General features: G+C 65.1%; 53 protein-coding genes (2 of these 53 running past the window's edge). 26 read left to right on the top strand and 27 right to left on the bottom strand.

Annotation, left to right across the window (positions count from 1 at the left end; all coding sequences use genetic code 11):
* A protein-coding gene (locus FY036_RS22795; protein ID WP_148917163.1) for a DNA recombination protein RmuC crosses the window boundary here: on the bottom strand, window positions 1–354 show its start. Its footprint begins 894 nt before the window's first position; the window shows 354 of its 1,248 coding nt (coding positions 1–354); its start codon is at window positions 352–354; the stop codon falls past the left edge of the window.
* 101 nt (window positions 355–455) lie between these two features.
* Here FY036_RS22795 and def point away from each other — a divergent pair, with 101 nt between their 5' ends.
* The 4 genes from def to truA are packed head-to-tail and all read left to right on the top strand — an operon-like array spanning window position 456 to window position 3,192.
* A complete protein-coding gene (gene def, locus FY036_RS22790; protein ID WP_148916984.1) occupies window positions 456–983 on the top strand; it encodes a peptide deformylase in 528 nt (175 codons plus the stop codon).
* A gap of 27 nt (window positions 984–1,010) precedes the next feature.
* Window positions 1,011–1,946 (top strand): methionyl-tRNA formyltransferase, encoded by a 936-nt coding sequence (gene fmt, locus FY036_RS22785; RefSeq protein ID WP_148916983.1) that lies wholly within the window; start codon window positions 1,011–1,013, stop codon window positions 1,944–1,946.
* The gene (locus tag FY036_RS22780) at window positions 1,943–2,446 is read left to right on the top strand and encodes a GNAT family N-acetyltransferase (RefSeq protein WP_148916982.1); all 504 of its coding nucleotides are present in this window, start codon (window positions 1,943–1,945) and stop codon (window positions 2,444–2,446) included. The genes fmt and FY036_RS22780 overlap by 4 nt, the downstream gene beginning before the upstream one ends.
* 2 nt (window positions 2,447–2,448) lie before the next feature.
* A complete protein-coding gene (gene truA, locus FY036_RS22775; RefSeq protein WP_148916981.1) occupies window positions 2,449–3,192 on the top strand; it encodes a tRNA pseudouridine(38-40) synthase TruA in 744 nt (247 codons plus the stop codon).
* Here truA and FY036_RS22770 read toward each other — a convergent pair.
* The 5 genes from FY036_RS22770 to dapD form a co-directional block, all read right to left on the bottom strand.
* Entirely contained in the window at window positions 3,186–3,788 is a 603-nt protein-coding gene (locus tag FY036_RS22770; RefSeq protein ID WP_148916980.1) for a transporter, read from the bottom strand. The genes truA and FY036_RS22770 overlap by 7 nt on opposite strands.
* A 2-nt stretch (window positions 3,789–3,790) precedes the next feature.
* Window positions 3,791–4,984 (bottom strand): succinyl-diaminopimelate desuccinylase, encoded by a 1,194-nt coding sequence (dapE, locus tag FY036_RS22765; RefSeq protein WP_148916979.1) that lies wholly within the window; start codon window positions 4,982–4,984, stop codon window positions 3,791–3,793.
* 100 nt (window positions 4,985–5,084) lie between these two features.
* Entirely contained in the window at window positions 5,085–5,465 is a 381-nt protein-coding gene (locus FY036_RS22760; RefSeq protein WP_148916978.1) for a nuclear transport factor 2 family protein, read from the bottom strand.
* A 13-nt stretch (window positions 5,466–5,478) separates the two neighbouring features.
* A complete protein-coding gene (locus tag FY036_RS22755) occupies window positions 5,479–5,847 on the bottom strand; it encodes a DUF805 domain-containing protein (RefSeq protein WP_148916977.1) in 369 nt (122 codons plus the stop codon).
* A 51-nt stretch (window positions 5,848–5,898) separates the two neighbouring features.
* The gene (gene dapD, locus FY036_RS22750; protein ID WP_148916976.1) at window positions 5,899–6,753 is read right to left on the bottom strand and encodes a 2,3,4,5-tetrahydropyridine-2,6-dicarboxylate N-succinyltransferase; all 855 of its coding nucleotides are present in this window, start codon (window positions 6,751–6,753) and stop codon (window positions 5,899–5,901) included.
* A gap of 154 nt (window positions 6,754–6,907) precedes the next feature.
* Between dapD and FY036_RS22745 the strand changes: the two genes are divergently transcribed.
* The gene (locus FY036_RS22745; protein WP_148917162.1) at window positions 6,908–7,750 is read left to right on the top strand and encodes an LOG family protein; all 843 of its coding nucleotides are present in this window, start codon (window positions 6,908–6,910) and stop codon (window positions 7,748–7,750) included.
* A gap of 21 nt (window positions 7,751–7,771) precedes the next feature.
* Here the strand turns inward: FY036_RS22745 and FY036_RS22740 are convergent, their stop codons facing one another.
* Window positions 7,772–8,476, bottom strand: coding sequence for a pyrimidine 5'-nucleotidase (locus FY036_RS22740; RefSeq protein ID WP_148916975.1), 705 nt, complete (start codon window positions 8,474–8,476; stop codon window positions 7,772–7,774).
* A 133-nt stretch (window positions 8,477–8,609) separates the two neighbouring features.
* Here FY036_RS22740 and FY036_RS22735 point away from each other — a divergent pair, with 133 nt between their 5' ends.
* Both FY036_RS22735 and FY036_RS22730 read left to right on the top strand, forming a co-directional pair.
* On the top strand, window positions 8,610–9,392 hold the full coding sequence (locus FY036_RS22735) for a GGDEF domain-containing protein (protein WP_148916974.1): 783 nt from the start codon (window positions 8,610–8,612) through the stop codon (window positions 9,390–9,392).
* A 66-nt stretch (window positions 9,393–9,458) separates the two neighbouring features.
* Window positions 9,459–10,361 (top strand): DMT family transporter, encoded by a 903-nt coding sequence (locus tag FY036_RS22730; RefSeq protein WP_148916973.1) that lies wholly within the window; start codon window positions 9,459–9,461, stop codon window positions 10,359–10,361.
* A gap of 104 nt (window positions 10,362–10,465) precedes the next feature.
* Here FY036_RS22730 and FY036_RS22725 read toward each other — a convergent pair whose 3' ends face one another.
* Window positions 10,466–10,804, bottom strand: a complete 339-nt coding sequence (locus FY036_RS22725; protein ID WP_148916972.1) for a hypothetical protein — start codon at window positions 10,802–10,804, stop codon at window positions 10,466–10,468.
* A gap of 199 nt (window positions 10,805–11,003) precedes the next feature.
* Here FY036_RS22725 and FY036_RS22720 point away from each other — a divergent pair, with 199 nt between their 5' ends.
* Together FY036_RS22720 and FY036_RS22715 are read left to right on the top strand one after the other, a co-directional pair.
* Window positions 11,004–11,780: a hypothetical protein gene (locus FY036_RS22720; protein WP_148916971.1), complete on the top strand. Its 777-nt coding sequence runs from the start codon at window positions 11,004–11,006 to the stop codon at window positions 11,778–11,780.
* Window positions 11,773–12,573, top strand: a complete 801-nt coding sequence (locus FY036_RS22715; RefSeq protein ID WP_235897771.1) for a hypothetical protein — start codon at window positions 11,773–11,775, stop codon at window positions 12,571–12,573. Before FY036_RS22720 ends, FY036_RS22715 begins: the two co-directional genes overlap by 8 nt.
* 6 nt (window positions 12,574–12,579) lie before the next feature.
* Here FY036_RS22715 and argB read toward each other — a convergent pair whose 3' ends face one another.
* Window positions 12,580–13,476, bottom strand: a complete 897-nt coding sequence (argB, locus tag FY036_RS22710; RefSeq protein WP_148916970.1) for an acetylglutamate kinase — start codon at window positions 13,474–13,476, stop codon at window positions 12,580–12,582.
* Between the two features lie 212 nt (window positions 13,477–13,688).
* Here argB and FY036_RS22705 point away from each other — a divergent pair, with 212 nt between their 5' ends.
* Window positions 13,689–15,011 carry an MATE family efflux transporter gene (locus tag FY036_RS22705; RefSeq protein WP_148917160.1) on the top strand — a complete coding sequence of 441 codons (1,323 nt, stop codon included), beginning with the start codon at window positions 13,689–13,691 and terminating at the stop codon, window positions 15,009–15,011.
* A 10-nt stretch (window positions 15,012–15,021) separates the two neighbouring features.
* Here the strand turns inward: FY036_RS22705 and FY036_RS22700 are convergent, their stop codons facing one another.
* The 6 genes from FY036_RS22700 to FY036_RS22675 form a co-directional block, all read right to left on the bottom strand.
* Window positions 15,022–15,945 carry a branched-chain amino acid ABC transporter permease gene (locus tag FY036_RS22700; RefSeq protein ID WP_235897789.1) on the bottom strand — a complete coding sequence of 308 codons (924 nt, stop codon included), beginning with the start codon at window positions 15,943–15,945 and terminating at the stop codon, window positions 15,022–15,024.
* Between the two features lie 59 nt (window positions 15,946–16,004).
* A complete protein-coding gene (locus tag FY036_RS22695; protein WP_148916968.1) occupies window positions 16,005–16,892 on the bottom strand; it encodes a branched-chain amino acid ABC transporter permease in 888 nt (295 codons plus the stop codon).
* A gap of 85 nt (window positions 16,893–16,977) precedes the next feature.
* Entirely contained in the window at window positions 16,978–18,177 is a 1,200-nt protein-coding gene (locus tag FY036_RS22690; RefSeq protein ID WP_148916967.1) for an ABC transporter substrate-binding protein, read from the bottom strand.
* Window positions 18,178–18,225: 48 nt separating this feature from the next.
* Complete coding sequence (locus FY036_RS22685; RefSeq protein WP_148916966.1) at window positions 18,226–18,966, bottom strand: ABC transporter ATP-binding protein; 741 nt, start codon at window positions 18,964–18,966, stop codon at window positions 18,226–18,228.
* On the bottom strand, window positions 18,959–19,714 hold the full coding sequence (locus FY036_RS22680; RefSeq protein WP_148916965.1) for an ABC transporter ATP-binding protein: 756 nt from the start codon (window positions 19,712–19,714) through the stop codon (window positions 18,959–18,961). Before FY036_RS22680 ends, FY036_RS22685 begins: the two co-directional genes overlap by 8 nt.
* 322 nt (window positions 19,715–20,036) lie before the next feature.
* The gene (locus FY036_RS22675; RefSeq protein WP_148916964.1) at window positions 20,037–21,953 is read right to left on the bottom strand and encodes a methyl-accepting chemotaxis protein; all 1,917 of its coding nucleotides are present in this window, start codon (window positions 21,951–21,953) and stop codon (window positions 20,037–20,039) included.
* Window positions 21,954–22,289: 336 nt separating this feature from the next.
* On the opposite strand from FY036_RS22675, the gene FY036_RS22670 reads away from it, so the two are divergent.
* Together FY036_RS22670 and FY036_RS22665 are read left to right on the top strand one after the other, a co-directional pair.
* Window positions 22,290–30,818, top strand: coding sequence for a GH36-type glycosyl hydrolase domain-containing protein (locus tag FY036_RS22670; RefSeq protein WP_148916963.1), 8,529 nt, complete (start codon window positions 22,290–22,292; stop codon window positions 30,816–30,818).
* Between the two features lie 243 nt (window positions 30,819–31,061).
* Window positions 31,062–32,849 (top strand): glucan ABC transporter ATP-binding protein/ permease, encoded by a 1,788-nt coding sequence (locus FY036_RS22665; protein ID WP_148916962.1) that lies wholly within the window; start codon window positions 31,062–31,064, stop codon window positions 32,847–32,849.
* Window positions 32,850–32,914: 65 nt separating this feature from the next.
* Here FY036_RS22665 and bfr read toward each other — a convergent pair whose 3' ends face one another.
* From bfr to FY036_RS22650, 3 genes are read right to left on the bottom strand one after another with little or no spacing between them, the layout of a single operon-like run.
* Entirely contained in the window at window positions 32,915–33,400 is a 486-nt protein-coding gene (bfr, locus tag FY036_RS22660; RefSeq protein ID WP_148916961.1) for a bacterioferritin, read from the bottom strand.
* Window positions 33,366–33,680 carry a (2Fe-2S)-binding protein gene (locus FY036_RS22655; RefSeq protein WP_148916960.1) on the bottom strand — a complete coding sequence of 105 codons (315 nt, stop codon included), beginning with the start codon at window positions 33,678–33,680 and terminating at the stop codon, window positions 33,366–33,368. Before FY036_RS22655 ends, bfr begins: the two co-directional genes overlap by 35 nt.
* A 45-nt stretch (window positions 33,681–33,725) precedes the next feature.
* Window positions 33,726–33,932, bottom strand: coding sequence for a hypothetical protein (locus FY036_RS22650; RefSeq protein ID WP_148916959.1), 207 nt, complete (start codon window positions 33,930–33,932; stop codon window positions 33,726–33,728).
* A 391-nt stretch (window positions 33,933–34,323) separates the two neighbouring features.
* Between FY036_RS22650 and FY036_RS22645 the strand changes: the two genes are divergently transcribed.
* The 4 genes from FY036_RS22645 (at window position 34,324) to FY036_RS22630 (ending at window position 40,061) form a co-directional block, all read left to right on the top strand.
* Entirely contained in the window at window positions 34,324–35,517 is a 1,194-nt protein-coding gene (locus tag FY036_RS22645) for an OpgC family protein (protein ID WP_148916958.1), read from the top strand.
* 42 nt (window positions 35,518–35,559) lie between these two features.
* Complete coding sequence (gene hrpB, locus FY036_RS22640; protein ID WP_148916957.1) at window positions 35,560–38,070, top strand: ATP-dependent helicase HrpB; 2,511 nt, start codon at window positions 35,560–35,562, stop codon at window positions 38,068–38,070.
* Window positions 38,071–38,110: 40 nt separating this feature from the next.
* Window positions 38,111–39,427 carry an ActS/PrrB/RegB family redox-sensitive histidine kinase gene (locus FY036_RS22635; RefSeq protein WP_148916956.1) on the top strand — a complete coding sequence of 439 codons (1,317 nt, stop codon included), beginning with the start codon at window positions 38,111–38,113 and terminating at the stop codon, window positions 39,425–39,427.
* A 67-nt stretch (window positions 39,428–39,494) separates the two neighbouring features.
* Entirely contained in the window at window positions 39,495–40,061 is a 567-nt protein-coding gene (locus FY036_RS22630) for an ActR/PrrA/RegA family redox response regulator transcription factor (protein ID WP_148916955.1), read from the top strand.
* Window positions 40,062–40,064: 3 nt separating this feature from the next.
* On the opposite strand, the gene FY036_RS22625 is transcribed toward FY036_RS22630, so the two are convergent.
* Complete coding sequence (locus FY036_RS22625; RefSeq protein ID WP_148916954.1) at window positions 40,065–41,009, bottom strand: nucleoside hydrolase; 945 nt, start codon at window positions 41,007–41,009, stop codon at window positions 40,065–40,067.
* Window positions 41,010–41,127: 118 nt separating this feature from the next.
* Between FY036_RS22625 and FY036_RS22620 the strand changes: the two genes are divergently transcribed.
* Together FY036_RS22620 and FY036_RS22615 are read left to right on the top strand one after the other, a co-directional pair.
* Window positions 41,128–41,553: an Hsp20 family protein gene (locus tag FY036_RS22620; RefSeq protein ID WP_148916953.1), complete on the top strand. Its 426-nt coding sequence runs from the start codon at window positions 41,128–41,130 to the stop codon at window positions 41,551–41,553.
* A gap of 78 nt (window positions 41,554–41,631) precedes the next feature.
* On the top strand, window positions 41,632–41,889 hold the full coding sequence (locus FY036_RS22615) for a BQ00720 family protein (protein WP_148916952.1): 258 nt from the start codon (window positions 41,632–41,634) through the stop codon (window positions 41,887–41,889).
* A 69-nt stretch (window positions 41,890–41,958) separates the two neighbouring features.
* Here FY036_RS22615 and ptsN read toward each other — a convergent pair whose 3' ends face one another.
* The 6 genes from ptsN to lptC all read right to left on the bottom strand — a co-directional run bounded on the left by ptsN (window position 41,959) and on the right by lptC (window position 47,116).
* Window positions 41,959–42,423 (bottom strand): PTS IIA-like nitrogen regulatory protein PtsN, encoded by a 465-nt coding sequence (gene ptsN, locus FY036_RS22610; protein ID WP_148916951.1) that lies wholly within the window; start codon window positions 42,421–42,423, stop codon window positions 41,959–41,961.
* 75 nt (window positions 42,424–42,498) lie between these two features.
* Window positions 42,499–43,083: a ribosome hibernation-promoting factor, HPF/YfiA family gene (gene hpf / locus FY036_RS22605; RefSeq protein WP_148916950.1), complete on the bottom strand. Its 585-nt coding sequence runs from the start codon at window positions 43,081–43,083 to the stop codon at window positions 42,499–42,501.
* A 238-nt stretch (window positions 43,084–43,321) separates the two neighbouring features.
* Entirely contained in the window at window positions 43,322–44,845 is a 1,524-nt protein-coding gene (gene rpoN / locus FY036_RS22600) for an RNA polymerase factor sigma-54 (protein WP_148916949.1), read from the bottom strand.
* A gap of 192 nt (window positions 44,846–45,037) precedes the next feature.
* A complete protein-coding gene (lptB, locus tag FY036_RS22595) occupies window positions 45,038–45,751 on the bottom strand; it encodes an LPS export ABC transporter ATP-binding protein (protein ID WP_148917159.1) in 714 nt (237 codons plus the stop codon).
* Between the two features lie 104 nt (window positions 45,752–45,855).
* Complete coding sequence (locus tag FY036_RS22590; protein WP_148916948.1) at window positions 45,856–46,404, bottom strand: LptA/OstA family protein; 549 nt, start codon at window positions 46,402–46,404, stop codon at window positions 45,856–45,858.
* A complete protein-coding gene (gene lptC / locus FY036_RS22585; protein WP_148916947.1) occupies window positions 46,394–47,116 on the bottom strand; it encodes an LPS export ABC transporter periplasmic protein LptC in 723 nt (240 codons plus the stop codon). Before lptC ends, FY036_RS22590 begins: the two co-directional genes overlap by 11 nt.
* Window positions 47,117–47,424: 308 nt before the next feature.
* On the opposite strand from lptC, the gene sppA reads away from it, so the two are divergent.
* From sppA to FY036_RS22545, 8 genes are all read left to right on the top strand, one after another.
* Window positions 47,425–48,399: a signal peptide peptidase SppA gene (sppA, locus tag FY036_RS22580; protein ID WP_148916946.1), complete on the top strand. Its 975-nt coding sequence runs from the start codon at window positions 47,425–47,427 to the stop codon at window positions 48,397–48,399.
* Window positions 48,400–48,461: 62 nt separating this feature from the next.
* Window positions 48,462–48,746 (top strand): integration host factor subunit beta, encoded by a 285-nt coding sequence (locus FY036_RS22575; protein ID WP_148916945.1) that lies wholly within the window; start codon window positions 48,462–48,464, stop codon window positions 48,744–48,746.
* 30 nt (window positions 48,747–48,776) lie between these two features.
* Window positions 48,777–49,103: a LapA family protein gene (locus FY036_RS22570; RefSeq protein ID WP_148916944.1), complete on the top strand. Its 327-nt coding sequence runs from the start codon at window positions 48,777–48,779 to the stop codon at window positions 49,101–49,103.
* Window positions 49,104–49,362: 259 nt separating this feature from the next.
* Complete coding sequence (locus FY036_RS22565; RefSeq protein ID WP_235897770.1) at window positions 49,363–50,280, top strand: class I SAM-dependent rRNA methyltransferase; 918 nt, start codon at window positions 49,363–49,365, stop codon at window positions 50,278–50,280.
* Window positions 50,277–51,134 carry a TrmH family RNA methyltransferase gene (locus tag FY036_RS22560; protein WP_148916942.1) on the top strand — a complete coding sequence of 286 codons (858 nt, stop codon included), beginning with the start codon at window positions 50,277–50,279 and terminating at the stop codon, window positions 51,132–51,134. Before FY036_RS22565 ends, FY036_RS22560 begins: the two co-directional genes overlap by 4 nt.
* Window positions 51,131–51,622 carry a signal peptidase II gene (lspA, locus tag FY036_RS22555; RefSeq protein ID WP_201744839.1) on the top strand — a complete coding sequence of 164 codons (492 nt, stop codon included), beginning with the start codon at window positions 51,131–51,133 and terminating at the stop codon, window positions 51,620–51,622. The genes FY036_RS22560 and lspA overlap by 4 nt, the downstream gene beginning before the upstream one ends.
* An 81-nt stretch (window positions 51,623–51,703) precedes the next feature.
* Window positions 51,704–53,995, top strand: a complete 2,292-nt coding sequence (locus FY036_RS22550; RefSeq protein ID WP_148916941.1) for an ATP-binding protein — start codon at window positions 51,704–51,706, stop codon at window positions 53,993–53,995.
* A 125-nt stretch (window positions 53,996–54,120) separates the two neighbouring features.
* On the top strand, window positions 54,121–54,999 hold the full coding sequence (locus FY036_RS22545) for a GNAT family N-acetyltransferase (protein WP_148916940.1): 879 nt from the start codon (window positions 54,121–54,123) through the stop codon (window positions 54,997–54,999).
* Here FY036_RS22545 and FY036_RS22540 read toward each other — a convergent pair whose 3' ends face one another.
* Both FY036_RS22540 and FY036_RS22535 read right to left on the bottom strand, forming a co-directional pair.
* Window positions 55,000–56,076 carry an endonuclease/exonuclease/phosphatase family protein gene (locus FY036_RS22540; protein ID WP_148916939.1) on the bottom strand — a complete coding sequence of 359 codons (1,077 nt, stop codon included), beginning with the start codon at window positions 56,074–56,076 and terminating at the stop codon, window positions 55,000–55,002.
* A 95-nt stretch (window positions 56,077–56,171) separates the two neighbouring features.
* On the bottom strand, window positions 56,172–56,323 hold the 3' portion of the coding sequence (locus FY036_RS22535) for an NADP-dependent malic enzyme (protein ID WP_148916938.1). Its footprint extends 2,134 nt past the window's final position; the window shows 152 of its 2,286 coding nt (coding positions 2,135–2,286); the start codon falls outside the window, past its right edge; its stop codon occupies window positions 56,172–56,174.

Raw genomic sequence — 56,323 nt, 5'->3', positions numbered from 1 at the left:
CTCGGTGATCGAGTGGCCGAGGCGCGAGGTCATGCCGTCGAGCCGCTCGCCGATGGCCTTGGTGAGTTCGGCCTGCCGGCTGCCGAAAACCTCGGCTATAGTGCCCATGCGGCCCTGCATCTCGGCCTGCGCCTTGACGATCTCCGCCATGCGGGCATCTGCCTCGCGCGCGCGTTCTGCGGCCTCGAACGCCGCCTGCTGGCGCGCTGCCGATGCGCGCCGCAGCGCCAGCACCAGCAGAAGCAGGATGAGCAGGACAAATCCGCCGACGGCAGCGAGCGCATGACCGAGCGTGAGGGTGGTCGCACCGAGCTGGGCGAGAGGGAGCGAAAGGAGCGTGCCGGTATCGTTCATCGCCGGACGATAAACGATTCGCTCCACCGACATAAGATCAAAACAGGAACGCTCCTGCCAAACCCGTTGACGCCTCTGGACTTAGCGATTACCTGACGGGCATGATTAGACCGCTTGTCATCCTTCCCGATCCGATCCTTCGTCAGCTTTCCAAACCCGTGGAACGCATCGACGACGACGTGCGGCGCTTTGCCGACGACATGCTGGAGACGATGTACGACGCGCCGGGCATCGGGCTGGCTGCGATCCAGATCGGCGAGCCGCGCCGCATGGTGGTCATCGACCTCGCCAAGGAGGACCAGCCGAAGGAGCCGCACGTCTTCATCAACCCGGAGATCGTGGCCAGCGGCGACGGCATCTCGGTCTATGAGGAAGGTTGCCTTTCGATCCCCGAATATTATGCCGAGGTAGAGCGGCCTGACACGGTGACGGTGAAGTATCTCGACCGCGACGGCACCGAGCAGCTTATGGTCGCCGACGGGCTGATGGCGACATGCCTGCAGCACGAGATCGACCACCTGAACGGCGTGCTCTTCATCGACCACATCTCGAAGCTGAAGCGCGATATGGTGGTTCGCAAATTCAAGAAACTTGCCAGGGATCGGGTGCCGAGCCAACTGGCTGGCTGACCTCGGCATAGCGGGGTCCAAGCACGCATGTCCCTACGCGTCGTCTTCATGGGAACGCCGGAGTTTTCCGCGGCGACCCTGCGCGCCGTGGCCGATGCGGGCCATGAGATCGTCGCCGTCTACAGCCAGCCGCCGCGCCCGGCCGGACGGCGGGGGCTGGAACTGACGAAATCGCCGGTTCATGTTCTGGCAGAAGAGCTCGGGGTCGAGGTGCGCACGCCGGCTTCGCTGAAGGGCGAGGACGAGCAGGCCGCTTTTCGCGCGCTGAACGCCGATGTCGCGGTCGTGGTCGCCTACGGGCTGCTGCTGCCGAAAGCGATACTGGACGGAACGCGGCTGGGTGCGTTCAACGGGCACGCGTCGCTGCTGCCGCGCTGGCGCGGGGCGGCACCGATCCAGCGCGCCATCATGGCCGGCGATGCGGAAACCGGCATGATGATCATGAAGATGGACGAAGGCCTCGACACCGGTCCGGTCGGGCTGACCGCGCGCGTGGAAATCGACCCGGACATGACCGCCGGTGAATTGCACGACGCGCTGATGAGCGTCGGCGCGACGCTGATGGTCGAGGCGCTGGCCGCTCTGGAGGCGGGAACGCTGGAGCTGAAGCCGCAGGCGGAAGAAGGCGCCACCTATGCCAGGAAGATCACCAAGGATGAAACCCGGATCAACTGGTCGTCCCCGGGGAGAGAGGTGCACGATCGTATCCGTGGTCTCTCGCCCTTTCGGGGAGCGTGGTGCGAGATCGCCATCGGCGGCAAGCCGGAGCGGGTGAAGCTGCTGGGCTCGTCGATGGCGGGTCGCAGCGGGCGACCGGGCGAGGTGCTTGGCGACGACCTGACGGTTGCGTGTGGCGAAGGTGCGGTGCGGCTGACGAAGCTGCAGCGCGCGGGCGGCAAGCCGCTTGACGCAGCCGCCTTCCTGCGGGGCGCGTCGCTGCGCAAGGGAGACCGCCTGTCATGAAGGGCGTGACCATTCGCGAAGCCGCCGAAGCCGACCGCGACGCCATACGGGCGGTCGAGGAGGCGGCATTCGGCCAGCCGGACGAGGCACGGCTGGTGGATGCCCTCGTCGCCGATGGCGATGACGTGCTGGAACTGGTGGCCGAGCGCGATGGCGAAATCCTGGGGCATGTGCTGTTCTCGCGGCTGATGGTGGAAACTGCCAACCGCAGCTTTGCGGCGGTGGCGCTTGCGCCGTTGGCCGTCGCGCCGCCCGCCCAAAAGCAGGGAATAGCGAAGGCTCTGGTGGAGGAAGGGCACAGGCAGTTGCGCCTTGCCGGCGAGGGCCTTTCGGTGGTGCTCGGCGATCCCGCCTATTACGGCCGTTTCGGCTATGCGCATTCGCGTGCCTCGCGCTTCGACAGCCAGTGGCAGGGAGAGGCGTTACAGGCGCTTGCATGGGGAGCCGACGCGCCGGTTGCGGGCCGGCTCGTCTATCCCCCGGCCTTTTCGGCACTATGACCATGCCGCGCTACCGCCTCGACATCGAATATGACGGCCGCGCCTATGCCGGCTGGCAGCGACAGGCCGACCTTGCGACGGTGCAGGGGGCGGTGGAGAAGGCGATCCTTTCGGCGACCGGTGAGACGGTGACGATACGGGCGGCGGGGCGAACCGACGCCGGGGTGCACGCGACCGGGCAGGTCGCCCATGCGACGCTGGAGCGCGAGTGGGACGCATTCAAGTTGCAGGGCGCGGTGAACGCGCATCTGAAGCTTGCTGCCGAGGCGGTCGCCGTTCTGGCCTGCGAGCAGGTGGCCGATACTTTCGACGCGCGGTTCTCGGCCACGTCGCGGCACTATCTCTATGTCATCCTCAACCGGCGCGCGCCGGCAGCGCTGATGCGCGGCAATGTCTGGCACGTGCCGAAGGTGCTGAACGAAGCGGCGATGCACGAAGCGGCGCAGCGGCTGCTCGGCAAGCACGACTTCACCACCTTCCGCTCGGTGCAATGCCAGTCCGACAGTCCGGTCAAGACGCTCGACCGGCTGGACGTGACGCGCGACGGCGACCTGATCGAGGTGCGCGCTTCGGCGCGCTCGTTCCTGCACAATCAGGTGCGCTCGATGGTGGGATCGCTGAAGAAGGTGGGCGAGGGGGCGTGGAGCGCCGATGACCTGGAAGCGGCGCTGAAGGCCGCCGACCGCGCGCGATGCGGGCAGGTCGCCCCGCCCGACGGGCTCTATCTCACCCGCGTCGACTACTGAACCGACGCGGGCGCGATGCCCAGAATGTCCTGCAGGGCGAACAGCGTCATGATGGAGGCGACCAGCATGCCGGCAAAGACGCCGGTGGCCACCGCCGCGCCCTTGTCTATCGCCGCGTTGGTGAGCCGCCACGAAAGCACGAGGCAGCCGAGAAAGATGCCCAGCGAGAGTGTCGTCGCCGCCTCGGCCGCGCCGGGCATCACGAGACGCAGCAGCGAGGCCGGCAGCATGAACCATGCGAACAGCACCGACGCCCAGTTGCTGGCCACGACGTAGTGGACGAAGCGGTCGCGGATGCCGGCGAAGCCTGCGACCACCGCCAGCGCGGCGATGGGCAGCACCCATGAGCCGACATCGACGATGGCGAGGCGGAAGAGCAGGAGCGCGCGGCCGGAGAAGCGTGCGTCGGGTGCTGCAAGTTCGTTCGCCAGGGGAACCCAGCCGACGAGAAGTGCAGGCAGCGCGACGACGATGGCGAAGAACGAGTTCCAGAAGCCGTCAATCGAGACGTCGAGAAGGCGCACGCCGTCGCGCCTGCCCGTCATCATGCGCCATGCGCCTAAGAGTTGCCGCTGGATATCCTCGGCGGGCGGCATGGTCAGGCAAACCAGTCTTCGAGGAAGCGCTGGTAGATGCGCGTCAGCGTTTCCAGATCAGACAGCGCGACGCGCTCGTCCACCATGTGCATCGTCTGGCCGACGAGGCCGAACTCGACGACCGGGCAGTAGTCCTTGATGAAGCGCGCATCGGACGTGCCTCCGGAGGTGGATAGCGCAGGCCTGCGGCCGGTGACGGCCTCAACGGAGGCCGAAAGCCCCTCGATCAGTCTGTCGTCATGGGTGAGGAAGACGGGGCTCGGGCGGTCGCGCCAGGTCAGCTCGAACTCGATCTTTTCCTTGCGGCCCGGCCGCAGCTTGCTGCGTGACGCGGCCTTGTCGAGCCGGTTGTGGATTTCGGCCTGAACGGTCTCGGCGTTCCACGTGTCGTTGAAGCGGATGTTGAAGGAGGCCCTGGCCTTCGCCGGGATCACATTGGTGGCGGTGTTGCCGACATCGATGGTGGTGACTTCCAGATTGGTCGGCTGGAAGTTCTTCGTGCCCTCGTCGAAGGCGGGCGAGAGCAGCGCATCCACCAGCGTGACGATGCCGCGAACCGGGTTGTCGGCCAGATGCGGATAGGCCGCGTGCCCCTGCCGCCCGTGAACCACGATGTCGCCGGAAAGCGCACCGCGCCGGCCGATCTTAATCATGTCGCCGAGCTGGTCGGGGTTGGTGGGTTCGCCGACGATGGCCGCGTCCCACGTCTCGCCGCGGCTGGCCGCCCAGTCGAGCAGCTTGACGGTTCCGTTGATCGAGGGGCCTTCCTCGTCGCCGGTTATCAGCAGCGAAACCGAACCCTTCGGTGCGCCATGTGTCTCGACATGACGGGCGACGGCCGCCACGAAGCAGGCGATGCCGCCCTTCATATCGACCGCGCCGCGCCCGAACATGAAGCCGCCCGCGATCTCCGCGCCGAAGGGCGGATGCGTCCATGCCGCCTCGTCGCCCACGGGCACGACGTCGGTGTGGCCGGCGAACATGAGATGCGGGCCGTTGCCCGACAGGCGTGCATAGAGGTTTTCGACATCCGGCGTGCCGTCGTCGGTGAACACTGGCCGGTCTGTGCCGAAGCCCAGCGGCTTCAACATCGCCTCGAGCGCCGAAAGCGCGCCGCCTTCCGCAGGCGTCACGGACGGGCAACGGATCAGAGTTGCAAGGTTTTCGGCGGGGTCGGTCGGCAGCTTGTCGGTCATGGCAGGCAGGGATAATCGAATCGCCGCCGCCTGTCACGCGGCTGTCAGCCGTGATGCAACGCTGACGGGAAATTGGCCTATGGCCGCGACCGACATGCGCCTAGCCGAGATGCTGAACCCACTGCCGCCGCCACTCCGCTGCGGGAAACGGATCGGGCCAGAACTCGCGGATACTGCGTATGCGGCCGCCCTCGACATCGAAGAAGGTGACGGCCGTTGCCGCAATTTTAGTGTCGCTGACAATCGTCTCGGTGACAGCCGTCCGCGCATCGCCGACGAGACGGATCACCTCGAACGTCCAGCGGCCGGCCGCGGGGTAGGCTGCGTTAAGAGCGACGAAGTCGGCGGCCGACACGATGCGCTCGCGTGACTGGGGCCAGTCCAGACTGAAGGGGACACCGAAAAGCTGCGCCGCGAACGACCAGTCATTAGTGTTCATGCGTCGCCAGAATTCGTGCGCCACGGCCTCGGCATCGTCCATGGTGGCTTCGTCCCTACGCAGGCGCGTTGGTAGTCTGTCCGTACTGGTTCGGTCCCGGTTGCCCGGGCATGAGGCACAGCGCGATGAAGGCGACGAAGTTGAGCGCGGGGACGAAGAGCAGCGCGGCGAAGATGCCCGGCCTGCCGAGGTCGTGCAGCCGCTTGGCCCCCAGCGCCGCCTGCGCCCACAGCGAGGCGATCATGATGATGCTCAGCAGCGTTTCCCAGAATGCGCCGCCGGTGCCCGCCTCCTGCGCCAGCGTCAGCCGGTAGACGATGAAGACGACGACGATCATCATCAGCAGGCCGGCCAGAAAATAGGCCGCCCGGCTGATGCGCCCGGAAAAACCGAAGAAAAGCCAGAACATCTGGTTTGCGGGCAAGGCTAGCTCCGTCGTTCGTTTGAGGCAGGATGGATCGCCGTCGCGATCCGATCAATCCCGCAGAAGTTCGTTGATCGAGGTCTTCGAGCGGGTCTTTTCATCGACGCGCTTGACGATGACGGCGCAATAGAGGCTGGGGCCGGGCTGACCGTTGCCCATCGGCTTGCCGGGCAGCGCGCCGGCGACGACGACCGAGTAGGGCGGCACCTCGCCATAGGTGATGTTGCCGGTCTCGCGATCCACGATCTTGGTCGACTTGCCGATGAACACACCCATGCCCAGGACCGAGCCCTCGCGCACGATGCAGCCCTCCACGACCTCCGAGCGCGCGCCGACGAAGCAGTTGTCCTCGATGATGGTGGGGCCGGCCTGCATCGGCTCCAGCACACCGCCGATGCCGACGCCGCCCGACAGGTGGACATTCTTGCCGATCTGGGCGCAGGAGCCGACGGTCGCCCAGGTATCGACCATCGTGCCCTCGCCGACATAGGCGCCGAGATTGACAAAGGACGGCATCAGGATCGCGCCGGGCGCGATATAGGCCGAGCGCCGCACGACGCAGTTGGGCACGGCGCGGAAACCGGCCTTCTCGAACTCGTTGGCCGACCAACCGTCGAACTTGGAAGCGACCTTGTCCCACCAGACGGATTCCCCCGGGCCGCCCTTGATGATCTCCATCGGGTTGAGGCGGAAGGAGAGAAGGACCGCCTTCTTGAGCCACTGGTTCACGGTCCAGTTTCCGTCGGCCTGACGCTCGGCGACGCGGGCCTGCCCCTTGTCGAGCAGTTCCAGCGCGGCCTCGACGGCCTCGCGCACCTCACCGCGCGTGCCGGTGTTGACGGCGTCTCGCTCGTCGAAGGCCTTCTCAACGGTCTTCTCGAGGGTTGCCAGGTCCGGCTTGGTCATCGAAATGCTCCATTACGCGCTGTTAAGGGGTAGGCAATAGGCTGGAAGAGACGAGGGTGGTCCCCGACCGGCGCGGAAACTATGTCATGCGCGATGGGGGGTCAATGACGGGGCGCGCCGCAGGAAGGCGCAGACGAGACGGGAAATGAGCTATATGAATCCGGAGGAAAAGTCCGGCTGGACGCCGCTGCCGCATTCCGACGAGGATCTGGAGCGCGCCAAGGCCGTGCCCGATACGCCGCAGACCCGCGCGCCGGCCTACCGCCTTGCCTGGGACGACGAGGAGTTCATGACGCGGCGCGAACTGCGCGCCGTGCGCCTGCAGCTCGAACTGCTCAAGCCGGAGATGATGCTGGCCGAGCGCGGGATACGCTCCACGGTGGTTCTGTTCGGCGGCGCGCGCATTCCCGAGCCTGGCGGTGAAGCATGGGCGGCAAAGAACGAAACGCAGCGAAAGAACCTGGAGGCCAACGCGCGCTACTATGAGGAAGCGCGCCAGTTCGCGCGCCTTTGCTCGGTCGAATCGGCAAAGACCTACTACCGCGAGTTCGTGGTGGTGACGGGCGGCGGCCCCGGCGTGATGGAGGCTGGCAACCGGGGCGCGGCCGATTGCGGCGCGCCATCCATCGGGCTCAACATCGTGCTGCCGCACGAGCAGGCGCCGAACCTCTATGTCACGCCCGAGCTGTGCTTCAACTTCCACTATTTCGCGATCCGCAAGATGCACTTCATCATGCGGGCCAAGGCGGTGGCGGTGTTCCCGGGCGGCTTCGGCACGATGGACGAGTTCTTCGAGACGCTGACGCTGATACAGACAGGGCGCATGGAGCGCGTGCCGGTGATCCTGTTCGGCAAGGAGTTCTGGTCGCGCGCCGTCGATCTCGACTATCTGGCCGAGCAGGGCACGATCTCGCCCGGCGACCAGCACATCATCAACGCCGTCGATACGGCCGACGAGGCTTGGACGATCATCAAGGACTTCTACGAGATCGCCTGACGGTGTTCACTCCCGGGCGGGCTACAGGCCCGCGCGAAGGGTGGCCAGGAACGTCGCGAGGTCGTCCGTGACGTAGTCGACGTCGTCCTCGTTGTCGGCGTCGCGCTCCCATATCTCCGAGAAGGTAGGCTCGAAATTATTGGGCACGATCAGCACGGTGGTCATGCCCAGCAGCTTCGGCACCGTGAGGTTGCGGGCGAGATCCTCGAACATGACGGCGTTCTTCGTATCGACGCGGTGAAGGCCGACGAACTTGTCATAGGTTTCGCGCGCGGGCTTCGGCGTCAGGTCGGCAGCAACGATGTCGAAGATGTCGTCGAAATGATCGAGGATGCCGAGCTGGCGGGCCGTGCGCTCGGCATGGCCGCGATCGCCGTTGGTGAAGATGAACTTGCGCCCAGGCAGGGCGCGGATGGCCTCGCCCAGCGCAGGGTTCGGATCGACCCACGAATAGTCGATGTCGTGCACCTTGTTGAGAAAGTCGTCGGGGTCGATGCCGTGCCGCGCCATAAGCCCGTTCAGCGTCGTGCCGAAGTCGCGATAAAGCTCCTTCTGGAGGGCGCGGGCTTCATCTCGGGGCAGTTGAAGCAGTTCCGACACATAGGCCGTCATCTTCACGTCGATCTGCGAAAACAGGTTCGAGTGGTGCGGATAGAGCGTGTTGTCGAGGTCGAACACCCAGTCTGTGACATGGGCGAAGCGGGCTGGATCGGGCGCGTTGGTCATACCCTCCACCTAGACCATTTGAAGGCCCGATAGAAGCGCCGCCGTGCAGGCCGATTTCTTCAATTTCGACCGTTGGCGGCAACGAGGGATTCACTTTCGTCTGTCAGCTATCGCGTAACGGAAGGGGTTCTTCATGATGCAGCTCATCGCAAAGGCGGCGGCCGTCGCCGTTGGCTCGGCGCTCGTCTCGCTGATGCTTGTGCTGGCTGTCGTGCCGGCCATCGGCGGCGTGGTCGAGGGCAATGCGATCGTGATGAGCATCGCCTGTCCGCTGGCCATCGCCTTTCCTGCGAGCCTGCATGCGTTCTGGCAGAAGAAGCGGCTGGCCGATGCGCTGGCCAAGTTGACGGCCGCCCACGACGAACTGGCGGATGCGCACATGCAGCTTGCCGAGGCGCACGCCCGCCTTTCCGAAAAGGCGCGCCACGACGACATGACCGGCCTGCTCAACCGCGAAGCCTTCTTCTCCGCGCTCAAGAGCACGCGGCGGCGCACCGATGCGGGCGCACTGCTCATCATCGATGCCGACAACTTCAAATACATCAACGATACGCACGGCCATGCGCAGGGCGACGCGGCCCTGCTGCTGATTGCCGAGGCGATCCGCGTCGGCGTGCGCGATAACGATCTCGTCGGGCGCATCGGCGGCGAGGAGTTCGCGGCCTTTCTCGGCGGCGTCGATGTCGAGGAGGCCACGCTGGTCGCCGAACGCATCCGGCTGGGTGTAGAGGCGATCCGCTTCTCGCCCGGAGACGGCAAATACCTGCCGCTTTCCGTCAGCATCGGCGCGGCGAGGCTTCGCCCTCACGTCTCCTGGTCCGAGATGATGCGCGAGGCTGACCGCCGCCTCTACGAGGCCAAGCGGCGCGGCCGCAACCGGGTCGTCTTCGAGCTCGGCGCACAGGCGGCCGCATGAGGCCAACAAGCGCGGGTTGAAAGGCGCGCGCCGGCGGGTTAATCCGCACCCGACTTCGGGGGCGACATGGAACTCTGGATACCCATCACCATCGCCGCCGCCTTCCTGCAGAACCTGCGGTCGGCGGCGCAGAAGCACCTGAAGGCCGTGATGGGAACGACCGGGGCGACCTTCGTGCGCTTCGGTTTCGGCCTGCCGTTCGCGCTGTTCTTCCTCGCCACGCTGCATCTGGTTGCGGGCTACCGCATCCCCGCGCCCAACGCCGCCTTCCTTTTCTGGGTGGGCGTCGGCGCGTTCGGCCAGATCGGCGCCACGTTCCTGCTGATCCACCTGTTTTCCCACCGCAACTTTGCCGTGGGCACGGCCTATTCGCGGACGGAACCGGCGCAGACCGCGCTTTTCGCGCTGATCTTCTTCGGCGAGCGCGTGACCGGCGGCACGCTTGCCGCCATCGCCATCAGCGTGTTCGGCGTGATGCTGATCTCGGTGGCGCACATGCATATGAGCTGGCGCAACCTCGTCGCGTCGATCTTCGCGCGCAACGCGCTGATCGGCCTCGCATCGGGCACGCTTTTCGGCATCGCCGCGGTTGCCTATCGCGCAGCCTCGCTGGCGCTTGGCGGGCCGAACTTCATGATGCAGGCGGCGGTGACGCTGGTCTGGACCATCTCGCTGCAGACGCTGGTGATGGCCGGCTGGATGGTGTGGAAGGACCGCGCCGAGATCGGCCGCATCGCCAAGGCGTGGAAGGTGGCGCTGTTCACCGGCTTCGTCGGTGCGACGGCGTCGTTCGGCTGGTTCATGGCGATGACGCTTCAGCAGGCTGCGGTGGTGAAGGCGCTGGCGCAGGTGGAGATGCTGTTCACCTTCGCCGCCTCGGTGTTCTTCTTCAAGGAGAAGATCAACCGGATCGAGACGGCCGGCTGTTTGCTGATCGTCGCGGGGATCCTGATCCTACTGGTCGCCTGACGCCTGCGCGACACCCGGTGCTATTTACCGGCTCGCAAGACCCGGAGGGGCCATCGTCCGAGGCTGCGAGCCGGCCGCCCGAAAAAGCGGGCAAAGCTGACGGACTACTTCACCACGATGGCGACGGTGCCCGACTGGAAGCGCTTGACCTCGGACCCTGCCTTCACGCCGGTGCCGTTGACGGCGCGGGTGGGCACGCGCGTCCCGCACTCGTTGCTGACGCGGCTGGAGAGGCCCCCATCGGAATATGTGACCAGCTCGGAGCGCGGCAACCGGGGCGCGAGCGCGGCAAAGCTGGGCGGTTCCGCGCCGCATCTGTCTGCCCGGTAGGCGGTGATGTGGCCGGTCTGGCCGACTGAAAGTTCTCTGGTGACGTCTGCGCTGCCGGCGCTGACACAGCCGGCCAGTGGAACGAGCAGCAGAAGTGCGAGGCGTTGGTACATGCTCAGTATTCCTTTAGTGGTTGCCTGCGACGCAAGCGCGAGGCTCCGCGTCGTCGGCGCAGCTTGTTGGTTTTTGCTGCCTCGTCCTCCGCAAAATGGGGCCATTGTCGGAAACTATGGAAAAAGCCGCATCGGCTGTGCTTGCCATTCCCGGAAACTGACGGAAAACTAACGCTCAGGTTGTCGTGGGGACTTGGGCATGAGCAGGGAATGCGGGAGCGAGCACGACGCCTGGCACAGCCTGTTCGACGCGCTCTGCAACGATCGCGGGTGGTATGACAACAACCACCCGGCAAGCGAGTTGTGCGCCAGGCTGGGCAAGAACACGCGCCAGGATTTCGAGGCGGCGAAGAAGAAGCTGAGGGCATGGCGTTCCGGCCGGCGGCTGCCGCTGCGTCGCAACCTCGCGATGCTCTCCGCGCTGCTGGAGATCGGGCACGATCCCGAACTGGAGCGGCGATGGATGGCGCTCTACCGGCGTGCGGCGATGCCGGAAGGGTCCGAAGATGCAGACATCGCCGCGCCGGCGATGGGGCGCGGCAGCCGCGCAATAGGGGGCTGGGTGATGGCGGGACTGGCGCTGCTGCTCGGTTCCGGGGTCGTCTACGCCGCCATCTCCGGTGGAAAGAACACGGCGCTGGCGGCTCTGCCGCAGGTCAGCTTCGAGGGGTATGTGCGGGTGCCCGTGGGCGCTAGCCATCTGGTTCACGGTGCTCTCGAGACCTGCGAGAGCGAACCGCCTGCATGGAACGAGGTTGTCGATACGCTGCCTGAGACGCCCTACGGAACGCTTTCCGATGGCGGGATCGCACGCAAGGTCGTGCGTCGATGCGGCGCCGAAAGGCTCGTCCGGGGCATCATGTTCACCGGCGTGGCGCCGGGCACGGCGGAGCTGAGACTGTTCGGCGACTATCTCAAGATCGACGTCATCACGACGCAGCCGGAACCCGCAGAAGGAAAGTTGAACGGTGTCTGACGAAACCTACGCCCACATCGGCAAGTGGAACCTGCTTCTGGACGAACTCTGCAACCGCGCAGGGTTCGTCGACACGGCCTCGCTGGCCGCGCGCTTCTGCGAACTGTCCAACAGCGGCGGGCAGCGGGATTTCGATACCGCCGTGCGCAACCTCAACAACTGGCGGTCCGGGCGGCACGTGCCGCGCCTGCGCAGCCTGCGCGTCCTCGAACAGCTTCTCGGCGTGGACGAAGACCCGGCGCTGGCCGCGCGATGGCACGCGCTCTACCGGCAGGCCCGCGAGGCCGAAGAGGACGACGAATCCGCCGCTGCGGGTGCCACCTCGGCGCGGCCATCCGGTGAGGCGCAGACAGCGGGCGCACGCTGGCGCGGATGGTTAGACCTGCGCACCGCGACGAGCGGCGCGCTGCTTTTCTGCCTGGGCATGGGGACGGGCGCTTTTCTCGCTTCCGATTGGCGACCATGGGGCGGTCTGCCGGCCGACGCGCCGCTGGTCAGCTACACGCCGGAGTTCAATATCGCCGTGGGCGAAAGTCGCATCATCCATGCCGAGCGGGGCGACTGCGGCAAGCTTCCGCGCGACTGGCCTGATGTCGCAGGCGCCCTGCCTGTGTCGCAGACGGGCACGTTCTCGGACGGCGGTCTCGCGCGCCGCAACAGCAAGTTCTGTAACGGCGAGACACCCGCGCGCGCGATCGTCTTCTCAGCCACGCAGGCAGGCGTCGAGGAGTTCCTGATACAGGGGGACTTCTTCAGGGTGACGGTCGCGGAGGCGGGCGCCGCGACGCAGTAACACTCCCTACGGCACGATCAGCGTGCCGGCGCCGTGCTCGGTGAAGAGTTCCAGCAGCACCGAATGCGGCGTCTTGCCGTTGAGGATGACGACACCCTCCACGCCGCGCTCGATCGCCTCGATGCAGGTCTCCACCTTGGGGATCATGCCGCCCGAGATCGTACCGTCGGCAATGAGTTCGCGCGCCTGCGAGACGGTCAACTCGTCGATGAGCTTCTTGTCCTTGTCCAGTACGCCGGGAACGTCGGTGAGGAACAGCAGGCGCGAGGCGTTGAGCGCGCCCGCGATGGCGCCGGCGAAGGTGTCGGCGTTGATGTTGTAGGTGTGGCCGTCGCGGCCCGGAGCCACCGGCGCGATGACGGGGATCATCTCCGAGCGGGCGAGAAGGTCCAGCAGGGTGCGGTCGACCTCCACCGGCTCGCCCACGAAGCCGAGGTCGAGCACGCGCTCGATGTTGGAATCTGGGTCCTTGATGGTCTTGTGCGCCTTTTCGGCGAAGACCATGTTGCCGTCCTTGCCGCACAGGCCGATGGCCCACTCGCCCTCGGCGTTGATGAGCGCGACGATCTCCTTGTTGATCGAGCCGGCCAGAACCATCTCGACGATCTCGACCGTCTTGCGGTCGGTGACGCGCAGCCCGCCCTCGAACTTGGATTCGATGCCCATCTTGGTCAGCATCGCGCCGATCTGCGGGCCGCCGCCGTGCACGACGATGGGGTTGACGCCCGACTGCTTGAGCAGCGCGATGTCGCGCGCGAACGCCTTGCCGAGCTCCGTGTCGCCCATGGCGTGGCCGCCATATTTCACCACCACAGTCTTGTGTTCGTAGCGCTGCATGTAGGGCAGGGCTGCCGAAAGAAGGCGCGCCTGCTGTTCGGCATTGGCAAGCTGTTCGGTGGTCATGGCGTTCCTGGGCTTTGCTGGGGCTTCCTCGTGGGCGGGGTCATAGCGTCAATCGGCAGAGCGGGCAATCGTTGCGAGGGCGTGCGCTGCGCCAAGAGAAGGGAGCCGGTGGTTCTGTTTTCCGTCGCGTTCGCAACTATTGAGCCACGATGACTCATGCCGTCCTCATAGACCGGACCCAGCCCAGACCATGGCGCGCCGAAATCCGCGCCATGCTGGCGCTCGCCTGGCCGATGATCCTGACCAATCTCGGCCAGACGGCGATGACGGCGACGGACGTGATGATGATGGGCCGGCTGGGGCCCGACGCACTGGCCGCCGGGACGCTCGGCGCCAACCTCTATTTCGCGCCGATGATCTTCGGCCTCGGGCTCATACTGGCGGTGTCGCCGATGATCGCCTTCGAGCTCGGCCGCAAGCGGCACTCGGTGCGCGACGTGCGCCGTACGGTACGGCAGGGGCTGTGGATCTCGGCGCTCGTGGCGCTGCCGATCTGGGCGCTGCTTTGGCAGGCCGAGACGATCCTTCTGGCCATGGGGCAGGACCCCGCGCTGTCGGCGCAGGCCGGCGTCTACATGCGTGCCATGCAGTGGGCGATCCTGCCTTTCTACGGCTTCGTCGTGCTGCGCTCCTTCATCTCGGCGCTGGAACGGCCCGGCTGGGCGCTGGCGATCGTCTTCCTCGCGGTCGGCTTCAACGTCCTGTGCAACTACGCGCTGATGTTCGGCAATCTCGGATTTCCGCGGCTGGAACTGATGGGGGCGGGCATCGCCACCACGGCCTCGGCGACGCTGATGTTTGCGGGCATGGTGGCCGCGGTGAGCCTCGACCGGCGTTTCCGCCGTTACCAGCTCTTCGGGCGCTTCTGGCGGGCGGACTGGGCTCGGTTCCGCGAACTGTTCCGGCTGGGCCTGCCGATCGCCGGGATCTACACGTTCGAGGTCACGATCTTCAACGCCGCGGCGCTGGTGATGGGGTTGATCGATTCGGTCTCGCTGGCCGCCCACGCCATCGCCATTCAGGTCGCCTCGCTGTCGTTCATGGTGCCGATGGGCGTGGGGCAGGCCGCAACCGTGCGTGTCGGCCGCGCCTACGGGGGCGGCGACCGCGACGGTGTGACAAGAGCCGGCTGGACCGCCTTCGTCATGGGCGTGGGCTTCATGGCGCTGATGGCGATGCTGATGCTGTTTGCGCCGCACCTGCTGATCATGGCCTTCATCGACCTGTCCGCGCCGGAGAACCTGCCGGTCGTCGAGATGGCCGTGACCTTCCTCGCGCTCGCGGCGCTGTTTCAGGTGGTCGACGGCGCGCAGGCGGTGGGCAGCGGCATGCTGCGCGGCCTGCAGGACACGACCGTGCCGATGATCTACGCCGCGCTTGGCTACTGGGGTGTCGGCCTGCCGCTCGGCGTGTGGCTCGCCTTCCCGATGGGGCTCAACGGCGTCGGCATCTGGATCGGCCTGTCGTCGGGACTGGCCGTTGTCGCCGTGCTTCTGATCGCGCGCTGGACCCGCCGCGAGCGGCTGATGAGGTAGGAAGCCGCGCTTAGAGCGGCTTCCTGATCCACTTTGCGATGACGCCGACGATGCCCTCGCGGAAGAGCATGACGCAGACCACGAAGATGCAGCCCTGGATGATGGTGACCCAGGCGCCGAAGGTCGCCAGATAATTCTGCATCGTGACGATGATGGCCGCGCCGACGATGGGGCCGAACACCGTTCCCATGCCGCCGATCAGCGTCATCAGAACCACTTCGCCCGACATCGACCAGTGCACGTCGGTGAGCGAGGCGAGCTGGAAGACGAGCGCCTTGGTGGACCCCGCGAGACCCGCCAGCGTGGCCGACAGCACGAACACGGCCAGCTTGTAGCGGTTGACGCGGTAGCCGAGCGAGACGGCGCGGGGCTCGTTCTCGCGGATGGCCTTGAGGACCTGGCCGAAGGGCGAATGGATGATCCGGTAGATCAGCAGCAGGCCGCCCAGCGTGATGGCGAGCACGACGAAGTACAGCGTGAAATCGGACCGCAGGCTGAGCAGGCCGAAAAGGTTGCCGCGCGGCACTGCCTGGATGCCGTCCTCGCCGCCGGTGAACGGGGCCTGGAGCGAGAAGAAGAACACCATCTGCGCGAAGGCCAGCGTGACCATGGCGAAGTAGATCCCCTGACGCCGGATCGCCAGCGATCCGATGGCGAGGCCCAGAACGGCTGCGGCGAGCGTGCCCGACAGGATGGCGAGCTCCGGCGACAGACCCCACACCTTGGCGGCGTGGGCGGCGATATAGCTCGCGCTGCCGAAATAGGCAGCGTGGCCGAAGGACAGCAGGCCGCCATAGCCCAGCAGAAGGTTGAAGGCACACGCGAACAGCGCGAAGCAAAGCACCTTCATCAGGAAGACGGGATAGAGGAGGAAGGGGGCGACGAGGCCGGCCGCCAGGAGCGCTACAAAGATCGCGACATGGTGGAGCGGCATGCCGGCGCGTGCCTGCTGGACAGCGATGCCGGTCGTTTCGGTTTCGGTCACGGCCGTCATTATGCGGTCCTCCCGAACAGGCCGGCCGGCTTGACCAGCAGCACGATGGCCATGATGACGAAGATGATGACGGACGAGGCCTCCGGATAGAACACCTTGGTCAGCCCCTCGACCAGACCGAGCCCGAAGCCAGTGACGATGGCGCCGAGGATCGAGCCCATGCCGCCGATGACGACCACGGCGAAGACGACGATGATGAGGTCGGCGCCCATGTTGGGGTTGACCGCGTAGATCGGCGCGGCGAGCACGCCGGCGAAGGCGGCCAGCGCGACGCCGAAGCCGTAGGTCAGCGTAATCATGCGCGGGACGTTGATGCCGAACGCGCCGACGAGGGTCGGATTTTCGGTCGCAGCGCGCAGATAGGCGCCGAGCCGCGTCTTCTCGATGACGAACCAGGTCGCGAGGCAGACCACCAGAGAGGCGACGACCACCCAGGCGCGATAGTTTGGCAGGAACATGAAGCCGAGGTTCTGCCCGCCCGAAAGCTGCGGAGGGATGGCATAGGGCAGGCCGGAGATGCCGTACTGGTTGCGTAGCAGGCCCTGGATGATGAGGGCGAGGCCGAAGGTGAGAAGCAGGCCGTAGAGATGGTCTAGATGGTAGAGCCGCGATATCAGCAACCGCTCTATGATGACGCCCTTTATGCCGACGAGAACCGGCGCAAGCAACAGCGCGCCCCAGTAGGGCACGCCGAAATAGGTGAGGAGCATCCACGCCACGAAGGCGCCGAGCATGTACTGCGCGCCGTGCGTGAAGTTGATGATGTTGAGGAGGCCGAAGATGATCGCCAGTCCCAGGGAAAGAATGGCGTAGAACGACCCGTTTATCAGGCCGAGCAGCAGTTGCCCGAAGAGGGCCTGCGGCGGAATACCTAGAAGCTCGAACATCCGGCGATCCTGCGGTTTGTCAGCTGGTCATGCGCGGACGCGCGCCATGCGAGGCAGCGCGCGTCCTGTCGTTACCGTGTGGCCGTTACTGAACCAGCGAGCAGCCGCCGTCTGCGAGCGGACGGAAGGCCTCGGCGGCAGGAATGGTCGAGACCGTCTCGTAGTAATCCCACGGGCCTTCCGACTGGTCCGGCGTCTTGACGCGGAAGAGGTACATGTCGTGTACCTTGCGGCCGTCTTCACGCACCTCGCCCTGGCCGAACAGCGGATCGTCGGTCTTGAGCTCCTTCATCTTCGCGACCACGGCAGCGCCGTCATCCTTGCTGCCGAGCGCCTCGACCGCCTTGAGGTAGTGAAGCGTGCCGGCATAGACGCCGGCCTGGATCATCGACGGCTTGTTGCCGGTCTTTTCCTCGAAACGAGTGGACCATTCGCGGGTTTGGTCGTTGAGATCCCAGTAGAAGCTCTCGGTGAGCACGAGGCCCTGCGCGACGTCGAGACCCAGCGAGTGGACGTCGTTGACGAACATTAGAAGGCCGGCGAGAGACTGACCGCCCTGCGTGATGCCGAATTCGGAAGCCTGCTTGATCGAGTTGATGGTGTCGCCGCCGGCATTGGCAAGGCCGATGACCTTTGCGCCCGAGGACTGCGCCTGAAGCAGGAAGGACGAGAAGTCCTGGCCGGGGAACGGCGTGCGAACGCCGCCGAGCACGGTGCCGCCGCTCTTCTCGACCATCGCCGTTGTGTCGCGCTCTAGAGCATGGCCGAACGCATAGTCGGCGGTGACAAAGAACCACGAGTCGCCGCCCGCGGCCACCATCGCGCCGCCGGTGCCGTTGGCGAGCGCCCAGGTGTCGTAGGTCCAGTGGACCGTGTTGGGCGAGCAGGCCGAGCCCGTGAGGTCGGACGAGGCGGCGCCGGAATTGACGTGGACCTTGTTCTTCTCACGCGTGATCTCGTGAATGGCGAGCGCGACCGACGAGGTCGGAACGTCGGCGATCATGTCGACATTCTCGGTGTCGTACCACTGGCGGGCGACGTTTGAGCCGACGTCCGGCTTGTTCTGGTGGTCGGCCGAGACGATCTCGACGGCGATGCCCTTGTCGGTGCCGAAATCCTCGACGGCGAGTTGGGCGGCGATGACCGAGCCTTCGCCCGTGATGTCGGAATAGATGCCGGACCGGTCGTTCAGCACGCCGATCTTGACCGAAATGTCTTGCGCCAGCGCGCTCGTCGCCATCAGCGATGCAGCGAGCGATGCCAGCAGGAATCCTGTGTTCTTCATTTCATTCTCCTCCGGTTGTCCGGCGCTGACTGCGCCTTTTTCTTCCAGCTACACGCCCAGATAGCCGTGCAGTTTCTCGATGTTGGCGTCGAGCTCCTCGTTAGGGATCATGTCGATGACGCGCCCCTGCTCGACGATGAAATGCCTGTCGGCGACCGACGAGGCGAAGTGGAAGTTCTGCTCGACCAGCACGATGGTGAAGCCTTCCTGCTTCAGCCGCGCGATGGTGCGGCCGATCTGCTGGATGATGACCGGCGCGAGCCCTTCGGTGGGTTCGTCCAGCAGCAGCATCTTCGCCCCGGTGCGCAAGATGCGCCCGATGGCCAGCATCTGCTGCTCGCCACCCGAAAGCTTGGTGCCCTGGCTCGAAAGCCGCTCCTTCAGGTTGGGAAACAGGTCGAAAATCTGCTCGACGCTCATGCCGCCCGGCTTCACCTGCGGCGGCAGCATCAGGTTCTCCTCGACCGAGAGCGACGAGAAGATGCCGCGTTCTTCCGGGCAGAACGCGATGCCGGCACGCGCGATGGCGCGGCTGGGCAGGCCGATCGTCTCGGTGCCCTCGAAGGTGACGGAACCCTTGCGCTTGGGAAGGATGCCCATGATCGCCTTGAGGGTGGTCGTCTTGCCGGCGCCGTTGCGGCCCAGAAGCGTCACGACCTCGCCGGGCCTGACGTCGAAATTGATGCCGTGAAGCACATGGCTTTCGCCATACCATGCCTCGAGGTTCTGCACGGCCAGAAGCGGCTGAGCGGCTGCGGAAATCTGAGTTGCGAAGGCTGCCTCAGCCATGGCCGGCTCCGATATAGGCTTCGATGACGCGCTCGTCCTTGGACACGGTGGCGTAGTTGCCCTCGGCCAGAACCTTGCCCCGCGCCAGCACGGTGATGGTGTCCGACAGCGAGGCCACGACCGACAGATTGTGCTCGACCATCAGGATGGTGCGGTTGGCCGAAATGCGCTTGATGAGGGCCGAGATGCGCTCGATGTCTTCCTGCGCCATGCCGGCCATCGGCTCGTCGAGCAGCAGCATCTCGGGGTTCAGCGCCAGCGTGGTGGCGATCTCCAGCGCGCGCTTGCGACCGTAGGAAAGGTCGCTGGCGTTGGTGTTCTCGAACTCCGACAGGCCGACGTCGTTGAGCAGCGAGCGGGCCTCGTCGTTGAACTCGGACAACACTTTCTGCGAGCGCCAGAAGTCGAAGGAATCGCCGCGCTTGCGCTGAAGCGCGATGCGCACGTTCTCCATCGCGGTGAGGTGCGGAAACACCGCCGAAATCTGGAACGAGCGCACGAGCCCGAGCCGTGCGATGTCGGCCGGCGACATCGAGGTGATGTCCTCGCCCTTGTAGGTGATGCTGCCCCGCGTGGGCGGCAGAAACTTGGTCAGAAGGTTGAAGCAGGTGGTCTTGCCCGCGCCGTTGGGGCCGATCAGGGCATGGATCTGGCCCCGCCGCACCTGGAGATTGACGCCCTCAACGGCAAAGAAGCCCTTGAATTCCTTGGTCAGATCTTTTGCGGCCAGAATTACGCCGTCACTCATGCGTCCTCACACACCACTATCAGCGCGCCGCATGGCCGCGGCACGCATCGTTACGTGTGCCTCCTCCCGAGAGGCAACTGCTGTTCCCCGCGCCACGATCTTTCGCCGCGTCGCGATGACAGAGGATGCACAATGCCCCCTGCAAAGCAAGTTCGTATAAATACGCTTTGGTTGGCGGGCGCGTTTCGGTTTGCCGCGCTTGGCCTGTCAACAGGCTGTTTCCGCGACGAAAGTCTAAGCTGCGCGAGCCCGTCCGAAAATGGCGAAGGCCGGCTTGGATGCCGGCCTTCTCTGAAAAATCGGTCGCGTTGATTCGGCCGGGTCAGCCGTGCGCCACGGAGGCGTGCGGTTCGTACGCCGCAGCGTTCCGCATCGCCTTGCCGGTGTCGTGAAGCGGATTGCGCAGCATCACCAGCTCGGCCCCGTGCGCCCCTGCACCCTCCAGCGAGAAGCGCGAGATGAGCGCGCCCAGCGCCTGCGCCTCGCGCGCCAACGAGTGGCTCGCAGCCGTCGACTGCTCGGCCATCGCGGCATTCTGTTGGGTGGCCTGATCGATCGTGTTCACCGCCGAGTTGACCTCCCCCAGGCTGGTGGCCTGCTCGCGCGCGGCAGTGACGATCGCGGCGATGTGGTGGTTGATCTCGGCGATTTCCGCGACGATGGTCTCGAGCGAGGTGCCGGTGTCGCCGACGAGTTGCACGCCCGTCTGGACCTGATCGGCCGACGTCATGATGAGCGCCTTGATCTCCTTTGCGGCCTCGGCCGAACGCTGCGCCAGCGCGCGCACCTCGGACGCCACGACGGCGAAACCCTTGCCGGCCTCGCCCGCCCGCGCAGCCTCCACGCCCGCGTTGAGCGCGAGCAGGTTGGTCTGGAAAGCGATCTCGTCGATGACGCCGATGATGCTCGAAATCTCGCGCGACGAGGTGTCGATGAGGTGCATGGCGTGGACGGCCTTCTGCACCGTCTGCCCGGAAAGTTCCGCGCCTGTGGTGGCACGTTCGACCAGCTTGCCGACTTCCTCGGCGCGGCGCGAGGAGTCGCGCACGGTGGCGGTGATCTCTTCGAGAGCGGCAGCCGTTTCCTCCACCGACGCCGCTTGCCTTTCGGTGCGGCGCGACATGTCGTCGGCGGCGTTGCGGATTTCCTCCGTGCCGGAACTGATCGCGCCCGCATTCTCGCGGATTTCGCCCATGGCCTCGCGCAGCTTTCCAACCGAGGTGTTGAAATCGAGGCGCACCTGTTCGAGGCGGCCGGTGAAGGCTGTGTCGATGTTCTGCGATAGATCGCCTTGGGCAAGTGCCGCAAGCGAGGCGGCCAGCGCGTCCACTGCCGCCGATATCTCTGCGTCCATGGCCCGCTTTTCAGCGTCGTTGCGTGCGCGTTCCGCATCGCTGGCGGAGCGATGCTCCGCGCTTTCGCTCTCGATGCGCTGCTTCTGCAATGCGTTTTCGCGGAAGACGGCGAGAGCCCGGCCGATCTCGCCGAACTCGTTCTTCTTCTCCTGATAGGGGGCCTCGGCCGTCATGTCGCCCGCAGCCAGCCGCCTGACGGAAGCCGTCAGCGTGGACATCGGCCGGATCTTGGCGCGGATGGCCAGGAAGCCGGCAGCGCCGAGCACCAGAAGACACAGCGCGCCGACGCCGACCACCAGCCGAAGCATGGTGTCGATCTTGGCGAAGTAGACTTCCATCGGAATGCCGATGAACAGGATGCCGACATTGGCGCCCGCTTCGTTCTTGACGGGAACGTAACCGGTCATGAAGTCGCGACCGAAGAGCTTGGCCTGTCCGTAAAAAGCCTCGCCGCGCGCCAGAAAAGCCTGCGCCGGATGATCTGCCGCCAGTTCCGTGCCGACCGCGCGCGTGCCGTCTTCCTTGAGCACGTTGGTCGAGACGCGGACGTATTTGTCGCCCTGCGTCTGGAAGACGGTGGCGACGCCGGCGATGGAGTCTGCCGTGCGATCGACCAGATTGTGATCGGCGATGGGAGGAATACCTGCGGCGGTGACGCCGGAAAGGCGCTCGGTCTCGATGGAAACGCCGACACCTTCGAGCGACATGCCCGCAAGCACCGCCATCGTGCGCGCCGCGTCGCGCGCATCACTCTCGGCGTCCGCCATGACGGAGTTCTTGAGATTGTAGTGCATGGCACCCACGATGGTTGCCACGGTGAGGAAAATCAGCGCGACAGTGATCGCCGCGCTCTGGAAGACGATGGAAGAACGGAACATGCGCATCTTTGGGCCCCCGCTGGCAATTGATGCAATGGGCTCCGACTTAAGCCGTTAAAGCTTTAATGAATTGTTGGCGGGATGTGATTTCGTCCCTGTTTAAACGCATTTCTGCAAATAATCGCAGTTTCCGGACCTTGTCGGCTTCGCCTTCGCGGCAGAGGCGATGTTGTGACGTTTTGTGTTCAACGCGCTTATTTCGCACTGCAACATAATGTGTTCGCGCGAGGCCTGTCGTGCATGGAACTTTTGCCATCCTCAATCGGTTTAGGTCCATTCCGCATCGTTCCGGCCTGCAACCGGTATCAATCCATTCGTCGCATCTTGGCGGAGCCCTACCGCATGAACGTCCACGCCGGCCCGACCCTTCGGACTGACACCGCCAAACCGTTTCGGGACATCGAGATACCGATACGTTCCGCCTTGACCCATCAGGGCGATCTGCGCCGGCTGGGCGCAGCACTCGCGCGCGGCTCCCGCGAGCATCTCGAAGGGCTGGAAAAATTCGATCCGCGCGAGCGGACCAAGGAGAACGCAGAGCGCATCCGCACCGTGGTTCAGGCGCTGAACCGCGCCCAGCTTGCCGGCGAGAGCGTTACGCCTGCCGCAAACTGGCTGCTCGACAACTCGCACGTGGTGGAACAGGCGATCGCCGAAATCCGCCGCGACCTGCCGCCGCGCTTCTATCGCCAGCTTCCGCTGATGGATGGTCTGGACCTTCCCCGCGTGCTGGCCATCGCATGGCTGTACGTCGCGCAATCCGACAGTGCCGTCTCGGCCGACGGGTTTCGCGAGGTCGTCAACGGTTTCCAGGAAGTCCAGCCGCTGCGCATCGGTGAACTGTGGGCGCTGCCGTCGATCATGCGTTTCGTGCTGGTGGAGAACCTGCGTCGGCTGGCGCTGCGCGTCGCGCGGGCGCACGATATGCGCCTGCTCGCCAACCAGGTTGCCGACAAGCTTGCCGCCACGCCCGCCGACGACGACGTAGGAATCCTGCGCGGCTATGCGCAGCAGGCTCGCGACCGGACCTTCGCGACCCAGCTTCTGCACCGCCTGCGCGACGGCTCGCAGGTTTCGAGCCGTGCCCTCGCATGGCTGGAGGGAGAACTGGAAGCCATCGGCACCGATGCCGAAGAGATCACGCTGGGCGAGCACGCCAACCTGTCGTCGGGCAACGTCACCACGGGCAACATCATCAAGGGCCTGCGCCTGATCGACGATACCGAATGGACGGTGTGGTTCGAAGGGGTGAGCCGCATCGACCATCTGCTGCGCGAGCGCACCAGCTTCGAAGCGCTCGACTTCGCCTCGCGCGATGCCTACCGGCGCGCGATCGAGGAACTTGCCAAGCGCTCCGAGCACGAAGAATACGACGTGGCGCTGCAGGCGGTGGCGCTGGCCGAAGGCGCTGTCGAATGCCGCTCCGGAGACCGGCAGCGCGTCGATGCCGGGTGCTTCCTGGTCGGCCCGCGGCGCGGCGAGTTCGAGCGCCAGCTCGGCTATGCGGTGCCGCCTGCCACCCGGCTCCACCGCTTCTACCGCAAGACCGGCTGGCTGGGCGTGGTGGTTCCCGTCGCGGTCCTTACGGGCCTGCTGCTGGCCGCATCGGCACTGGCGCTGGCCGACTACGGGCTGGCTGCGGGCGCGGTCGCGCTGCTGATCGCGCTTTTCGCGCTGCCGGCGAGCGAGGCCGCCGTCGGCCTCTTCAACACGCTCGTCTCGTCATTCGTCGAGCCGACCCGGCTGATAGGCTACGAATACAAGGGCGGGGTGCCCGAGGAAGCCCGGACGATGGTGGTGGCGCCGGTCTTGATCGGCAGTCGCGACGACGTCGAGGAGGCGGTGCGCAACCTCGAAATCCACTATCTTTCCAATATGGAAGGCGAGCTTCATTTCGCCGTGCTGTCGGACTGGCCCGACAGCGACGTCGAGCAGAAGCAGTCGGACATGGACCTGCTGGAGCATGCCCGCCAGGAGATCGCCGCCCTCAATACGCGCTACCCCAAGGAGGGTGCGGCCCGCTTCTTCCTCCTCCATCGCCGCCGGCTCTACAACAAGACCGAAGGCTGCTGGATGGGCTGGGAGCGCAAGCGCGGCAAGCTGCACGAGCTGAATACGCTGCTCCGTGGCGACCGCGACACCACCTTCTTCGCCCCCACCGATCCGCTGCCGACAGGCGTCGAATACATCATGACGGTGGACGCCGACACGCGCATGACGCGCGGCGCGGTGGCGAAGCTGGTGGGCAAGATGCGCCACCCGATGAACCGGCCCGCGATCGATCCGGGAACGGGCAGGCTCACGTCGGGCTACGGCATCCTCCAGCCGCGCGTGACACCGTCGCTTACGACCGGCGACGAGGCATCGTTCTTCCAGCGCATCTTCTCGGCCAGCCGCGGCATCGACCCCTACGTCTTCGCCGTCTCGGACGTGTATCAGGACCTGTTCGGAGAAGGCTCGTTCACCGGCAAGGGCCTCTATCACATCGACGCCATGGAGGCGGCGCTCAAGGGGCGCATCCCCGAAAACACCATCCTCAGCCATGACCTGCTCGAAGGCGCCTATGCGCGTGCAGCCCTCGTCACCGACGTGGAACTGATCGAGGATTATCCGACGCGCTACCTCGTCGATGCGTCTCGCCAGCATCGCTGGGCGCGGGGCGACTGGCAGCTGCTGCCTTGGATCCTCAATCCGCTTTCGGGCGTACCCGCACTGTCGCGCTGGAAGATGGTGGACAATCTGCGCCGCTCGCTGATGCCGATGGCATGGATCGCGGCGTCTGCCGCAGGCTGGACGCTGCTGCCGTTCACGCAGGCCGCCCAGTGGCAGGCGCTGCTGGTGCTGAGCCTGTTCCTGTCGCTGACCTACGGCATCGTCGATTCGGTCATGCCGCGCGACCGCGAGGCGACGTTCAAGAACCATCTGGCGGCACTTTTGCGCGACTTCGCCTTCGCCAGCGCGCAGGTGGCGTCGAAAGTGGTGCTGATGGCGCACCATGCATGGTCGATGAGCGACGCCATCGTGCGCACGCTCTACCGCCTGTTCGTCAGCCGCCGCCACCTGCTGGAATGGCGCACCGCCTCGCAGGCCGAGCGGTCATACGGCAACGACCTTTCGGGCCACTACCGCGCCATGGCGGGCGTGCTGCCGATCGCAGCGGTCGGCGTGTTGCTGCCGCTGGCCGCCGGCTCGACCGGCGTGGTGATCGCGGCGATCTTCGCGCTGTTCTGGGCAGGGTCTCCGGCTTTCGCGTGGCTATTCAGCCAGTCCGCCGAAACCGAGGAGAAGCTGCATGTGACGCCGGAGGATGCGGCGCTTTTGCGCACAGTTGCGCGCCGGACGTGGCTCTACTTCGAGACCTTCGTGACCGCCGAGCACAACATGCTGCCGCCGGACAATTTTCAGGAGACGCCGGCCCCCGTCGTGGCGGCGCGCACCTCGCCGACCAATATCGGCGTCTATCTCCTGAGCGTCGTGTCGGCCCGCGATTTCGGCTGGATCAGCCTTGCCGAAACCATCGACCGGCTGGAGCGCACGATTTCGACCATGGAGAAAATGGATCGCTATCGCGGCCATCTCTACAACTGGTACGAGACGCGCACGCTCAGGCCGCTGCAGCCGCGCTACATTTCCGCGGTCGACAGCGGCAACCTTGCCGGACATCTCGTGGCCGTGGCCGCCGCATGCGACATGTGGGCGGCCGCACCCGCAGCGCATCTTCAGGGCGATTTCGGCGGCATCATCGACGTCGCAACCATCATGGACGAGCAACTGGCCGACCTGCCGGACGACCGGCGCGCGCTGCGGCCGTTGCGCCAGCGGCTGGTGGAGCGGATCGAAGGGATGCGCCGCGCGGTGGGGATCATCCGCGACGAGCCGGAAACGGCGGCCATCCGCACCATCAACCTCACCGTGCTGGCGGCCGACATTCGCAAGCTGGCCAAGGGGCTTGACGAGGAGATCGGCTCGGATGCAAGCGCCGATCTGGCGCTGTGGGCCGGCAAGCTGGAAAAGGCCTGCGAAGCCCATATGGCGGATTCGCACATGGAGGAGAATGGCGTCGGCAAGCTGCGCGCCAAGCTTCTGGCGCTGCGCGACCGTTCGCGCAAGTTCGCCTTCGAGATGGAGTTCTCCTTCCTGCTGCGGCAGGACCGCAAGCTGCTGTCCATCGGTTACCGCGTCGATGAGCGCCAGCTCGACGAGGCGTGCTACGATCTTCTCGCATCGGAGGCGCGGCTGACCAGCCTTTTCGGCATCGCCAAGGGCGACCTGCCGACCGAGCACTGGTTCCGGCTCGGTCGCCCCGTCACCGAGATCGGGTTCTCCGGTGCGTTGCTCTCCTGGTCCGGCTCGATGTTCGAGTATCTGATGCCGCCGCTGGTGATGAAGGAACCGCTGGGCGGCATCCTCAACCAGACCAACAACCTCATCATCCGCAAGCAGATGTCCTATGCGCGTAGCAAGACCGTGCCGTGGGGCATTTCGGAAGCGGCTTATCATGCCCGCGACCGCGAGATGACGTACCAGTATACGAACTTCGGCGTGCCGGGGCTCGGTCTAAAGCGCGGGCTGGCGCAGGATACGGTGATTGCGCCTTATGCCAGCCTTCTGGCGGCGCAGTTCAGGCCGGCCGACGCCGTGACGAACCTGAAATGGCTTCGCACGCTGGGCGCGATGGGCCGCTACGGCTATCACGATGCGGTGGATTTCACGCCGACGCGCGTGCCGGAAGGCAAGCGCCATGCGGTGGTGCACAATTACATGGCGCATCACCACGGCATGTCGATCGTCGCCGTCGCCAACGCGATCTTCGAAGGCCGGATGCGCGACCGTTTCCATTCCGACCCGGTGATCGAGGCGGCCGAGTTGCTGCTTCAGGAAAAGGCGCCGCGCGAAATCCCGGCTATGCCGATCCGCGCCGAGACAGGCGAGCGCATCGCGCCAGTAGTGGTCGACGAGCGGCCGGATTCGCGGCTGATCCTCGACCCGCTGCGCGCCATGCGGGCTACCAACATCATGTCGAACGGCCATTACAACGTCATGGTCACCTCGACGGGAACCGGCTACAGCCGGGCGGACGAAACCGCGGTCACGCGCTGGAACGCCGATCCGGTCGAGGAGCGCACGGGGACGTTCCTGTTCCTGGCCGATCCCGCCAGCGGAGACTGGTGGTCGGCATCCGCCGAGCCCAAGCGGGTGACGGGTGAGACCAGCCGCGCCTTCTTCTGCGACGACCGGGCGGTCTTCACCAAGACGGTCGGCACGCTGCGCTCGGAGATGGAGTGCATCGTCGTCTCCGAAGGCAATGGCGAGGCCCGCCGCCTGACCATCTGGAACGAGGGCGACGAGGACCGGCACATTGAGGTGACCTCGTTTGCCGAACTGGCGCTGAACTTCGAGGCGGCCGACATAGCCCACCCGGCCTTCTCCAAGATGTTCGTGAAAACGGAGATCGGGGGCGAGGACGGCGCGACGATCTTCGCCGAGCGGCAGAGGCGCTCGACCAGCGAGCCCACCATCGCGCTGGCTCATTTCGTGACCTCCGGGGTTGGCGTTGCGCGCGAGGTGGAGGCTGAAACCGACCGCCGTACCTTCATCGGGCGCGGACGCTCGATAGCCGACGCCGCCGCGTTCGACCGCGGGGCCAGCCTGTCTGGTTCCGCCGGCTTCACGCTGGACCCGGTCATGGCGTTGCGGGCGAAGGTGCGGGTGCCGGCGCGCAAGAAGGTTGCGCTGACCTTCTGGACCATCGTCGCGGCAAACCGTGAAGACGTGGAACAGGAGACGCGCCGTTTCCTGCATCCCGACAGCTTCCAGCGCCAGGCCATGCTGGCCTGGACGCGCTCGCAGGTGCAGACGCGCCATGTAGGCCTCAGTCTTGCCGAAGCGGCCGGCGTGCAGAAGCTGGCGCGTTATCTGCTTTATCCCGATCCGGCGCTGCGCGCGCCTGCCGAAACCATTGTGGGCGGACTGGGCCGCCAGTCGGCGCTGTGGCCGATGGCGATCTCGGGCGACTTCCCGATCTTCGCGCTGCGCATAGGCGACGTGGCGGACCTCGAGATCGTGGCGGCGGCGCTGCGGATGCAGGAATATCTGCGCGCGCATGGCCTGCTTGCCGACCTCGTGATCGTCAACGAGCAGGCGTCCTCCTACGTGCAGGATCTGCAGCAGGCGCTGGAGCTTCTATGCGAGAACGCACGCCTGCGCGGGCGCGAGCTGGGGCCGCGCCAGCACATCTTCGCAGTGCGCCGCGATCTCATGGACGACACGTCCTACCGCACGCTGATATCGTCGGCGCGCGTGGTGATGCATACCCGAAACGGCCCCGTCCTCGACCAGATCGAGCGGGCGGAGCTGACCGCGACAATGGCGGAAGCCGCCGCCCGCGAGGCAGCGACCGCGAAGCGTCCCACTACGCTGCCGCGCGCCGAAACGACGGAGACGGTAAGCGTGGGGCCTGTGGCCAATGCCAAGGCTGGGGGGCAAGGGCTCGCGTTCTGGAACGGATATGGCGGCTTTGCCGACGATGGACGCGAATATGTCGTGCGTCTCGCCGGCACGAACGTGACGCCGCATCCTTGGATCAACGTGATCGCCAATGGCGAGTTCGGCTTCCACACCTCGTCCGAGGGCGCGTCGTTCACCTGGAGCCGCAACAGCCGCGACTTCCAGGTCACCCCGTGGTCGAACGACCCGGTGACGAACCGTCCCGGCGAGGCGTTCTACATCCGCGACCTTCAGAGCGGCGAGGCCTTCTCGCCACAGGCCTGCGTGCTGCGCGACCCCGACGCGGTCTATGAGGCGCGGCACGGGCGCGGCGTCTCGACATTCTCGGTGCGCCGGGGTCGTCTGGAAGCCGAACTGACGCAACTCGTCGATCCGGCCGACCCGGTGAAGGTGCAGCGCCTGCGCATCACCAACCATGCCGCGATGCCGGCGAAGCTGCGTGTCTACGCCTATGCCGAGTGGGTGCTGGGCAACAACCGGGCACGCAGTGCATCGCTGATCGTGCCAGCGCGCGACGCCGTGACTGGGATGCTGAGCGCGCACAATCCCTACCATCTGGATTTCGGTGACCGCACGGCATTCCTGGCCTGCGACGGGGTGAACCAGAGCTTCACCTGCGACCGGGCCGAGTTCCTCGGTGCGGGCGGCTCGACCGCTAGACCAGACGTGGTGCGCAAGGGCACCGCCTTGTCAGGTACGGTCGAGACCGGTCGCGATCCATGCGCCGTCATTGCCTGCGACATCGAAGTCGCGCCCGGCGAAACGATGTCGCTGCACGTCGTGCTGGGCGATGCCGCCTCGCAGGCCGAGGCTGCGGCGCTGGCGAAGAAGCATCTCGACGCGGATTTCGAGGCCCGGCTTTCCGCCAACCGCGAGACCTGGGACGCATTTTCGGGTGCGTTGCAGGTGGAAACGCCCGATCCGGCCTTTAACGCCATGGTCAACACCTGGCTACCTTATCAGAGCCTCGCCTGCCGCATCCGTGCGCGCTCGGCGTTCTATCAGGCAAGCGGGGCGTTCGGTTTCCGCGACCAGTTGCAGGATACGCTGGCACTCCTGCTGCACGACCCTTCGCTTGCGCGCGCGCAAATCCTCAACGCCGCATCGCGGCAGTTCGCGGAAGGTGACGTACAGCACTGGTGGCTTCCGGGAACTGGAGCCGGGGTGCGCACGATCATCTCGGACGACGTGGTCTGGCTGGCCTACGGCACGTTCCACTACGTGACGACCACGGGCGACCGCGCCGTTCTGGACGAGCAGATACGCTTCATAGAGGGCCCGGCGCTCGGCGAGGGTGAGCACGATGCGTTCTACACGCCCGAGCAGTCGCGCGAAGGTGCGACCCTCTACGAACATTGCGCCCGCGCGCTCGACCTTGCGGTGAAGCGTACCGGCGCGAACGGGCTGCCGCTGATCCTCGGCGGCGACTGGAACGACGGCATGAACCGCGTGGGAGAGCAGGGAAGGGGCACGAGCGTCTGGCTCGGCTGGTTCCTGCTGAAGGCGCTGCGGGACTTTTCCTCGATAGCCGAGCAGCGTGGCGACGCCGCGCGGGTCAAGGCCTGGCGCGCACACGCCGGCAAGCTGAAGAAAGCGTTGGAAAGCGAAGGCTGGGACGGCGAATGGTATCGCCGCGGGACGTTCGACGACGGCACGCCGCTGGGCTCGAAGACGTCCGACGAGTGTCGCATAGACTCCATCGCCCAGTCGTGGGCCGTGCTGTCGGGCGAGGCCGATCGCGGCCGTGCGGAGCAGGCGGTGGGCAAGGCGGTGGAGCTGCTGGTCGATGACGAGCTGCGCATCGTGCGTCTGTTCGATCCGCCCTTCGAGCACACCGAAAAGGATCCCGGCTACATAAAGAGCTATCCGCCCGGCGTGCGCGAAAACGGCGGCCAGTACACCCACGCGGCAACGTGGCTGGTCGTCGCTCTGGCCGAACTCGGACGCGCCGATGAAGCCTATCGCGTCTTCTCGATCCTCAATCCCGTGAACCACGCGTCAGGATCCGACGAAACCGAACGCTACCGGGTGGAGCCATATGTCGTGGCCGCCGACGTCTATTCGCAAGCCGAGCGGGCAGGGCGCGGCGGCTGGACCTGGTACACGGGGTCCGCTGGGTGGCTCTATCGCGCGGCGGTGGAAGGTATTCTCGGAATCAGACGCGACGGCGATGCGCTGCTGATCGCGCCCGCGCAGCCTTCGTCGTGGGAAAACTTCTCCGCAACCATGACGATCGGCACTGCGCACTACCGCATCACGGTGCGGCGTGGCGACGCAGCCGGCATCACGCTCGACGGGCGCGAGAGCGGTGACCGCATTGCAATAAGGGACGGCGAGCACGAGGTCGTAGTGACGGTGACCTGAACCGATTCAATCGTTTGCTGCACAAAATCCGGGCATCGAGCCCGGATTGCGCCGCCCTTCTGACATTTTATTTATATTTCAGAATGTTACGGGATCACGATCCGTAAACTCCTGTCGTTTTTGTTGACGAAACGGGGGCAACGAAAAGGCGTGATTCCCATTGATGAAATTCAGGCGGAGGCATAGCGTCCGCGATTGTGCACCGCAGCAAGGGACGCTGTCAGAGCAACACAGGATAGCCAGTTGTCACTTTTCCAAATCTACTGGAGGGCCATGAGTTACCTCGCAGCCGAAAGGCAGCGGGTGGCCGTCATCTGTATTGCCAACGTCGCCCTGGCGGCGGCGATGATCGCCGAGCCAATTCTGTTCGGCCGGATCATCGAGGCCATTTCTCAAGAGCAGAACATCGTCACGCAGATCGCCATGTGGGCGGGACTGGGTCTCTTTAACATCGTAGCCTTCGTGCTGGTGGCGCGCGGCGCGGACAGGCTCGCACACAAGCGCCGCGTGGACGTACTGGGCGATTCCTTCGAGAAGGTCATCACCATGCCGCTCGCCTGGCATCACCGCCATGGCACGTCGCATTCCCTGCACACGCTGCTTCGCGCCATGGAGACGCTGTTCTCGCTGTGGCTCGAATTCATGCGCCAGCATCTGTCGACCGCCGTCGCGCTGCTGCTTCTCATCCCGACCGCCCTGACGCTCGACTGGCGCATGGCGGGCGTGCTGCTGTTTCTGGGCGCTTCCTATGTCGCGATCAGCCGCGCAGTGATGGCGCGCACCAAGGAAGGGCAGGCGCAGGTCGAGCGGCACTACCACAAGGTTTTTGCCCATGTGAGCGATTCCATCAGCAACATCTCGGTGTTGCAGAGCTATGGCAGGCTGGCGCACGAGACGGCGGCGCTGCGCCGCTACACCGACGACCTCATCGGCGCGCAGTTTCCGGTGCTGAACTGGTGGGCGCTGGCCAGCGCGCTGCAGCGCCTGTCGGCCACGATCTCGATGATGATCGTTCTCATCATCGGTGCGTTCCTCGTTCAGAACGGCCACCTGCGCATCGGCGATGTCGTCGCCTTTGCCGGTTTCGCGACGCTGCTGATCGGTCGTCTCGACCAGGTGACGGCGTTCGTGAATCAAGTCTTCGAGGCGCGCGCCAGGCTCGAGCCGTTCTATGCGCTCGAGGATTCGGTGGGCGACCGTTCAGAGCCGCTGGGCACGCGCCCGATCGGCCGGGTGTCCGGCGACGTAGTGTTCGACGATGTCTCGTTCCAGTTCCCCGATTCGGGCGAGGGCGTATTCGACATCTCGTTCAGCGTCGCGGCGGGCCAGACCGTTGCGATCGTGGGCCCGACGGGCGCCGGCAAGACGACTCTCATCAACCTGCTTCAGCGCGTGTTCGATCCCAAGTCGGGTTCGATCCGGGTGGACGGCATCGACACGCGCACGGTGACGCGCAAGTCGCTGCGCGACCAGATCGCCACGGTGTTTCAGGACGCGGGCCTGCTGAACCGTTCGATCGAGGCGAACATTCGCCTCGGCCGCTCGGACGCCGAGTATGACGAGGTGCATGAAGCAGCCGTTGCGGCCGCCGCGCAGGACTTCATCCTCGCCAAGAGCGACGGCTACGACACTGTCGTCGGCGAACGCGGCTCGCAGCTTTCGGGTGGCGAGCGCCAGCGGATCGCCATTGCGCGCGCCGTGCTGAAGGATGCGCCCATCCTGGTGCTCGACGAGGCGACCAGCGCGCTGGACGTGGAGACGGAAAACAAGGTGAAGGACGCGATCGACCGACTGCGCCGGAACCGCACCACCTTCGTCATCGCCCACAGGCTTTCGACCGTATGCGATGCCGACATGGTGATCTTCATGGACAAGGGCCGTATCGTGGAGATGGGCGGCTTCCAGGAGCTCGCCTCGCGCGACAATGGTCGCTTCGCCTCGCTGTTGCGTGCCGGCGGTCTGCTGGACGACAAGGATCGTCTGCGCGCTGTGCCCTTCAGGGCGCCGGAGTTGTCGCCCGAAGCCGCGTAGCAAGGGTTTCGTACGTGTAGAAAAAAGGGCTTCCGGCGAAACCGGAAGCCCTTTGTCGTTGCAGCCTATTCGGCTTCGTCGGCAGAGGCGGCGTTGAGCTGGCCGTACTTCTGTTCGCCGATCTGCTCGTAGAGTTCGAGCTGGGTCTCGAGGAAGTCGATATGGCCTTCCTCATCCTGAAGCAGTTCCTCGAACAGCTTCATCGTCACGTAGTCGCCGAGTTCCTGGCAAATCTCGCGCGACTTCTTGTAGGAGGTGCGGGCGTCGTATTCGCCGGCGAGGTCGGCCTCCAGCACTTCCTTGACGTTCTGGCCGATGCGCAGGGCGCCGACCTTCTGCAGGTTGGGATGACCTTCAAGGAAGATGATGCGCTCGATGATCTTGTCGGCGTGATGCATCTCCTCGATGGATTCCTCACGCTCCTTCTTGGCGAGCTTCGCGTATCCCCAGTCGTCCAGAAGCCGGTAGTGCAGCCAATACTGGTTGACCGCTCCCAGCTCGAGAAACAGGGCTTCGTTAAGCCGCTCGATGATCCGTTTTTCGCCCTTCATGACTGCTGCTCCCGTACTGGCCGCGCAAACCACGCACGCGGTCCAGGAATGGCACGATCTCTGTCTCACCACCCTCGCCGAGACGGCGATGATAGTCTTCGGTTACCCGAATGATCGTTTCCACCACATTTGGGAAGCAGCCGCAACAGCGACCGCGCTTCTTGAGCGCATGATACACCTTCGCAGGCACGATGAGCTGCCACGGATCGCTGTCGAGCAGGCCGACGATCGTCTGCTCGATTTCTTTTTCGGTAATCAGGTTGCAGTGGCAGACCAGCATTTGCCTACTCGATGGCTAGGCCGCCGAAGGGAGCGGCCGGGCTCTTCATTGCGGGTTCGTCGCGCTCGGGCTCGCGGCATCGTATTGAATATGGGTTGCAGACACCTTGATGTCATCGACCGAGGCCCGCGCATGCCTCACCTCGCTCACGGCGGGCAGCAGGAAGATGGCGGCGGTGAGCGCGGCTGTGGCCAGCAGAGGCGACATCGCTGCAAAGCGGCGCCGCGCATCCGCAGCGGAAATCAGGCGCAAGCCTGAAGGCACAATGTAATGATTTGCACGGACATGCCGCGCCGGGAGCGTTTGCATCGCTGCCTCCAATCGAAAGGGTTCAAGGCCCAGACATCAAAGGGTGCGCCTCTTGGCGCAGCGCACATAAACAACGTCAGGGGTGGGCTTGTCAATTCAAACCTGACAAAACCCCTCAAGGATCAATAGGTTGGAACAATTCTAAACTTATCACGGCGCGCGGCAGGGGGGGCTTCTGTAACCTTCGGCTACCGAAAGTGAATGCGAAGCGGGAGCCGAATCGGGCCTCGAGACTTATCCGTCACGACACTGCCTGATTGTTTGTCCTCAAATGAAATCGAAGGGATGAAACGGTCGGGCGAAAAGCCCGATCGCTCTTATGGTTTGAACGCGTATGAACATTCCTTCCGCGCCGGTGCGCGATACCAGAATTGACGTGATACGGGCGATTGCGCTCATCACCATCTTCATCAATCACGTGCCTGGCAATCCGCTCGAACCGTTGACGTCTAAGAACTTCGGTTTCTCCGATGCGGCGGAGGCGTTCGTCCTCATTTCGGGCGTATCGGCTGCGCTGGCCTACGGGCTGAAGTTTCGCCCCGGCACGTCGCTGGTAACGACGTTGAAGATGTGGCGGCGCGCGGGCGTGCTCTACATGGCGCAACTCGGCACGACGATGGCCACTCTGGGCATCTTCGCCTTCTTCGCCATCCATTTTTCCGCGCCCGAACTGCTGGAAAAGATCAACATCACTCAGGTGATGGAGAACACGGCTGCATCGCTGGTCGGTCTCGTCACCTTCGGCCACCAACTAGGCTACAACAACATCCTGTCGATGTATGCGGTGGTGCTGCTGGTGGTGCCCGGCCTGCTGCTTATCGGCCGCCACAGCCTGCTCAACATGGTCGCCGTATCCGGCCTGATCTGGCTTGCGGCAGGGCTGTTCAGGATCGGTCCGCCCAACTTCCCCAACGAAGGCATCTGGTTCCTCAACCCGCTATCGTGGCAGTTCCTGTTCGTGATCGGCCTGGCCGCCACCATGCACGTAAAGCGCGGCGGCTCGCTGCCGACGCATCCGTGGCTGATCGGCGCGGCCGTGACCTACCTCGTGGTTTCGCTCGCCTGGGTGCAAATTCCCCTGTGGGGCATCAACACATCCATGGGCCTTCCCATGGTGCTGACCGGCTTCGACAAGACCTATCTGTCGGCCCCGCGCCTGCTGCACGTGCTTTCGGCCGGCTACCTTGTCGCAGTTCTGCCGCAGATATCGGCGCTGGCGCGCCGCTCGGCAGACAATCCGCTGGCGGTTATGGGGAGGCAGGCGCTGCCGGTGTTCGTTGCGGGCACGATCCTGTCCATGGTGGCGCAGGCATGGCGCATCGTCCACGAGCCGACCTTGATGGGCGACATCGCCATCATAGCCGCTGGCGTGGCGGCGCAGTTCGCGTTGGCCTACTACATCGAGTGGTATCGCCGCCTCGTGCGCAACGCCAAGGCGGCGACGACCGCCGTCCCAGCCGTGTTCGGACCGCCGCCACAGCCGGTGGCGAAACCCGTTGTCGCGCGCCGAAAGCCGGAGATGGCCTGACGCCGACACTGGCCGTTCGCGCCGTCATCGTGCATATCGCGCATGATGACGACGCAACTGCCATCCCTGCCGGTTACCGAGGCGCTGCCTGCGCTGCTGAATGCGCTTTCCAACGGCGCAAGCGCGGTGCTGGTCGCACCGCCCGGAGCCGGCAAGACCACGCTGGTGCCGCTCGCCCTTCTTGGCGAGGCGTGGCGTGGCGAAGGTCGCATCCTGCTTCTCGAACCGCGAAGGCTGGCCGCGCGCGCCGCGGCACGGCGTATGGCCTCGCTTCTGGGCGAGGAGCCCGGCGGTACCGTCGGCTATGCGATGCGCATGGAAAACCGCGTGTCGGAGCGCACGAAGATACTGGTCGTCACCGAGGGGGTGCTGTCGCGCATGATCCTCGAAGACGCCGAGTTGCAGGGCGTCTCGGCCGTCATCTTCGACGAGTTTCACGAGCGGTCGCTTGACGGCGATTTCGGGCTGGCGCTGGCGCTAGACGTGCAGGGCGCGCTGCGGCCCGATTTGCGGCTGCTGGTGATGTCGGCCACCATCGACGGCGCGCGCGTGGCAGGCCTGCTGGGCGATGCCCCGGTGGTGACGAGCGAAGGGCGCTCCTTTCCCGTCGAACTGCGCCATCGCGAGCGCAGCGCCGACATGCGCATCGAAGAGGCGATGGCCACCGCGTGCCGGGATATGCTGGCGCAGGAGACCGGCAGCGTGCTTGCGTTCCTGCCCGGCCAGCGCGAGATCGAGCGCACCGCCGAGCTTTTGTCGGGACGTTTGCCCGAAAACGTCGATGTGGCCCCCTTGTTCGGCGGGCTGGACGGCAGGGCGCAGGACGCCGCCATCCGTCCCGCGCCGCCCGGCCGCCGCAAGCTCGTTCTGGCCACCGCGATTGCGGAAACCTCGATCACCATCGACGGGGTGCGCGTCGTGATCGACAGTGGCTTGTCGCGGTTGCCCAAATACGAGCCGGCAACCGGCCTGACACGGCTGGAGACGGTTCGTGTCAGCCGGGCTTCGGCCGACCAGCGAGCGGGGCGCGCCGGCCGCACCGAGCCCGGCGTCGCCCTGCGCCTGTGGCGTGCCGAACAGACGGCAGCGCTTCCCGCCTTCACCCCGCCGGAAATTCTCGAAGCCGACCTGTCGGGTCTTCTGCTCGACTGTGCGGCCTTCGGCGTCAACGATCCCGCCTCGCTGGCTTTTCTCGATCCTCCGCCCGCCCCTGCGCTTGCGGAGGCACGGGACCTGCTGGTCGAGCTCCATGCCATCGACGATGCGGGGCGGTTGACGTCGACGGGAAAGGCTATGCGTCGCCTGTCGCTGCCTGTCAGGCTCGCCCACATGGTCGCCGGCGCGAAAGACGGGGTTGCGGCTGCGCAGATCGCCATGCTTCTGACCGAGCGCGGGCTGGGCGGCACAAGCGTCGACCTGGACAACCGGCTTTCGCGCTTTCGCGCCGATCGTTCGCCGCGCGCGCAGGCGGCAAGGAAGATGGCGGAAAGGATCGGGCGGTCGGCAGCTCACGGACGCGCGCACGCGGCATCACCCCCACCCCTCACCCCTCCCCACAAGGGGGAGGGGGATTCTGAGAAGCTGACGGCTTCCACCGGCGCCCTGCTGCTGCTCGCCTATCCCGACCGGGTGGCGAAGGCGCGGGGCGAGTATGGCCGGTTCGTGCTGGCTAACGGGCGAGGTGCGATGCTCGACGCGGCCGATCCGCTGGCCAGTCAGGAGTTTCTCGTCGTCGCGGATTTGCAGGGCAAGGCGCAGAATGCGCGCATCGCCTCGGCGGCGGCCGTGTCGGAAGACGAGGTGCGCACGCTGCTTGCCGACCGCCTCGAGACCGCGACGGAAACCGTCTTCGACCGCGAGCGGCGAGCCGTGCGCGTGCGCGAGACGGTGCGGCTGGGCGCCATAAGGCTGTCGGAACGCCAGCTGCCGGCGCCGAAAGGGGTGCAGGCGGACCGGGCGGTTATCGACGCCTTGCGCGAGCATGGGCTGGGCCTTCTAGACTGGGAGAAGGGGCCGCAGACGCTGCGTCGCAGACTCGCCTGGCTGCACCGGGGGCTGGGCTCGCCATGGCCGGACATGAGCGACGATGCGCTGCTGGGCGGACTGGATGATTGGCTGCTTCCGTTTCTGTCGGGTGAGGCCAATCTGGCTCGCATAGACGGGCAGACCCTGTCGAACGGGCTGATGTCGCGCGTGCCGCACGATCTCCAGCGAAGGATCAACGATCTTGCGCCGACGCATTTCGACGCGCCGTCGGGCAGCTCGGTGCCGATCCGCTACGAGGAGGATCAGCCCGTTCTGGCTATCCGCGTGCAGGAACTGTTCGGCCTCGATCGGCATCCTTCGATTGCCAGTGGCAAGGTGCCGCTGACGCTCGAGCTTCTTTCGCCCGCGCACAGGCCGATCCAGACGACGCGAGACCTGCCCGGTTTCTGGCGCGGCTCCTGGGCCGATGTGCGCGCCGACATGCGCGGTCGCTACCCCAAGCATGTCTGGCCGGAGAACCCGCTGGAAGCCGCAGCGACCAGCCGCGCCAAGCCGCGCGGCAAATAGAACATGGCGCAAGCGCGCCGCAGCGCCTATAGCTGCCGGCATGCTAGAAAGACTGGGCAGACCCGACCCCCTGCAAATCCACCATCTGCGCCTCAACACGCTGATCCGCCTGCGCTGGCTGGCGATCATCGGGCAGAGCGCGGCGGTGCTCATCGTCGCCTACGGGCTGGAGTTTCCGCTGCCCGTCAGCATGTGTTTCGCGCTGATCGCCCTGTCGGCCTGGCTCAACCTGTTCCTGGCTTTTCGCTATCCGGCGACGCACCGTCTGCCGCCGCGCTTCGCGCTGGGCATCCTGCTGTTCGATGCGCTTCAGCTCGGAGGCCTGCTCTTTATGACCGGTGGGCTGACCAACCCGTTCTCGCTGCTGATGACGGTCCCCGTCGTCATTTCCGCGACCTCGCTGCCGGCGCGCTGGACGCTGCTTCTGGGGCTTGCTGTGGTGGCGATGGCGTCGTTGCTGGTGTTTTTCCACCTGCCGCTGCCGTGGTTTCCCGGCATCGACCTGTCCATGCCGTTTATCTATGTCGCCGGCATGTGGATGGCGGTCGTGTCGTCCATCGCCTTTACCGCGATCTACGCCTATCGCGTGGCGGAGGAAGCGCGGCTGCTGGCAAATGCGCTGTCAGCCACCGAACTCGTGCTTCAGCGCGAGCAGCACCTGTCGGCGCTGGACGGGCTTGCGGCTGCGGCGGCCCACGAACTCGGCACGCCGCTCGCTACCATCGCGCTGGTGGCCAAGGAGATGGAGCGCGCGCTGGGGTCCGATTCCCGCTTTCGCGAAGACGTCGTGCTGCTGCGCTCGCAGTCGGAGCGCTGCCGCGAAATCCTCAAGCGGCTGACCAGCCTCTCCTCGGAGAGCGAGGAACACATGGCGCGCCTGCCGATCACCTCGCTCATCGAGGAGGTCATCGCGCCGCATCGCGATTTCGGCATCAGGATAGTGCTCGAACCGGGCGAACGGCAGGGAGCCGAGCCCGTAGGCAGGCGCAACCCCGGCGTCATTTACGGCCTTGGCAATCTCGTCGAAAACGCGGTCGACTTCGCGCGCGAGACGGTGGTGCTGAGCTGGCGCTGGAGCGAAACGCGCGTCGAACTGACGCTCGTCGATGACGGGCCCGGCTTTCCCGCCGAGATCATCGACCGCATCGGCGAGCCCTATATGACCAAGCGGCCTGCCGGTGAAGGCGGGCGCGGGCTGGGCCTTGGCCTGTTCATCGCCAAGACGCTGCTGGAGCGGTCGGGCGCGACGGTGACGTTCGGCAATGCCGGTGAACCGGGCAAGGGCGCGCTGGTGCGCATCTCGTGGCCGCGCGCGGCGTTCCTGTCGTCGGGCGGGCGCGCGGAACTCGCCTACTGACGGCGGGTAAATTTGAAATCGGCGCGATTTCGCCTAATAAGAAGAAAAACCCACAGGAAGACACGCAATGAACGAAGAAACCGCCATAGACGCTGCTGAAATCCTTGGTGCGGACCGTTCGCTGCTCATCGTCGAGGACGACAAGCCTTTCCTCACGCGGCTGGCCCGCGCCATGGAAGGACGCGGCTTCACGGTCGATACGGCCGAGAGCGTCGAGGAAGCCGTCGGCAAGGTTCGGGCTTCGGCCCCTGCCTATGCCGTGGTGGACATGCGGCTGGGCGACGGCAACGGGCTCGACGTGGTCGCCGCGATCCGCGAGAAGCGCGACGACGCGCGCACCGTCATTCTCACCGGTTACGGCAACATCGCCACCGCAGTCACCGCGGTGAAGCTGGGCGCGATCGACTATCTCTCCAAGCCGGCCGACGCCGACGACGTGTTCGCAGCGCTGACCCGCACCTCGGGCGAGAAGGCCGCGCCGCCGGAAAACCCGATGTCGGCCGACCGCGTGCGCTGGGAGCATATCCAGCGCGTCTACGAGATGTGCGACCGCAACGTGTCGGAGACCGCGCGGCGGCTGAACATGCACCGCCGCACGCTCCAGCGTATCCTGGCGAAACGCGCGCCCCGCTAGCCCTCAAAGCCTGCCAAGCCGTTCCGTCAGCAGTGCGAAGAAGCCGTCATGGTCGATGTCGAGCATGACGAGGGCGTTCTTTGGCCTGTCGGTGACGATGCCCCACCAGTCGATGACGGTTGCGCCCATCGTCAGCTCCGAAATGGTCTCGATGGCGACGTTGCACTGCCGGCCGGAGAACAGCTCGGGCTTGATGAGATAGGCGATCACGCAGGGGTCGTGCAGCGGGCCGCCGTCGGTGCCGTATTTTTCTTCGTCGTAGCGCTCGAAGAAGTCGAGGAGCTGGGCGGTCGCCGTGCCGACCTTCGTGCCCATCGACCGAAAGGCATCGATGCGCGACTGTGTCGTCAGGGCCTTGTGGGTAACGTCGAGCGGCATCATCACGATCGGCGCGCCGGAACTAAAGACGATGTCTGCCGCATGCGGATCGACATAGATGTTGAACTCGGCTGACGGCGTGACATTGCCCTGCTCGAAGTAGCCGCCGCCCATCAGCACGATTTTGGCAATGCGAGAAACGATGGCCGGCTCGCGGATCATCGCAAGCGCGATGTTGGTGAGCGGGCCCAGCGGGCAAAGCGTGACGGTGCCTTCAGGTTCGCGCATCAGCGTCTCCACGATGAAATCGACACCGTGCTGGGGCTCAAGCTTCATCGACGGCTCGGGCAAATCCGGTCCGTCGAGCCCGGTGCGGCCGTGCACATGCTCGGCAGTGACCAGCGGACGCATGAGAGGACGCACCGCGCCGGCAAACACGCGGGTCTGCGGCTTGCCTGCGAGTTCGCAGATCTTGCGCGCGTTCTTTTCGGTCAGCGCCAGCGGCACGTTGCCGGCCACCGCGGTGATGCCGAGCACCTCCAGTTCCGGGCTGGCGAGCGCCAGCAGGATGGCTACCGCATCGTCCTGGCCCGGATCGGTGTCGATGATGATCTTGTGCGTCTGCGCCACAGCGTTTCCCTTGCCGTTTGTTCTTGAACTCGAAAAGCCGGCGGACCATATCAAGGGCACAGGCGAAAACGCCATCCGGGTTTGCGCCTTTCCACGTCGCTCTTTCGAGGACAAGCATATGACGCGCATGACGCCCTTCTCGAGCCCGCTGCTGCTGGGTTTCGACACCATCGAAAAGACGCTCGAACGCGTCGCCAAGAATGGCGACGGCTATCCGCCCTACAATATCGAGCGCCTGAGGGGCGAGAACGAAGCCGGGGACAGGTTGCGCATAACGCTGGCAGTGGCCGGCTTCTGCGACGCCGACCTTGAAGTAACCGTCGAGGACAACGAACTGATCGTCCGCGGTCGCCAGACCGACGATTCGCAACGCGAGTTTCTGCACCGTGGCATTGCCGCACGGCAGTTTCAGCGTGTGTTCGTGCTGGCTGACGGCATGAAGGTGGCGGGTGCGGAGCTGAAGAACGGGCTTCTCGCGATAGACCTCGACCGGCCGGAACCCGAACGGCTGGTACGGAAAATAAACATTTCGGTGAAAGACTAAGTTCCGGCCCGTCCGGAACCCAACGGCTCTGCTGCGGGTTGGTCAAAGAGACGCCCCGCTGAAGCGTAGGAGGCTGACATGACTGCCAGTGAAGAACGCAATATCCTTACCGATGCCGAGCTCGCTCATCTGGGCGAGGGCACCGTAGCCTATCTCAAGGAAATCGACAGCGAAGAGCTGCGGGGCAAGTTTCCGGGCATGCCGGAAATCGAGCCGGGCACCAAGCTGTGGGCCGTGTTCGCGGCCGATGGACGCCCGATCATGCTGACCGACGCGCGAGACACCGCGCTGGCCGGCGTGCTGCAGAACGACCTGACCCCCGTCAGCATCCACTGACGAGGCAGGCCCGGAACGGCAAAGGCGGCCCAGCGGCCGCCTTGCGGGGTATTTCCTTAAAGGTGAGCGTTATGCCGCGTGAGACGCGGGCGCCTGAGACAGGAAGGTGTGGATCGCCGCGGCGTCTTTCGTGCCCCTGATCTTGCCGACGATATCGCCATCGCGCAGCACACGAGCAATCCTCGACAGCGCCTTGAGATGATCTGCGCCGGCACCTTCGGGTGCCAAAAGCAGGAAGACGAGGTCGACCGGCTGGTCGTCCAGCGCCTCGAAATCGACAGGGGCTTCGAGCCGCGCGAAGATGCCGGTAATCCGCTCTATGCCCGGCAGCTTGCCGTGAGGAATGGCGATGCCGTTGCCGACGCCGGTCGAGCCGAGGCGCTCGCGCTGGAGGATCGTGTCGAAGACCTCCCGTTCGGGAAGCCCGGTGACCGCAGCGGCCTTTTCGGCGAGGAGTTGCAGGAGCTGCTTCTTGGAATTGGCCTTCAAGGCCGGCATCACTGCCGAAACCTCGATCAGATCGCTGAGATCCATTTTCTTGTTATCCCTTTGCTCTGCCTGTTTCCCGCGACGCAAGCCCCCGCCTGCGGTCCGGCCGAGATGTTGCGGCTAGGAGGCCCTGGCGGCCGCTGCCGAGGAAGTGTCTATCCAGCCGATATTCCCGTCGGCCCGGCGGTAGACGACATTGACGTGCTCGTTGCCCGCGTTGCGGAAGATGAAGACGGGGCTGTCCTTGGTGTCGAGTTCGATGACTGCGGAAGCCACCGACATGGTGCGCAGCGCCATGGTCGATTCAGCGACGATCGCAGGTGCGTAGTCTTCCGGCACCTCGTCATCCTCTTCGGCGACGGGCGCCATGACGCGGTAGTCTAGATCGATGCCGTCCACGGACATCGCCGGGGCATGCGACTTGAGACGGCGCTTGTAGCGCCGAAGACGTTTCTCGATACGCTCGGCTGCCGCGTCGAAAGCGAGTTGCGGATCCTGAGCCTGGCCAGTGGCCTGGAGCGCCATGCCCGTATCCAGGCGAACCATGCAATCTGCGGTAAAGCGCGATCCCGATTTTTCAACCGTGACGTGCCCGGCAAATCCACCATCGAAATATTTGACGATAGCTTCGCCGACACGTCCTTCGATCTTCGAACGGAAAGCGTCGCCGATTTCCATGTGCTTACCAGAGATACGCAGGCTCATATGAAACGGACCTTCTCTTGTGCTTTTTCCGACGGTTGAGAGTTTATACCTGTGGTCGGTACACACAAGGTTTTTGGCGGCTTATGGACCGGTTTCGGGCTTCATCCTTCAAGAACCCCGTGTCCCTGCGGTGCGCTATCGCATGCTTTCGCCGGGCGACCCGCCTTATGCGGGCGGGCTTCTAGTCACTTCGTCTAAGATTGTCAATGAAGCTCTAAAAAACGGCTTCCGGACCGGCTCAGGCGCCCGCCGACGCAAGGGCCCGCTTTTCACGGCGGCGCTGCACGGATGAGGGTATGCTCATGCCTTCGCGGTATTTTGCGACCGTTCGCCGCGCTATATCGACGCCCCCACGCTTGAGAATATCCACGATCGCGTCGTCGGACAGGACGTCGAGCGGCTTTTCGGCCTCGATGAGTTCGCGGATGCGGTCGCGCACCGCTTCGGACGAATGCGCATCGCCGCCCTCCGCCGACGCGATGGCCACGGAAAAGAAATAGCGCAGCTCGAACACGCCGCGCGGCGTCATCATGTACTTGTTGGCTGTGACGCGGCTGACGGTCGATTCGTGCATGCCGATGGCGTCGGCGACCATGCGCAGGTTCAGCGGCCGCAGATGGCGTATGCCGTGAAGCAGGAAGGCATCCTGCTGGCGAACGATTTCGCTGGCCACCTTGAGGATCGTGCGTGCCCGCTGGTCGAGGCTGCGCGTCAGCCAGTTGGCGGTCTGCAGGCATTCGGCGAGGAAATCCTTTTCGCCCTGGTTCGCCGTGTGCTTGGAGACGGTGTTGAAATAGCTCTGGTTGACGAGCACGCGTGGTAGCGTGTCGGGGTTGAGCTCGACCGCCCAACTCCCGTCGCTCGCCTGCCGGACCATGACATCCGGAACCACCGTGGCGGCCGTACCGCCCGTGAAGGCAAAGCCCGGCCGCGGATCGAGGGCGCGGATCTCGGCCAGCATGTCGAGCAGGTCATCGTCGTCGACGCGGCACAACCGGCGAAGCTGGGCGAAATCGCGCCTCGCCAGCAGTTCGAGATTGGCGACCATGGCCTGCATGGCAGGGTCGAAGCGGTCCCGCGCCTTGAGCTGGAGTGCCAGGCATTCGGCCAGGTCGCGAGCGAACAGGCCGGGTGGATCGAAAGTCTGGCAGGACGCGAGCACGCCGGATACCACTTCGGCCTCCACGCCAAGGCGTTCCGCGACTTCCGCGACATCGACGCGCGCGTACCCGGCTTCGTCCAGCGTATCGGCCAGTTCGCCGGCGATCAGCTGCTTCGCGGGATCGCGGAAGGCGAAGGCGATCTGCTCTGCGACATGATCGCGAAGGGTGAGGCTGCCGGCAGCCATGTCCTCGATGTCGAAACCTTCGCCGCTGCCGCCACTTCCCGAAAGCGCGGACTTCCATTGCGCCGCGAGATCGGGAGAGAGGTTCTCCGCCGGCCCCGGATCGTCGGGAAAGACGTTCTCCATGGAGGTATCCAGCCGCTCCGACATCGTTTGCGCGCTGGCGTCGGCGGCTTCGAACATGCGGTCGAGGCCGGTGGCTTCTTCTATCGGACCGGTTTCGCGGTCGGGCTCGGGAAGCGGTTCGTCGCCCTGGCCGTCAGTGCGCTCCAGCAGCGGGTTCTTCTCGATCTCTTCCTCGATGAAGCGCTCAAGCTCGACATGGGTAAGCTGCAGCAGCCGGATGGACTGCATGAGCTGGGGCGTCATCACCAGCGACTGCGACTGGCGCAACTGCAATTTGGCGCTGAGTGCCATTGCGAACTCTACCCACCCACGCTTTCAACCCGCAACGAGACCAGGACGCCCGCTGACTTGCGGCCGAATGAAACTGGCCCGGTGTTTGCATGTCAAGCGTATCGGGGTTGAAATTCACTTACCGCAGGCAAGGACGGGTCCAGAATGCTCGCCGAAGACGCCCGGCAGGCCTGAAATCCGCGTGCAAGGTATCTAAAGCGTAAACTGCTCGCCGAGATAGAGGCGGCGGACGTCCGGGTTTTCAACGATTTCGGACGGCAGGCCGTGCGTCAGCACCTGCCCGGCGTGGATGATGTAGGCGCGCTCTACCAGACCCAGGGTCTCGCGCACATTGTGATCGGTGATCAGCACGCCGATGCCACGCTTTGTCAGGTGGCGCACAAGCTGCTGGATGTCGGAAACCGCGATGGGATCGACGCCGGCGAAGGGCTCGTCCAGCAGCATGAAATTGGGATTGGACGCCAGTGCCCGCGCGATCTCCAGCCTGCGCCGCTCGCCGCCCGACAGGGCGATGGAGGGCGCCTTGCGCAGGTGCGAGATGTGGAACTCCTCCAGCAGTTCGTCCAGCCGGTGTTCGCGCGCCTTGCGGCTCTTCTCCGTCACCTCGAGAATGGCGCGGATGTTGTTTTCGACAGACAGCCCGCGGAAGATCGAGGCTTCCTGCGGCAGATAGCCTATGCCGAGGCGCGCCCGGCGATACATCGGCATGGATGTGACGTCGTAGCCGTCGATCTCGATCGTGCCGTGATCCACCGGCACCAACCCGGTGACCATGTAGAAGCAGGTGGTCTTGCCGGCGCCGTTGGGACCGAGAAGGCCGACGGCCTCGCCGGCGCGCACGCCGAACGACACGCCGCTGACGACCTGCCGGCCCTTGTAGCTCTTGGTCAGGCCGCGCGCGATCATCGTGCCCTTGAAGCGCTGGCGGTCGGCGCGCACGGGTGCTGCCGTCGCGGTCCGGGGGGCGAGACGGTCTGTCAGGCGCTTTAGAAAGGCAGGCGATTTCGCCACTAGCGATCCTGCGAGCCGGGCTTGAGCAACATCTTCACACGCCCGCTGCTGCCCTGCTGGCCCGCACAGCCGTCGAGCGTCGCCAGTCCGGTCGACATCTGGACGGTGAGCTTGCAGCCAACGACAACGTTGTCGCCCTCGGTCAGCACCACTTCCCTGCCGGAAAGGACCAGCACCTCGCTGCGCATGTCGAAGCTGCCGCTGTCGCCGGTGGCAACCTGGGTCTCCGACTTGACGTAGACCTTGCCTTCGACTTCGAGACGGTCGATGTCGGCGGAACCGGTGGTCGCGGAGCCGCCCTCGGTATTGTAGTGCACGGTCATCTTGCCCGAGCGCAGCAGGGTCGGACCCTGCACGACGGACACGTTGCCGGTGAAGATGGCGATGCCGTCATTTTCACGCACCTCGAGATGGTCGCTCTCGATCTGGATCGGCTTGTCGCCGTCGAGCTTGAGGCCGGTAAGACGGCCTGCTTCCTGCGCGAATACGAAGGATGGAGACGCCACGAGCAGCAATGCCGCAATCGCGGCGCGGCCATCAATTCTCATTCGTCTCTTCCCCCCTGGCATGCGCGGCGGTCTGCAGGCGCTTCGCGTCGATTTCCATACGGACGCGGTTTTCGAAGATCATCACCGCACCCTTGTCCCTGACGCGCATGGAATCGGCTTCGATGCGCGCGCCGTCAAGGGTTATGTCGACCGGTTCCTCGGTGTCCAGATTGCCTGCGCCGATATCGACCACCGCGGACCGCAGCAGGGCGCGTATGCCGGTGTCCGTCTCGAAGGTGATGTCGCTGTCGAGACCCAGCGTGTTGGCGTCACGGTCGAGCACGCCGCTCTTGGCCGCGACAGTGATCCAGTTCTTGGCGTCGAATGGCAGCTTTGCGTCGATGCCTTCAAGATCGATCTTGCTGGCGTTGCCGATGTCCTGGATCGCCCGCTGGGCCGTCATGGAATAGGCGCGGTTGTCGCGCGTGAAGCCGTCGAGCTTGGGATCGGACATGACGAGGCGCCCGCCCTCGATGGCGGTCTCACCCAGATTGACCGAGACGCCGCCGCCGGGATTCGCCAGCCACGATTTGCCGACGAACACGACGACCATGAGCATCGCTGCCACCGGCAGGACGAACTTGAGCAGCCGCACGCGACCGGAGTGACGGCGCGCTCGCCTGAAAGCGTCTTCGACGCGGGTTTCCTGCGCGAGGGGCGTGGCCGCCGTTTGCGCGTTGCCCAAGGGCTTGTACGCTGCAGAAATGGTCATCCCCTGTCGTTTCGAGGTCCGAAATGTCGCCGGTATCGCGACGCCGGTAAGGCGTCTGTCCGTCGCTCTGCGTTTTTGCTCCGCCGCCTCTCACGACGGGACCGCAAGGGCAAGGCGAATGATCATCCGCGAGTTACACTCCAATATGGTAATTTTTGGATAAACTCGCCTATGCCATAATATAGGCGCTCCAGCTGGATTGACCAAGGGGCATGTAGCCGACGCGTCAAGCTGCCTCTTCCAACCGACCCACCACTTACACTACAAGGCTGCGTGAGGGCGGACAGGCACACGCAGAGAGGCGCGTCATGGCAGACCGTGCAGACGACATCATCGACCGCAGGCGGCTGCGCCGCAAGCTGACATTCTGGCGGGTCGCCGCCTTCCTGTTCGTCGCGCTTGCCGTGGCGGCCGTTGCCTCCTGGTCGATGCGCGACAGGGTGGGTGGGGCGAGCATCAACCATATCGCCAAGGTCAAGATCGAGGGAACGATCACCGAGGACGACGAACTGCTGAGACGGCTGGAGCGCATAGGCGAGGCCGACCGGGTGCAGGGCGTCATCCTTTCGATCAACTCGCCCGGCGGCACGACGGCCGGTGGCGAGGCCATCTACGAGGCGGTACGCAAGCTGGCCGCCGAAAAGCCGGTGGTGGCACAGGTGGGCACGCTGGCCGCATCCGCCGGCTACATGATCGCCAGCGCCAGCGACCACATCGTGGCGCGCCAGTCGTCCATCGTCGGCTCCATCGGCGTGCTGGTGCAGTTTCCAGACGTCAGCCAGCTTATGGAAAACATCGGCGTGAAGGTGGAGGGCGTAAAGTCGTCGCCGCTCAAGGCGGAGCCGTCGCCGTTCACGCCCACGACGGAAGAAGAACGTGCCATGCTGCGCGCGCTGGTGATGGACAGCTACGACTGGTTCGTCGGCCTGGTGGAGGAGCGCCGCCCGCTCAGCCGCGCCGAAGTGCTGGCTGTCGCGGACGGCTCGATCTTCACCGGAAGGCAGGCGCTCCAGCGCAAGCTCGTGGACGGGCTGGGTGGCGAGCAGGAAGCGATCGACTGGCTGGCGACAAAGGGTGTGGACGCGGAATTGTCGGTCGTCGAATGGAAGTCGACCGAAAGCGGCGGGCTGTTTTCGCCATGGTCGGCTGCCGAAGCCACGGCGCGCCTGTTGGGCTTCGACAGCGTCGGGAGCGACCTTGCCCGCAAGCTGGGTGCCGACCGCTTGTTCCTTGACGGGCTGCTATCGGTCTGGCAACCTGACCCTGGCGCCATCGGCGACTGAAAAAACCAAGCAAAAACACTTGCATAAACGATAAACAGCGCTTTCAGCGGGGAGCTTCTTCGATGATAAAGTCCGAACTCGTGCAGACGATCGCCAATCGAAATCCGCATCTGTTTCTGCGCGATGTGGAGAATATCGTGAACGCGATCTTCGAGGAGATCACCGACGCGCTCGCCTCTGGCAACCGCGTCGAGTTGCGCGGCTTCGGTGCGTTCTCTGTCAAGAATCGTCCCGCACGCGTCGGCCGCAACCCGCGCACCGGCGAATCCGTCGAGGTCGAGGAGAAGTGGGTTCCCTTCTTCAAGACGGGCAAGGAACTGCGAGAGCGCCTCAACGACGACAAGTAGAAGGCCGCGTTCGCGCGGCTGGAGCATGACATGCTGAACCGCTTCATGACCATCGTGGTCTTCATCCCGCTCGCCATCGTGCTGGTGGCGCTTGCCGTCGCCAATCGCGCGCCTGTGGCCTTCACGATCGATCCGTTCAACCCCGGCAATCCGGGGCTGACGGTTTCGCTGCCGCTGTTCATCTATCTGTTTGCCGCGCTGGCGCTGGGGCTCGTGGTCGGTAGCCTGGCGACTTGGTTCAAGCAAGCGCGCTACCGCAAGCTGGCCCGCCAGCGCGAGGCCGACCTGGCGGTTGCCGCGCGCAAGCCCGATGAAGCCACCACGGCCCACGCCGCCCTGCCGCGTTCCGGTGTCTGAGCCCGTGGCGCACGGCCTGTGCCTCCGCGCGAGCCGCAATCCACCTTGCTCGTGAGGATGCATCGCCGCTGGTTGCTGTTACCTCCAATGCGGCGCAACGATGCGGCAAGCCGCACCTTGTTGCGGGCCGGCGGCCGCTATGGCAGAAGCGCGGGCAGTTTTCCGCCGGAGCGAGAGCTTGAAAGCCACGCGCAACAAACGCCATGAGCAAAAACCGCGTCCGCAGCGCGAGCCTGCGCCCGCGCCTGCGAAGCGTGTGATGACGCGCAGGCAGGGCGCGCTCCCAGCCGAGACGGTGCCGCTGATCCTCGAAGTCGAGCCGAACGCCGACTACGCGCTGCTCGATTCTGGCAATGGCAGGAAGCTGGAACAGTACGGGCCCTATCGCATCGAGAGGCCCGAGGGGCAGGCGATCTGGCAGCCGGCGCTGCCCGACCGCGAATGGCACAAGGCGGATGCGGTGTTTACCGGTGACACCGACGAGGAAGGTATGGGCCGCTGGCGGTTTCCCAACACGCCGCTGGGCGAAACATGGCCAATGAAGCATGACGGCATCGACTATCTCGGCCGTTTCACCTCGTTTCGCCATGTCGGCGTGTTTCCCGAGCAGGGCTCGCATTGGAGCCATATGGAAAGCTTGATCCGCGATGCGAAGCGGCCGGTCAAGGTGCTGAACCTGTTCGGCTATACCGGGCTCGCCTCGCTGGTTGCGGCGCGCGCCGGCGCGGAGGTGACGCATGTGGACGCCTCGAAGAAGGCGATCGGCTGGGCGCGTGAGAACCAGCAGCTTGCACGGCTCGCAGACAAGCCGATCCGCTGGATTTGCGAGGACGCGATGAAGTTCGTCGAGCGCGAGGAGCGCCGCGGCAGCCGCTATGACATCATCCTGTTCGACCCGCCCGCCTATGGACGCGGCCCCAAGGGCGAGGTCTGGCAGCTCTTCGACGATCTGCCGACGATGGCGGACATCTGCCGGGAAATCCTGACGCCGAAGCCGCTGGCGGTGGTCCTGACGGCCTATTCGATCCGCGCGTCGTTCTTCGCCATCCACGCGCTGATGCGGGACATCTTTGCGGGCATGGGCGGGCGCGTCGAATCGGGCGAACTGGTGATCCGCGAGAAGTCGGCCGGCCGCGCGCTGTCGACATCGCTGTTTTCGCGGTGGGTGGCGGCATGAGCGGAGGAGGAGAGACGCGCCGCGTCGGGCAGGTGAAGGAGGTCACGAGCCTCTCCAACCCCATCGTCAAGGACATCCGTTCGCTGGCGATGAAGAAGTTCCGCGACCAGCAGAACGCATTCATGGCCGAGGGGCTGAAGCTCGTCATCGACGCGATCGACCTCGGCTGGACCATCAAAACGCTCGTCTTCGCCAAGGCGCAGCGGGGCAATGCGACGGTCGAAAAGATCGCTGCGCGCACGGTTGCATCCGGTGGCCTCGTGCTGGAAGCCAGCGAAAAGGTGCTTGGCGCGATCACCCGGCGCGACAACCCGCAGATGGTGCTGGGCGTGTTCGAGCAGCGCTGGACCGCACTGAAGGATATCAGGCCGACGGACAGCGATGTCTGGGTTGCGCTAGACCGGGTGCGCGATCCCGGCAACCTCGGCACGGTCATCCGCACCGTCGACGCAGTCGGCGCCAATGGCCTCATCCTCGTCGGCGACACGACGGACCCGTTCTCCGTCGAGACCGTGCGCGCCACGATGGGGTCGGTATTCGCAGTGCCGGTGGCCAGGGCCAGCGCGGAGGCATTCATCGCGTGGCGGGCGGCCGCCAAGGCGACGGTAGTCGGCACGCATCTGAAAGGTTCGGTGGATTATCGCACGGTCGATTACGCCCGCGGGCCGGTCGTGCTTCTTATGGGCAACGAGCAGCAGGGCCTGCCGGACGAACTGGCCCACGCCTGCGACCAGCTGATCCGCATTCCGCAGGCGGGACGGGCGGATTCGCTCAATCTGGCGGTCGCCACCGGCGTCGCGCTCTACGAGATACGCAGACACGCGCTGCCGACAGTCGGAAAGGACCACGGGTGAAGTTCAACGGATTGGGTTTCTACGCCGGGGTGGTCGTTGTGGCCGTCGCTCTCGACCAGTGGATCAAGTACATGGTCGAGACCGGAATGGACATGCACGTGCGCGTTCCGGTGCTGCCTTTTCTGGCGCTGTTTCGCACACACAACACCGGCATCGCCTTCTCCATGTTTTCCGATCTGGGCAGCGTGGGGCTCATCGCTATAACGCTGGCGGTCGTGGGCTTCGTGCTGTGGATCGCCGTGCGCACCGATCACGGCCAGCGCTATGCGCGCTTCGGTTTCGCGCTCATCATCGGCGGTGCGATCGGCAACCTGATCGACCGCGTCTGGCACGGCTACGTCGTCGATTACGTCCTGTTCCACCTGCCGAACTGGTCCTTCGCCGTGTTCAATCTGGCCGACGCGTTCATCTCCGTGGGAGCGGCGCTCGTGGTGCTGGAGGAATTCCTGATCTGGCGGCGCTCGCGCAAGGACGGGTCGCCTGGTTGATCGGCCGGCTCAACGCCTGGCTTAAAATTGTAACGACCTGCCGAAAGCTTCCCTAATCCTTCGCCGCTATGGTCTGCGGCGATGACGGTGGAACGCAATACCTTCGAAACCTCTGCCGACGTTGCCGTGTCGCATGACCGGCGCGCGGGAGACCGGCGTTTGCGCATCGGTACGCCGCCGCTCGTGCCGGAGATGCCGCGCAAGCCACGCCGCTCGCTGGTGCGCCCGGCACTTGTGGCGGCCCTGTTCTCCGTGGCAGGCATCGCGCATCTCACGGGCGCCTCGCTTGTGGTGACCGCCGCGATCGGCCTGATCGGCCTGTCGGCGCTCGTTCTTCAGATCCGCGACCTGCGCAAGGAACGCCAGCTCACCTCCATGCTCGACGAAAACACGTCGAAAAGCCGCGAGGAGATCGAACAGCTTGCGGACCGCATGTGGGAGTTGCAGGAAAGCGAGGAGCGCTTCCACGGCCTTATCGACGCGCTGGGCGACATCGTCGTCCATCGCGACCGGGAGGGGCGCATCGTCTATGCCAACCGCGTGCTCTCCGATCTTCTGAACTGCAAGCCGAACGCCCTTGTGGGTCGCAAGCTGCTGGAACTGGGTATCGACATCGGATTGGTACCGGATGGCGCGTTCGCCGACGGCGAGTGCCTGAGCTCGACCGACGTGGCCGTGCGCACCGAGACGGGCGTGCGATGGTTCTCATGGATCGAGCTTTCCGTGCGCGACAAGGAGAACGACGCGGTGTCGCACCGCGCCATCGCGCGCGACATCACTGCCCGCAAACGCGCCGAAACCGCACTCATAAATGCTCGCGAGCGGGCCGAATCCGCCAACCAGGCAAAATCGCGCTTTCTCGCGACGGTCAGCCACGAGATACGCACGCCGATGAACGGCATCATGGGCATGGCGAAGCTTCTGGCCGACACGAGGCTGACGCCCGAGCAGACCACCTATGTGGGCGCAGTGTCGACTTCGGCGTCGGCGCTGCTGGCGCTCATCGAGGATCTGCTCGACTACTCCAAGATAGAGGTCGGCCGTTTCGACCTGGAGCCGCAGCCGGTCAGCCTGCGCGAGCTGGTGGAAAACGTGGTGGAACTGCTCGCCCCGCGCGCCTACGGAAAGGGCGTCGGCCTTGGCTGCCATATCGCGCCGCAGGTGCCCGAACTCATATCTGCCGACCCCGGCCGCCTGAGGCAGGTGCTGCTCAACATCGTCGGCAACGCAGTGAAGTTTACCGAAGCCGGCGGGGTGATGGTCAATGTCGATGTCAGCGGCGAGGGCGCTGCGAGGCGCATCCGCTTCGCCGTCATCGACACCGGCCCCGGTCTTCGCCAGCAGGATATCGCGCGCATCTTCGACGAGTTCGAACAGGGCGACGGCACGTCCACGCGGCGACATGGCGGCGCGGGTCTCGGACTGGCCATCTCGCGGCGCATCGTCGAGGCGATGGGCGGTTCGATCACCGTGGATGGCGAACCGGGGGAAGGTTCGACCTTCACCGTCCACATCCCCGTCACCGGTGGCGTGGAGGTTCCCGCAGGGTTTTCGGAAGCGCTGGCGGGCCGCCGCGCCATCATCGTCTCCGACAATTTGATGGAGGCCGAAGCGATCGCGCGGACCGTGGTCGCTTACGGAGGCGAGGCCGAGATCGCGCGCACGATAGAAGAGGCCGCAGCCGCGACACGGGCACGCGGCACCAGCTACGACGTGGCGCTGGTGGATGCCGCGATGGAACGCGTGGACGGCCGTATGCTGAAGCGGCTGCGCAAGGCAGGCATCAATCCTTCGGAGGCGATAACGCTGATCGCACCGACCGATCGGGGCCAGCTCGCAGAATATCGAGCCAGCGGCTACAACACCTTCCTTGCGCGCCCGGTGCGGGGCGAAACGCTGGTCCGCGTGCTGCTTTCCCGGCCTGCCGCTCCGGCGAGCTCCGGCAAGATCGTCGCGGAAGTGCCGGTTCGCGAACGCGTCTCGCGGTCGATGTCCGTCCTCATCGCGGAAGACAATGAGATCAACGCCCTGCTGGCGCGCTCTGCGCTGACGAAGGCGGGCCACAGCGTGGAAGTTGTGCGCAACGGCAAGGCTGCGGTGGAAGCGCTGACGGCCTCGGGCGGCGCGCACCAGTACGATGTGGTCCTGATGGATCTGCATATGCCGGTAATGGATGGCCTCGACGCGATAGCCCACATCCGAAAATACGAAGAGGCCAAGGGCATGCCGTCCGTGCCTATTCTCGTGCTTTCCGCAGACAGCCAGGAAAGCACCCGCCACGGCGTGATCGCGCACGGCGCAACCGGCTTCCTCACCAAACCGGTCGATCCACTGGCCATGGTGGATGCGGTGGAAAGCCGCACGACAGCCTGAAATGCCGGTCGCGCGGCCGTTGTCAGGTTGCGCCATCCGGTCGCGCATGCGACTTTGGTCACAGTCCTGTTGCAGTATCACCGTATAGGCGGTCGTGCCGGTGGTCGCAGCCAGGAGAATCAGCCATGCGCGATGCCATGACAGAACGAGCCGCACCCGATATCCTGCTTGGACACGCGCCAAAGGCGCGCCCGCTGCTGGCAGGCGAGCCGCTGGGCCGCATCGGCAACCTGACCGTGAGGCTCGCGCGCGACCTCGAGGAAATCGAGGCGGCGCAGGAGGTGCGCTACCGGGTCTTCCATGAAGAGCTGGGCGCAAGGGCGCTGGCGGCCGACCTTCAGGACCGCCGCGACGCGGACCGCTTCGACGACATCTGCGACCACCTGCTGGTGGTGGACAACGCGATCGACGGGCCCGAGCACCGGCGCATCATGGGCACCTACAGGCTGCTGCGGCAGGAAAGCGCCTTTGCAGCGGGCGGCTTCTATTCCAGCGACGAGTTCGAGATCGACAAGCTCGTCGCGCGTCATCCGCGCCTGCACTTTCTGGAGCTTGGCCGCTCCTGCGTGCTCCCGCAATATCGGTCCAAGCGGACGATAGAACTGCTGTGGCAGGGCATCTGGGCCTATGTGAACCACTACGACATCGGCGTGATGACCGGTTGTGCCTCCTTCCCTGGCACCGTGCCCGCGGCGCATGCCGAAGCGCTGTCGTTCCTCGCCCAGAACTGCCGGGCGGAGGGCGCGTGGCGCGTCTCGGCCGTGGCACGCCGTTTTCACCCGATGGACCTGATGCCGGGCGAGGCGATCAACATGCGGTCCGCTTTTGCTGCCATGCCGCCGCTCATCAAGGGCTATCTGAGGCTGGGCGCAAGGATCGGCGACGGTTGCGTCATCGACCACGATTTCGGCACGACGGACGTGTTCATCGTTCTGCCGGTGGAAACGATCTCGTCGCGCTACATCAACTATTACGGCGCGGACGCCGACCGCTTCGCCGGGTAGTCAGTTTTCCCAGTCTGTCCCGATCGGCTTTTCGTCGCGCTTTTCGGCTTCCTGCTTGAGTTCGCGCGCACGGGCGACATCGTCAGCGTCAGCCTGTTCCGGCATGGATTCGGCCTTTTCTGTCGGGCACAACACGAGATCGAACATCACCGGGAAGTGGTCCGAACCGCATGGCGCCAGGCGCTCCATATGCTTGAGCCGAAACTCCGGCGAGTGGAACAGGTGATCCAGCGGCCATCGGATCAACGGGAAGCGCGCATCGAAGGTGGAGAAGATGCGCCGTCCCACGCGCGGGTCGAGCAGACGGCTTATTTTGCGAAAGCGCCGCGTCGTGCTCGACCATGCCACATCGTTGAGGTCGCCCGTAACGATGACGGGCCCCTCCTCCTTGCTGACACTGAGCGAGACCAGCGCGGTTTCGCCGTCGCGCCCCACCGTCTCGCGGTGCGGCACCGGCGGTTCAGGATGGATGGCATAGAAGCGGAAGGATTGGCCGTCCGGGCACTTGATCGTGCCGATCATCGAGGGGACGCCATCGGTCAGAAGGCATTCGACCGACATGTCGGCGAACTCGAAGCTGGAGCAGAGGATCATGCCGTAGGAATTTTCCTGCGGCCGCAGAACGGTGTGGGGATAGCGCTCGATCAAGCTGCCAAGCGCATCGACCCATTTGTCGTCCACTTCCATGAGCAGGAGGATATCCGGATCGCGCGCGGCAATTTGGGCCTCGAACTCAGCGTATCGGTCATTGGACATCTTGACGTTGGCGGCGATGAGCCGGATCGCCTGCCCCTTGTCACGACCCTCCTTGAAATCCGCCGTCTCGCGTTTCCACAGCGGCGTGAACTCGACGATATGCCATGCCTGGATCGCGGCGACAGCAAGACCGACCAGGACGAGTACGACCGCCCCGCCGTCGACCGTGAGCGGAGCGAGGATGACCAGCACAATGGCGAGCGCGAGAAACTGCTGGCGCGGAAAATCCCCGACGCGGACGATCCCGTGGGCCACGGGCAGGAAGGGCAGCAGGGTGGCGATTGCCAGAAGGACGGCAAGTATCGTGAAAGCCGTCAGCACCCCGCACACCCCTTTGCCCTGCCGCAGAACCAGAATTCCCCGCCTCAACGCGGCAGGGCGGAGAAAGTTCTCCCCGCATGCCGGCGGGAGACGCCTTATGCCCCCGCGCTGTATGCGGCTATCGCGGCCATGTTGACGATGTCGCTGTCCTTGGCGTTGAGAGGCACGATCTGCACCGGCTTGTTGAGGCCGACCAGCAGCGGGCCGATAACCGTGGAGCCGCCCAGTTCCTGCAGCATCTTGGTCG

It is taken from the genome of Neoaquamicrobium microcysteis, from assembly GCF_008180155.1.
Lineage (GTDB): Bacteria > Pseudomonadota > Alphaproteobacteria > Rhizobiales > Rhizobiaceae > Aerobium > Aerobium microcysteis.
This window is presented reverse-complemented; position numbering and strand designations above follow the sequence as displayed.

Bases quoted from the DNA above. Each gene is read 5' to 3' on its own strand.
- def (WP_148916984.1), top strand. From the start codon at position 456: ATGATTAGACCGCTTGTCATCCTTCCCGATCCGATCCTTCGTCAGCTT.
- fmt (WP_148916983.1), top strand. From the start codon at position 1,011: ATGTCCCTACGCGTCGTCTTCATGGGAACGCCGGAGTTTTCCGCGGCG.
- FY036_RS22780 (WP_148916982.1), top strand. From the start codon at position 1,943: ATGAAGGGCGTGACCATTCGCGAAGCCGCCGAAGCCGACCGCGACGCC.
- truA (WP_148916981.1), top strand. From the start codon at position 2,449: ATGCCGCGCTACCGCCTCGACATCGAATATGACGGCCGCGCCTATGCC.
- FY036_RS22770 (WP_148916980.1), bottom strand. From the start codon at position 3,788: ATGCCGCCCGCCGAGGATATCCAGCGGCAACTCTTAGGCGCATGGCGC.
- dapE (WP_148916979.1), bottom strand. From the start codon at position 4,984: ATGACCGACAAGCTGCCGACCGACCCCGCCGAAAACCTTGCAACTCTG.
- FY036_RS22760 (WP_148916978.1), bottom strand. From the start codon at position 5,465: ATGGACGATGCCGAGGCCGTGGCGCACGAATTCTGGCGACGCATGAAC.
- dapD (WP_148916976.1), bottom strand. From the start codon at position 6,753: ATGACCAAGCCGGACCTGGCAACCCTCGAGAAGACCGTTGAGAAGGCC.
- FY036_RS22745 (WP_148917162.1), top strand. From the start codon at position 6,908: ATGAATCCGGAGGAAAAGTCCGGCTGGACGCCGCTGCCGCATTCCGAC.
- FY036_RS22740 (WP_148916975.1), bottom strand. From the start codon at position 8,476: ATGACCAACGCGCCCGATCCAGCCCGCTTCGCCCATGTCACAGACTGG.
- FY036_RS22735 (WP_148916974.1), top strand. From the start codon at position 8,610: ATGATGCAGCTCATCGCAAAGGCGGCGGCCGTCGCCGTTGGCTCGGCG.
- FY036_RS22730 (WP_148916973.1), top strand. From the start codon at position 9,459: ATGGAACTCTGGATACCCATCACCATCGCCGCCGCCTTCCTGCAGAAC.
- FY036_RS22725 (WP_148916972.1), bottom strand. From the start codon at position 10,804: ATGTACCAACGCCTCGCACTTCTGCTGCTCGTTCCACTGGCCGGCTGT.
- FY036_RS22720 (WP_148916971.1), top strand. From the start codon at position 11,004: ATGAGCAGGGAATGCGGGAGCGAGCACGACGCCTGGCACAGCCTGTTC.
- argB (WP_148916970.1), bottom strand. From the start codon at position 13,476: ATGACCACCGAACAGCTTGCCAATGCCGAACAGCAGGCGCGCCTTCTT.
- FY036_RS22705 (WP_148917160.1), top strand. From the start codon at position 13,689: ATGCTGGCGCTCGCCTGGCCGATGATCCTGACCAATCTCGGCCAGACG.
- FY036_RS22700 (WP_235897789.1), bottom strand. From the start codon at position 15,945: ATGCCGCTCCACCATGTCGCGATCTTTGTAGCGCTCCTGGCGGCCGGC.
- FY036_RS22695 (WP_148916968.1), bottom strand. From the start codon at position 16,892: ATGTTCGAGCTTCTAGGTATTCCGCCGCAGGCCCTCTTCGGGCAACTG.
- FY036_RS22690 (WP_148916967.1), bottom strand. From the start codon at position 18,177: ATGAAGAACACAGGATTCCTGCTGGCATCGCTCGCTGCATCGCTGATG.
- FY036_RS22685 (WP_148916966.1), bottom strand. From the start codon at position 18,966: ATGGCTGAGGCAGCCTTCGCAACTCAGATTTCCGCAGCCGCTCAGCCG.
- FY036_RS22680 (WP_148916965.1), bottom strand. From the start codon at position 19,714: ATGAGTGACGGCGTAATTCTGGCCGCAAAAGATCTGACCAAGGAATTC.
- FY036_RS22675 (WP_148916964.1), bottom strand. From the start codon at position 21,953: ATGCGCATGTTCCGTTCTTCCATCGTCTTCCAGAGCGCGGCGATCACT.
- FY036_RS22670 (WP_148916963.1), top strand. From the start codon at position 22,290: ATGAACGTCCACGCCGGCCCGACCCTTCGGACTGACACCGCCAAACCG.
- bfr (WP_148916961.1), bottom strand. From the start codon at position 33,400: ATGAAGGGCGAAAAACGGATCATCGAGCGGCTTAACGAAGCCCTGTTT.
- FY036_RS22655 (WP_148916960.1), bottom strand. From the start codon at position 33,680: ATGCTGGTCTGCCACTGCAACCTGATTACCGAAAAAGAAATCGAGCAG.
- FY036_RS22645 (WP_148916958.1), top strand. From the start codon at position 34,324: ATGAACATTCCTTCCGCGCCGGTGCGCGATACCAGAATTGACGTGATA.
- hrpB (WP_148916957.1), top strand. From the start codon at position 35,560: ATGATGACGACGCAACTGCCATCCCTGCCGGTTACCGAGGCGCTGCCT.
- FY036_RS22635 (WP_148916956.1), top strand. From the start codon at position 38,111: ATGCTAGAAAGACTGGGCAGACCCGACCCCCTGCAAATCCACCATCTG.
- FY036_RS22630 (WP_148916955.1), top strand. From the start codon at position 39,495: ATGAACGAAGAAACCGCCATAGACGCTGCTGAAATCCTTGGTGCGGAC.
- FY036_RS22620 (WP_148916953.1), top strand. From the start codon at position 41,128: ATGACGCGCATGACGCCCTTCTCGAGCCCGCTGCTGCTGGGTTTCGAC.
- FY036_RS22615 (WP_148916952.1), top strand. From the start codon at position 41,632: ATGACTGCCAGTGAAGAACGCAATATCCTTACCGATGCCGAGCTCGCT.
- ptsN (WP_148916951.1), bottom strand. From the start codon at position 42,423: ATGGATCTCAGCGATCTGATCGAGGTTTCGGCAGTGATGCCGGCCTTG.
- hpf (WP_148916950.1), bottom strand. From the start codon at position 43,083: ATGAGCCTGCGTATCTCTGGTAAGCACATGGAAATCGGCGACGCTTTC.
- rpoN (WP_148916949.1), bottom strand. From the start codon at position 44,845: ATGGCACTCAGCGCCAAATTGCAGTTGCGCCAGTCGCAGTCGCTGGTG.
- lptB (WP_148917159.1), bottom strand. From the start codon at position 45,751: ATGATCGCGCGCGGCCTGACCAAGAGCTACAAGGGCCGGCAGGTCGTC.
- FY036_RS22590 (WP_148916948.1), bottom strand. From the start codon at position 46,404: ATGAGAATTGATGGCCGCGCCGCGATTGCGGCATTGCTGCTCGTGGCG.
- lptC (WP_148916947.1), bottom strand. From the start codon at position 47,116: ATGACCATTTCTGCAGCGTACAAGCCCTTGGGCAACGCGCAAACGGCG.
- sppA (WP_148916946.1), top strand. From the start codon at position 47,425: ATGGCAGACCGTGCAGACGACATCATCGACCGCAGGCGGCTGCGCCGC.
- FY036_RS22575 (WP_148916945.1), top strand. From the start codon at position 48,462: ATGATAAAGTCCGAACTCGTGCAGACGATCGCCAATCGAAATCCGCAT.
- FY036_RS22570 (WP_148916944.1), top strand. From the start codon at position 48,777: ATGCTGAACCGCTTCATGACCATCGTGGTCTTCATCCCGCTCGCCATC.
- FY036_RS22565 (WP_235897770.1), top strand. From the start codon at position 49,363: ATGACGCGCAGGCAGGGCGCGCTCCCAGCCGAGACGGTGCCGCTGATC.
- FY036_RS22560 (WP_148916942.1), top strand. From the start codon at position 50,277: ATGAGCGGAGGAGGAGAGACGCGCCGCGTCGGGCAGGTGAAGGAGGTC.
- FY036_RS22550 (WP_148916941.1), top strand. From the start codon at position 51,704: ATGACGGTGGAACGCAATACCTTCGAAACCTCTGCCGACGTTGCCGTG.
- FY036_RS22545 (WP_148916940.1), top strand. From the start codon at position 54,121: ATGCGCGATGCCATGACAGAACGAGCCGCACCCGATATCCTGCTTGGA.